At 42.2% G+C, this 57671-nt stretch carries 55 protein-coding genes; 25 read left to right on the top strand and 30 right to left on the bottom strand.

Going from position 1 to position 57671, the window contains the following annotated elements; translation table 11 throughout:
- The first annotated feature begins 563 nt into the window (after positions 1-563).
- Complete coding sequence (locus LC605_RS08360) at positions 564-1064, top strand: Spy/CpxP family protein refolding chaperone (protein WP_229547103.1); 501 nt, start codon at positions 564-566, stop codon at positions 1062-1064.
- Positions 1065-1558: 494 nt separating this feature from the next.
- On the opposite strand, the gene LC605_RS08355 is transcribed toward LC605_RS08360, so the two are convergent.
- Together LC605_RS08355 and LC605_RS08350 are read right to left on the bottom strand one after the other, a co-directional pair.
- Positions 1559-2461: a S1 RNA-binding domain-containing protein gene (locus tag LC605_RS08355; protein WP_229547102.1), complete on the bottom strand. Its 903-nt coding sequence runs from the start codon at positions 2459-2461 to the stop codon at positions 1559-1561.
- Between the two features lie 228 nt (positions 2462-2689).
- Positions 2690-3430, bottom strand: a complete 741-nt coding sequence (locus tag LC605_RS08350) for a dienelactone hydrolase family protein (RefSeq protein ID WP_229547101.1) — start codon at positions 3428-3430, stop codon at positions 2690-2692.
- A 280-nt stretch (positions 3431-3710) separates the two neighbouring features.
- Between LC605_RS08350 and LC605_RS08345 the strand changes: the two genes are divergently transcribed.
- Both LC605_RS08345 and LC605_RS08340 read left to right on the top strand, forming a co-directional pair.
- Positions 3711-4694: a GntR family transcriptional regulator gene (locus LC605_RS08345; RefSeq protein ID WP_229547100.1), complete on the top strand. Its 984-nt coding sequence runs from the start codon at positions 3711-3713 to the stop codon at positions 4692-4694.
- Between the two features lie 339 nt (positions 4695-5033).
- Entirely contained in the window at positions 5034-5621 is a 588-nt protein-coding gene (locus LC605_RS08340; RefSeq protein ID WP_229547099.1) for a Uma2 family endonuclease, read from the top strand.
- 680 nt (positions 5622-6301) lie between these two features.
- On the opposite strand, the gene LC605_RS08335 is transcribed toward LC605_RS08340, so the two are convergent.
- The 3 genes from LC605_RS08335 to clpP form a co-directional block, all read right to left on the bottom strand.
- The gene (locus LC605_RS08335) at positions 6302-7222 is read right to left on the bottom strand and encodes an alpha/beta fold hydrolase (RefSeq protein ID WP_229547098.1); all 921 of its coding nucleotides are present in this window, start codon (positions 7220-7222) and stop codon (positions 6302-6304) included.
- A gap of 104 nt (positions 7223-7326) precedes the next feature.
- Positions 7327-8667 carry an ATP-dependent protease ATP-binding subunit ClpX gene (clpX, locus tag LC605_RS08330; protein WP_229547097.1) on the bottom strand — a complete coding sequence of 447 codons (1341 nt, stop codon included), beginning with the start codon at positions 8665-8667 and terminating at the stop codon, positions 7327-7329.
- 9 nt (positions 8668-8676) lie between these two features.
- Positions 8677-9375 (bottom strand): ATP-dependent Clp endopeptidase proteolytic subunit ClpP, encoded by a 699-nt coding sequence (gene clpP, locus LC605_RS08325; protein ID WP_104905916.1) that lies wholly within the window; start codon positions 9373-9375, stop codon positions 8677-8679.
- Positions 9376-9406: 31 nt separating this feature from the next.
- Between clpP and LC605_RS08320 the strand changes: the two genes are divergently transcribed.
- Complete coding sequence (locus tag LC605_RS08320) at positions 9407-9742, top strand: hypothetical protein (protein ID WP_229547096.1); 336 nt, start codon at positions 9407-9409, stop codon at positions 9740-9742.
- Here the strand turns inward: LC605_RS08320 and tig are convergent, their stop codons facing one another.
- A complete protein-coding gene (tig, locus tag LC605_RS08315; RefSeq protein WP_229547095.1) occupies positions 9743-11182 on the bottom strand; it encodes a trigger factor in 1440 nt (479 codons plus the stop codon). It lies immediately after the preceding gene.
- Between the two features lie 1158 nt (positions 11183-12340).
- Between tig and LC605_RS08310 the strand changes: the two genes are divergently transcribed.
- The 5 genes from LC605_RS08310 to LC605_RS08290 all read left to right on the top strand — a co-directional run bounded on the left by LC605_RS08310 (position 12341) and on the right by LC605_RS08290 (position 18453).
- Positions 12341-13378, top strand: a complete 1038-nt coding sequence (locus tag LC605_RS08310; protein WP_229547094.1) for an aspartate-semialdehyde dehydrogenase — start codon at positions 12341-12343, stop codon at positions 13376-13378.
- A gap of 155 nt (positions 13379-13533) precedes the next feature.
- Entirely contained in the window at positions 13534-14418 is an 885-nt protein-coding gene (gene dapA, locus LC605_RS08305; protein ID WP_229547093.1) for a 4-hydroxy-tetrahydrodipicolinate synthase, read from the top strand.
- Between the two features lie 278 nt (positions 14419-14696).
- The gene (locus LC605_RS08300; RefSeq protein ID WP_229547092.1) at positions 14697-16469 is read left to right on the top strand and encodes a ribonuclease J; all 1773 of its coding nucleotides are present in this window, start codon (positions 14697-14699) and stop codon (positions 16467-16469) included.
- A 367-nt stretch (positions 16470-16836) separates the two neighbouring features.
- Positions 16837-17397: a Uma2 family endonuclease gene (locus tag LC605_RS08295; RefSeq protein ID WP_229547091.1), complete on the top strand. Its 561-nt coding sequence runs from the start codon at positions 16837-16839 to the stop codon at positions 17395-17397.
- A gap of 678 nt (positions 17398-18075) precedes the next feature.
- Positions 18076-18453, top strand: a complete 378-nt coding sequence (locus LC605_RS08290) for a Mo-dependent nitrogenase C-terminal domain-containing protein (RefSeq protein ID WP_229547090.1) — start codon at positions 18076-18078, stop codon at positions 18451-18453.
- 177 nt (positions 18454-18630) lie between these two features.
- Here LC605_RS08290 and LC605_RS08285 read toward each other — a convergent pair whose 3' ends face one another.
- Positions 18631-20478, bottom strand: coding sequence for a caspase family protein (locus LC605_RS08285; protein ID WP_229547089.1), 1848 nt, complete (start codon positions 20476-20478; stop codon positions 18631-18633).
- Between the two features lie 200 nt (positions 20479-20678).
- Between LC605_RS08285 and LC605_RS08280 the strand changes: the two genes are divergently transcribed.
- From LC605_RS08280 to LC605_RS08270, 3 genes are all read left to right on the top strand, one after another.
- Positions 20679-21146 carry a hypothetical protein gene (locus LC605_RS08280; RefSeq protein ID WP_229547088.1) on the top strand — a complete coding sequence of 156 codons (468 nt, stop codon included), beginning with the start codon at positions 20679-20681 and terminating at the stop codon, positions 21144-21146.
- Between the two features lie 453 nt (positions 21147-21599).
- Positions 21600-21773 carry a 50S ribosomal protein L32 gene (rpmF, locus tag LC605_RS08275; protein ID WP_229547104.1) on the top strand — a complete coding sequence of 58 codons (174 nt, stop codon included), beginning with the start codon at positions 21600-21602 and terminating at the stop codon, positions 21771-21773.
- A gap of 145 nt (positions 21774-21918) precedes the next feature.
- Positions 21919-22524: a sulfite oxidase-like oxidoreductase gene (locus LC605_RS08270; protein WP_229547087.1), complete on the top strand. Its 606-nt coding sequence runs from the start codon at positions 21919-21921 to the stop codon at positions 22522-22524.
- 181 nt (positions 22525-22705) lie between these two features.
- On the opposite strand, the gene LC605_RS08265 is transcribed toward LC605_RS08270, so the two are convergent.
- The gene (locus LC605_RS08265) at positions 22706-24088 is read right to left on the bottom strand and encodes an aldehyde dehydrogenase (RefSeq protein WP_229547086.1); all 1383 of its coding nucleotides are present in this window, start codon (positions 24086-24088) and stop codon (positions 22706-22708) included.
- Positions 24089-24240: 152 nt separating this feature from the next.
- Complete coding sequence (locus tag LC605_RS08260) at positions 24241-25380, bottom strand: hybrid sensor histidine kinase/response regulator (RefSeq protein ID WP_229547085.1); 1140 nt, start codon at positions 25378-25380, stop codon at positions 24241-24243.
- 311 nt (positions 25381-25691) lie between these two features.
- Between LC605_RS08260 and LC605_RS08255 the strand changes: the two genes are divergently transcribed.
- The 3 genes from LC605_RS08255 to LC605_RS08245 are packed head-to-tail and all read left to right on the top strand — an operon-like array spanning position 25692 to position 30274.
- Positions 25692-26036 (top strand): CU044_2847 family protein, encoded by a 345-nt coding sequence (locus LC605_RS08255; protein ID WP_229547084.1) that lies wholly within the window; start codon positions 25692-25694, stop codon positions 26034-26036.
- 9 nt (positions 26037-26045) lie between these two features.
- On the top strand, positions 26046-27614 hold the full coding sequence (locus LC605_RS08250) for an AAA-like domain-containing protein (protein WP_229547083.1): 1569 nt from the start codon (positions 26046-26048) through the stop codon (positions 27612-27614).
- 2 nt (positions 27615-27616) lie between these two features.
- The gene (locus LC605_RS08245) at positions 27617-30274 is read left to right on the top strand and encodes an AAA-like domain-containing protein (RefSeq protein WP_306426850.1); all 2658 of its coding nucleotides are present in this window, start codon (positions 27617-27619) and stop codon (positions 30272-30274) included.
- An 89-nt stretch (positions 30275-30363) separates the two neighbouring features.
- Here the strand turns inward: LC605_RS08245 and LC605_RS08240 are convergent, their stop codons facing one another.
- The 9 genes from LC605_RS08240 to LC605_RS08200 form a co-directional block, all read right to left on the bottom strand.
- Positions 30364-30735: a type II toxin-antitoxin system VapC family toxin gene (locus tag LC605_RS08240; protein WP_229547081.1), complete on the bottom strand. Its 372-nt coding sequence runs from the start codon at positions 30733-30735 to the stop codon at positions 30364-30366.
- Positions 30729-30944 (bottom strand): hypothetical protein, encoded by a 216-nt coding sequence (locus tag LC605_RS08235; RefSeq protein ID WP_229547080.1) that lies wholly within the window; start codon positions 30942-30944, stop codon positions 30729-30731. Before LC605_RS08235 ends, LC605_RS08240 begins: the two co-directional genes overlap by 7 nt.
- Positions 30945-30972: 28 nt before the next feature.
- Complete coding sequence (locus LC605_RS08230) at positions 30973-31215, bottom strand: type II toxin-antitoxin system HicB family antitoxin (RefSeq protein WP_229547079.1); 243 nt, start codon at positions 31213-31215, stop codon at positions 30973-30975.
- A gap of 72 nt (positions 31216-31287) precedes the next feature.
- Complete coding sequence (locus LC605_RS08225; RefSeq protein ID WP_229547078.1) at positions 31288-32241, bottom strand: transposase; 954 nt, start codon at positions 32239-32241, stop codon at positions 31288-31290.
- Positions 32242-32244: 3 nt separating this feature from the next.
- Entirely contained in the window at positions 32245-33960 is a 1716-nt protein-coding gene (gene ureC, locus LC605_RS08220; RefSeq protein WP_229547077.1) for an urease subunit alpha, read from the bottom strand.
- Between the two features lie 63 nt (positions 33961-34023).
- A complete protein-coding gene (locus tag LC605_RS08215) occupies positions 34024-34329 on the bottom strand; it encodes an urease subunit beta (protein WP_229547076.1) in 306 nt (101 codons plus the stop codon).
- Positions 34330-34350: 21 nt separating this feature from the next.
- Positions 34351-34653, bottom strand: a complete 303-nt coding sequence (ureA, locus tag LC605_RS08210; RefSeq protein ID WP_229547075.1) for an urease subunit gamma — start codon at positions 34651-34653, stop codon at positions 34351-34353.
- 40 nt (positions 34654-34693) lie between these two features.
- A complete protein-coding gene (locus tag LC605_RS08205) occupies positions 34694-35533 on the bottom strand; it encodes an urease accessory protein UreD (protein WP_229547074.1) in 840 nt (279 codons plus the stop codon).
- A gap of 16 nt (positions 35534-35549) precedes the next feature.
- Positions 35550-36329, bottom strand: a complete 780-nt coding sequence (locus LC605_RS08200; RefSeq protein WP_229547073.1) for a class I SAM-dependent methyltransferase — start codon at positions 36327-36329, stop codon at positions 35550-35552.
- Between the two features lie 118 nt (positions 36330-36447).
- On the opposite strand from LC605_RS08200, the gene LC605_RS08195 reads away from it, so the two are divergent.
- Together LC605_RS08195 and LC605_RS08190 are read left to right on the top strand one after the other, a co-directional pair.
- Positions 36448-36678: a type II toxin-antitoxin system HicB family antitoxin gene (locus tag LC605_RS08195; RefSeq protein WP_229547072.1), complete on the top strand. Its 231-nt coding sequence runs from the start codon at positions 36448-36450 to the stop codon at positions 36676-36678.
- Between the two features lie 7 nt (positions 36679-36685).
- A complete protein-coding gene (locus tag LC605_RS08190; protein ID WP_229547071.1) occupies positions 36686-36913 on the top strand; it encodes a type II toxin-antitoxin system HicA family toxin in 228 nt (75 codons plus the stop codon).
- 41 nt (positions 36914-36954) lie between these two features.
- Here LC605_RS08190 and LC605_RS08185 read toward each other — a convergent pair whose 3' ends face one another.
- The 6 genes from LC605_RS08185 to LC605_RS08160 form a co-directional block, all read right to left on the bottom strand.
- Positions 36955-37158: a DUF4351 domain-containing protein gene (locus LC605_RS08185; protein WP_306426849.1), complete on the bottom strand. Its 204-nt coding sequence runs from the start codon at positions 37156-37158 to the stop codon at positions 36955-36957.
- Between the two features lie 96 nt (positions 37159-37254).
- Positions 37255-39948, bottom strand: coding sequence for an AAA family ATPase (locus LC605_RS08180; RefSeq protein WP_229547070.1), 2694 nt, complete (start codon positions 39946-39948; stop codon positions 37255-37257).
- A 12-nt stretch (positions 39949-39960) separates the two neighbouring features.
- Positions 39961-40401 (bottom strand): hypothetical protein, encoded by a 441-nt coding sequence (locus LC605_RS08175; protein ID WP_229547069.1) that lies wholly within the window; start codon positions 40399-40401, stop codon positions 39961-39963.
- A gap of 102 nt (positions 40402-40503) precedes the next feature.
- Entirely contained in the window at positions 40504-42138 is a 1635-nt protein-coding gene (gene groL, locus LC605_RS08170) for a chaperonin GroEL (protein WP_229547068.1), read from the bottom strand.
- 79 nt (positions 42139-42217) lie between these two features.
- Entirely contained in the window at positions 42218-42529 is a 312-nt protein-coding gene (gene groES / locus LC605_RS08165) for a co-chaperone GroES (RefSeq protein ID WP_094348596.1), read from the bottom strand.
- 555 nt (positions 42530-43084) lie between these two features.
- Positions 43085-43267: a hypothetical protein gene (locus tag LC605_RS08160; protein WP_229547067.1), complete on the bottom strand. Its 183-nt coding sequence runs from the start codon at positions 43265-43267 to the stop codon at positions 43085-43087.
- Positions 43268-43647: 380 nt separating this feature from the next.
- Between LC605_RS08160 and LC605_RS08155 the strand changes: the two genes are divergently transcribed.
- Positions 43648-44325: a response regulator transcription factor gene (locus LC605_RS08155; protein WP_012407592.1), complete on the top strand. Its 678-nt coding sequence runs from the start codon at positions 43648-43650 to the stop codon at positions 44323-44325.
- A gap of 83 nt (positions 44326-44408) precedes the next feature.
- On the opposite strand, the gene LC605_RS08150 is transcribed toward LC605_RS08155, so the two are convergent.
- The gene (locus tag LC605_RS08150; protein ID WP_229547066.1) at positions 44409-44717 is read right to left on the bottom strand and encodes an NIL domain-containing protein; all 309 of its coding nucleotides are present in this window, start codon (positions 44715-44717) and stop codon (positions 44409-44411) included.
- Between the two features lie 520 nt (positions 44718-45237).
- Here LC605_RS08150 and LC605_RS08145 point away from each other — a divergent pair.
- Positions 45238-46023, top strand: a complete 786-nt coding sequence (locus LC605_RS08145; RefSeq protein WP_229547065.1) for an Rpn family recombination-promoting nuclease/putative transposase — start codon at positions 45238-45240, stop codon at positions 46021-46023.
- Between the two features lie 2 nt (positions 46024-46025).
- On the opposite strand, the gene LC605_RS34135 is transcribed toward LC605_RS08145, so the two are convergent.
- The 3 genes from LC605_RS34135 to LC605_RS08135 all read right to left on the bottom strand — a co-directional run bounded on the left by LC605_RS34135 (position 46026) and on the right by LC605_RS08135 (position 48332).
- Positions 46026-46097 (bottom strand): hypothetical protein, encoded by a 72-nt coding sequence (locus tag LC605_RS34135; protein ID WP_369010350.1) that lies wholly within the window; start codon positions 46095-46097, stop codon positions 46026-46028.
- Between the two features lie 385 nt (positions 46098-46482).
- Positions 46483-47874, bottom strand: a complete 1392-nt coding sequence (gene asnS / locus LC605_RS08140) for an asparagine--tRNA ligase (protein ID WP_229547064.1) — start codon at positions 47872-47874, stop codon at positions 46483-46485.
- A 95-nt stretch (positions 47875-47969) separates the two neighbouring features.
- Entirely contained in the window at positions 47970-48332 is a 363-nt protein-coding gene (locus LC605_RS08135; RefSeq protein WP_229547063.1) for a hypothetical protein, read from the bottom strand.
- A gap of 44 nt (positions 48333-48376) precedes the next feature.
- On the opposite strand from LC605_RS08135, the gene LC605_RS08130 reads away from it, so the two are divergent.
- Complete coding sequence (locus tag LC605_RS08130) at positions 48377-48655, top strand: DUF6439 family protein (RefSeq protein ID WP_229547062.1); 279 nt, start codon at positions 48377-48379, stop codon at positions 48653-48655.
- A 216-nt stretch (positions 48656-48871) separates the two neighbouring features.
- Here LC605_RS08130 and LC605_RS08125 read toward each other — a convergent pair whose 3' ends face one another.
- The gene (locus tag LC605_RS08125) at positions 48872-49321 is read right to left on the bottom strand and encodes an anti-sigma regulatory factor (protein WP_229547061.1); all 450 of its coding nucleotides are present in this window, start codon (positions 49319-49321) and stop codon (positions 48872-48874) included.
- Positions 49322-49714: 393 nt separating this feature from the next.
- Complete coding sequence (rlmD, locus tag LC605_RS08120; RefSeq protein ID WP_229547060.1) at positions 49715-51121, bottom strand: 23S rRNA (uracil(1939)-C(5))-methyltransferase RlmD; 1407 nt, start codon at positions 51119-51121, stop codon at positions 49715-49717.
- A 244-nt stretch (positions 51122-51365) separates the two neighbouring features.
- On the opposite strand from rlmD, the gene LC605_RS08115 reads away from it, so the two are divergent.
- The 5 genes from LC605_RS08115 to LC605_RS08095 all read left to right on the top strand — a co-directional run bounded on the left by LC605_RS08115 (position 51366) and on the right by LC605_RS08095 (position 57482).
- Positions 51366-51851 (top strand): allophycocyanin subunit alpha-B, encoded by a 486-nt coding sequence (locus LC605_RS08115; protein ID WP_229547059.1) that lies wholly within the window; start codon positions 51366-51368, stop codon positions 51849-51851.
- A 761-nt stretch (positions 51852-52612) separates the two neighbouring features.
- Positions 52613-55057, top strand: coding sequence for a phosphoribosylformylglycinamidine synthase subunit PurL (purL, locus tag LC605_RS08110; protein WP_229547058.1), 2445 nt, complete (start codon positions 52613-52615; stop codon positions 55055-55057).
- A 368-nt stretch (positions 55058-55425) separates the two neighbouring features.
- On the top strand, positions 55426-56925 hold the full coding sequence (gene purF, locus LC605_RS08105) for an amidophosphoribosyltransferase (protein WP_229547057.1): 1500 nt from the start codon (positions 55426-55428) through the stop codon (positions 56923-56925).
- A 288-nt stretch (positions 56926-57213) separates the two neighbouring features.
- The gene (locus tag LC605_RS08100; RefSeq protein WP_229547056.1) at positions 57214-57390 is read left to right on the top strand and encodes a hypothetical protein; all 177 of its coding nucleotides are present in this window, start codon (positions 57214-57216) and stop codon (positions 57388-57390) included.
- Positions 57372-57482 (top strand): LuxR C-terminal-related transcriptional regulator, encoded by a 111-nt coding sequence (locus tag LC605_RS08095; protein ID WP_229547055.1) that lies wholly within the window; start codon positions 57372-57374, stop codon positions 57480-57482. The genes LC605_RS08100 and LC605_RS08095 overlap by 19 nt, the downstream gene beginning before the upstream one ends.
- Positions 57483-57671 lie beyond the last annotated feature (189 nt).

Raw genomic sequence — 57671 nt, 5'->3', positions numbered from 1 at the left:
AGTGATCCCTAATAGCGTCCACTCCAGATAAAGCAGAGACGGAAAAGGATGTTTATTAATTTGAATTGGGCGATTCATAAGTCACTTCGCTCCAGTTATGAATGAGTTGCGAATTGCAAGTTAAGAGTTAGAATTTACGAGTTAGAGACCATTTATAAAGTAAACCTTAAATTGTCGGATGCCTTAAAGCAGCGCGTAACGCACCTGGAGATATGGTGCCCTGCGGCTAAATTAGACTATCTCAAACCCTCAAATTCCTACACAGCCGTAACACACCCTACTTAATATTTACTTTATAAATAGGGTCTTAAAAGTTAGAAGTAAAGCCGAAGAAAACCTAGCCCCCTAACCCCCTTCCCGATGCGGGAAGGGGGAAATTTCAAACTCCTAACTCCTAACTCCTAACTCCTAACTCCTAACTATTTATTTATTGTCAGTCATATTTGTCAAAATCCAATCATGACTAAAGTCATGGGTAAAACCATGACTTTCTGCTCATGTGACTACTGAATATAAATTCTTATGATAGTGACATCCAACCAGGAAAAAACCACCAGAAAGTAATGAAACTCAAAGCATTATCATTAGTTGCTGGAGCGTTCACGAAGTGTGCGCCTTGCGCTCTCGCTCTAACTTTAACTGCAACCTCCTTTGCTGTTAACGCTCAAACAGCCTCTCCTTCACCCGTCTTACTTGCACAAACGCCCCAAAAAGAAAGGGGGCCTTGGAAAGACTTGGGTTTAACAGATGCACAAAAAAACCAAATTCAAGCAATTCGTCGTGATAGCCGCACCAAATTTGAAGCAGTTTTAACCCCAGAACAAAAGACCAAGTTAGAGGCGATAAAACAAGCACGTCAGGCTCAACGGCAAGCAGGCGAACGTCTAGGAAAGGGTGGTTTTGCTGACTTAAATCTGACTGAAGCACAGAAAACCCAAATCCGACAAATCCGCGAGTCTGAAAAACAACAGATTCAAGCAGTCTTCACCCCCGAACAGCGACAAAAATTAGATCAATTCCGTCAAAATGCTCCTTCACGCCGTCAACAAGGCAATCCCCAATAGACATCTGGTGAAAACGAATGTAGAGACGTTGCAATGCAACGTCTCTACAAGGGTTTCAGCTAACGCATAATTAATTTCACCAGATGTCTAATAATCATCTTTGAACGCACCGCCAACCAAATCTTGCGATTATGGTTGGGGATTCTTGCGCTTTTGAAGCCAAAAGACTTCTAAGCGTTTCCAGGCATACTGGCGTCCTCAGTGCATCGTAGAAACTTTTGTCTACCCAAACCCCAGAAAAACTAGCAATTCCTAAATAAATAATTGCTGTAAATGGTCGTGCCTCTACGAAATTTCGCTTTGCCGTACCAGTGTTATTCTACTACAATCAAGATTCACTTTTATTTTGGTTCTCCCTAACCCCACCTAAAATGTAAACATTTCCAAGTATTTTTAGGTGGGGACTGCGGGAGAACATTTCTGTTCAAAATTCAAAATTCCAAATTGTTTCAGATGGGAATTTAAACGCTTTATACAAACAGCCCACCTCAAAACTATTCAGAAGCTTTGTTATTAGATCTATTGGCACGCGCCTCAGCCGAAGCCATCACCTCATCCATATTCTCTAGCACTTCGCCAGGGAAGTTTTCCAAAACTCTGGTAGAAAGGGCAACCCGCCCTTTACCCTCATCCAAGTCAATAATTACAGCTTTAATTGGCTGACCAACTTGAAATACCTTTTCTAAAGATTCGATGAATTTTTGGCTTACCTGCTTGATATGAAGTAAAGCCCCCATACCATTTAAATCGACAAACACACCAAAAGGTTTGATGCCAGTAACTTTGCCTTCCACCAGTTGACCTAGTTCTAATAAACTGAAGTTGCTAGAACGAGTTGCTAATCGCTGGGAAAGGATGAGTTTATTGGTGTTTTTATTAATTTCCAAAAAACCCACAGTCAGATTTTGACCTTTGAGCGCTTCTAAATTATCACGCTCGGCGAGGTGCGATCGCGGAATAAATCCCCGCAAAGACAAAATATCGACGGTGACACCACCTTTATTCACACCCATAACCCGTACTTGCACAGTCTGAGCATTTTCCTGCATTTCGGCCAATCTTTCCCAGATGTGCTGAATTTCCAACTGCTTGCGAGAAAGGGTAACCTGACCTTCTGCATCCTGATCTCGGATAATCAAAAACTGCATTTCTTCTTGCAATGGCAGCACCTCCGATAAATCGGTAACTGCTCTCAAAGAAGCCTCATCGCGCGGCAGAAAAGCTGACGACTTACCACCAATATCGACATAAGCTCCATCATGGTCAAGTTGGAACACTTTGCCATGTACAACCTGTCCCTTTTGAAACTGGTAGTCGTGTTTTTCTAGCGCTTTGGCAAAATCGTCCATTGTAAACGACGAATTGGCTGTTTGAGAAAGTTTCGATTCGGAATTCATGACTTTTGAAGATTAGTTTTTATTTGATATGGTGCAACTGAAGTTTAAATTGTCATTTGTCATTTGTCATTTGTCCTTTGTTATTCACTAATACTTCGACTCCCTTCCCTGCGGGACGCTACGCGAACGACTGCGCTCAGGGGGAGTCGCTCAGTACAAGTGACCAATACTTCGACTAAGCTCAGTACAAGTGACCAATGACTAATGACAAACTTGGCTGTGTATGCTTCAGTTTAGTTGACTAAACAGTTGTTTCACTTGCTCCCAAGCATCTGCCGCAGCTTTAGGATTATAACTGCCACGATGGTCACAGAAAAATCCGTGGTCAGCTCCATCGTAGCGAAACACACGATGAGGAATTTTATATTTTTCTAACTCTGCTTCAATCTCATCGACTTGTTCGGCTGGGATGCTAGCATCTTCTGTACCAAAGAAGGCATAGAGAGTACCTGTTATTTCTCTGGTGCGGGTGAGGGTAGGAGCGCCACCTCCGGGTGTAAGGGTGGTAATTAAAGCACCGTAGAAGGAAGCCGTAGCTTTAATATCTGGCAAACTGGCTGCAAGATATGCGACATGACCGCCAAAGCAGAAGCCAATACAGCCAAAACCATCTTTTTTCACTTGAGGCAGATTTTTGAGGTAGTCAATTGCTAGTTGAATATCGCTCAATAATTCTGAGGCTTGAGTTTGCGTGGCGTAGCCTCTACCCGTTTCAATATCTTCGGGTGTGTATCCGGTTTCAAAACCAGGAGCAATCCGTTGAAAAAGTGCCGGTGCGATCGCTACATACCCAAGTTGAGCAATCCGTTCTGTAACTTCCCGAATGTGAACGTTGACACCAAAAATTTCCTGCAATACCACGATTCCTGGGTAAGCTCCAGATGCTTTTGGCTCTGCCAAATAAGCAGACACTTGAATATCATCTTGCAAAAGATTAACTGTTGTGGTAACTATTGCTTGCTCTGTCATAATAATTTTTACCAGTGCTATAGAACTAACCGTGTGTTTATTTGATATAACTATGCCAGTATGCCCAGGTTATTTCCAATTAAATTATCAATTACCAATAATGAACGCATTAGAAATTTGTACCAGAAAAACTTCATGGGTAAATAAAATTTTTGATATGTAGCAAATACAGCTAGACACCCAAAGAGTGCTGAGTTAAAAGTGCTGAGTAGGAAAGCAACACTCCCTACTCCCCACTCCCCACTTCTCACTCCCCACTTAGTATTCAGGAGGTTTGCTGATGATTCAATTCCGTATTCAGCCAGACAGCGAAATTCCCGCATCAACCCAGCTGTTTAATCAAATCCGATTTGCGATCGCTTCTCGGCAATATCCCCCTGCTTACAAATTACCAAGCACACGGGCGCTGGCAATGCAAACAGGGTTACACCGCAATACCATAAGCAAAGTTTACCGTCAACTAGAGGAAGACGGATTTGTTGAAAGTATGGCTGGTTCAGGTATTTATGTTCGCGCCCAAGGTCATGAGGGCGGTAGCAGGCTGCAATCACCAATTCTCCAACAAAATCCTGATGCCTATCAAGTTGTCCAGCAAGCACTTGACGAGTTGCTCTCACAAGGATGTTCACTAAATCAAGCTAGAGAGCTATTTTTAGCGGAAATTGACTGGCGCTTGCGTTGTAGTGCGCGGGTATTAGTTGCAGTTCCATCTTATGACATGGGTGCTGGTGAGCTGATGGTATATGAATTAGAGCGATCGCTAAAAATCCCAGTCCAGTTGGTAGCAATGGAAGAATTAACAGCTGTGCTAGATAAAACTACCTCAGCGACAGTAGTTACCAGTCGGTATTTTATCAGTAATGTGGAAGCGATCGCAGCTCCAAAAGCTGCACGAGTAATTCCTCTAGATATCTACGACTACAGCAAAGAACTCAACCTCTTAAAAACCTTACCAAAAGAAAACTGTGTAGGCATAGTTAGCCTTAGTTCCGGGATTGCACGAGCAGCAGAAGTCATCCTCCACGGTTTGCGGGGTGATGAACTACTGGTAATGACTTCGCAACCAAAAGATGCTTATAAACTTCAGGCTATGGTTAAACGGGCTGAGGTCATCATAAGCGATCAAGCCAGTTTTGCGGCAGTGCAAGCAGCCGTCCAAGCATCTGACGAAGATATTATTCGTCCACCAAAGCTGATTAAGGTTGAAAATTATATCGGCACTAACTCGATTAATTTGCTAAAACGAGAACTGGGTTTAAGTTAATCCAAAGATAATTATAGCAGGGTAGAAACATCTATAGTAATCCTAAATCATTTGTGAAAATTATATATCTCTTTTTTCTTTCTTCCCTTTGCGCCCTTAGCGTACTTTGCGGTTCGGTTTCAAATTTTATATTTTTCACCACTCATTTAGGATTGCTATATATTGATTTAAGTACGTTGGTGCGAAAAAACCCAACTATATTACGAAACATAAATAAGCTTAAAACCCTTACTAATGACCAATGACAAATGACAGCCTTACCCAGTTAGGTTTAATTGTGCCGAGCTACTTACTCAGCTACTTATCAATCATGCAATAAAGGAACTGTTGAGAGGCAATATGAGTATCCCACTTCTAGACCATCCCATACAAGAGAAACTAGTGACCGTCGCAGATGTTTCTTGGGAGGAATTTAAAGGTATTGAGGCACAGTTAAAGGACAACCGCAATGTCCGACTCTCCTATTTGTTAGGAATATTAGAAATTATGTCGCCCATTGGAGATAAACATGAGTACGTGAAAACAACTCTTGGATACTTGCTAGAAGCTTACATGAGAGAGTTAGTAATCCGGTTCTACGGTCGTGGAGGTTTTACTCTAGAAGAACCTGGGTATGCTTCTGGCACACCAGATGAATCTTACTGCATTGGCAGCAATAAAGAAACGCCAGACATTGTTATTGAAGTTATTGTTACTAGTGGCACTATTAACCGAAAAGAGTTATACAAACCCAAGAAAGTGCCTGAAGTTTGGTTTTGGAAATCTGACCAGATAAAGATATTTAGTTTAAATTCGGCTGGCGAGTATGAAGAAGTAAAGCGTAGTGGTTTCTTCCCAGATTTAGACCCTGCATTGTTAGTGCAATATATCGCACATCCCGACCAGTACGACGCTGTTGCCGAATTTATCCAAGCTATCCGAAAATAACATTTTGCAACTAACCGTGACCCAAAAAAGGTAACGAGTGTCTCAAGAATGGATTTATCCAGAACGAATCGCACCACATATTTCAGCACGATACATAATCGTGTAACTTTTTTAAAAGTTCATTGATTAAATAGCAACTAAAATTATGTTGTGAAGTTTATCAAGACTTTCTAAGAGGATGTTTGAAAAGTCCTAAGAGGATGTTTTAAAAGTGGTTGGCTGTGATTTTAGGCACTTTTAGATCCCCCCTAACCCCCCTTAAAAAGGGGGGAACCGGAATCAAAGTCCCCTTTTTTAAGGGGGATTTAGGGGGATCTAAAACGTTTTGCTACCGATAAAAAGACTTTTAAAACATCCTCTAAAATATACTATAAACCAACACAGTTCAGTTAGGCATTTCTTTCTTCTCTCTGTGTCCTTGGCGTCTTCTCTACGAGACGCTGCGCGAAGGCGGTTCGTTAAAAAATTGATTTTGTAACAGAGTTTTAGCCCAATACACTTGGGTTAAGCATTTCCTCCTTCTCTCTTCTCTCTGTGTTCTCTGCGCCTCTGTGGTTCGTAAAAAAAAGAGTTTCAGCCTTTTGTGAACCGTATTGAGTTTTAGCCTTAACCCAAGCGTATTGTACTATAAACCCTTTCCAAACCTCTCCCCCTTTGTGTCAGCCTGCCCAAAAAATAAGTTAACTCTCTTGCGGTTCTATTATAGAAACTCGTAAAAACTCCTGTACCCCTCGCAAATAAGTTGGTGCATCTTCCAACATTGGGAAATGCGCTGTGTTAGGAATCATCACAAATTCCACTTTGTCACTCAGTGCGGCTGCTTGACGCCCCATTTCGGCTGGAATAATCTTGTCATACTCCCCCGCCACCAGTAGAGTTGGTACTGTCAGCTTGGCAAACTCAAGGGGCATCAATTCAGCTTGAGCTTTACTGACTGAAGTAAAAATTGTACCTAAAGCTGCATCGTAATCTGCTTCGAGAAAATCTTGCAAAAAAGCTTGACGCTCAGAATGTGGTATGGAACTATATAAAAATCTGGCCATAAACATCCGGTCAACAAATGGAATTTTGCTCAACCATTTGGGACGGAATTTCACTACATAGCCACCAAATTTATGAAAAGCACTAAAAGATTTTTCGTCGTACTCAAAAATGCCGCTACAAGTTAAAATTCCTCGTTCTACTCGTTGGGGGTAGCGGTTAAAAAATAAAGTGGCAACAGATGCACCCATTGAATGAGCATGGATGTAGACACGGTGAATATGCAACCCATCTAGCAAAGCTGCCAAATCATCAGCATATTCCTCTAATTCATAGGTTAGCTCTTTGATTGCCTCTAATTCTTCCTGGGGGGATTGCGACTCAGCAACAGCTTCACTTGCTTGCGCTATGGTTGGCTTCCCGCGAGAACGGCCAAATCCCCGCAAATCGTAGAGTAAACAATCAAATTGCTCCGATAAAGCATCAGCAGTATTTTGCCAATATCTAGCCGAACCAGCCCAACCGTGCATGAAAACCATCACTGGTTTAACCAGATAACCGGATGGTTTTTTGATCCATTGGTAGTAATGCTCAACGCCACGAACATTAATATAAGGCATTAGTCATTTGTCCTTTGTCAGTTGTCATTTGTCCCTGGTACATGGTTATTGTTCCTTAGTTTTTCACCAATGACCAATGACTAATGACCAATGACTAATGACTATTAAGCAGATTCTGGCTTTGGTAGTGAAGATGGATGTATTATCAGTTCTGCTGTTGATCGCTTCTCGACCATTTCCCTTGTAACTGTACAGCGTGTCACATCCTTACGGGATGGTAACTCATACATTACATCCAACATCAATTCTTCGACAATACCACGTAATGCTCTGGCACCAGTTTTACGGCGGTAAGCTTCTTGAGCGATCGCTCGTAAAGCATCTGCTTTAAAATCTAACTGGACATTATCCATCTTCAGCAGCTTTTGGTACTGCTTCACTAAGGCACTGCGTGGTTGAGTGAGAATCGCCATCAGCGCTTCTTCATCTAGGGGATCTACTACTGCTACCATTGGCACGCGCCCAATAAATTCTGGAATCATGCCAAATTTGACTAAATCATCCGGTTCTAGATGACGGAGAGTATCTGCTGCTCGTTTTTCCTTCGATTGCCCTTCTCCCGGTTGCACAAAACCTATTGCTTTTTTGCCAACTCTCTGGTCTACAATCTTTTCTAAGCCCCCGAAGGCACCACCACAGACGAACAAAATATTACTTGTATCAATCTGGATGCAGTCTTGATAAGGATGCTTGCGTCCTCCTTGGGGTGGTACGTTAGCGATCGTTCCCTCTAACATTTTCAGCAAAGCTTGCTGTACGCCTTCGCCCGAAACATCGCGGGTAATTGATGTGTTCTCGCTTTTACGAGCAATTTTGTCAATTTCATCAATGTAAATAATTCCCCGTTGCGCTTCCTCTATATCCAAATCTGCCACCTGCAACAGTCGCAGCAAGATATTTTCCACATCTTCTCCCACATACCCCGCTTCCGTCAGCGTCGTCGCATCGGCGACAGCAAAGGGTACATCCAAGATTTTCGCTAGGGTCTGCGCTAACAAAGTTTTACCGCAACCAGTCGGGCCAATTAACAAAATGTTAGATTTTTGCAGTTCTATCGCATCATCCGCCCCAGATTTACCACTGGTTTTAGACTGAATTACTGCCAGCCGCTTGTAGTGATTGTAAACAGCCACTGACAGAACTTTCTTCGCTTCGTCTTGACCAATGACGTGTTCGTCTAGATACTTTTTAATCTCTCTGGGCTTGGGTATTTGATTAAAGGAAATACTAGCAGAGTGGGTACGCCGTTTTTGAGGTGGTTCTGCCCTTGGTGCTGGTTGTGCTGCCGCACCACTGGTATCGAGTAACTCCTCGTCTAGGATTTCATTACACAAGTCAACGCATTCATCGCAGATGTAGACTCCCGGCCCTGCGATTAACTTACGCACCTGCTCTTGAGACTTGCCACAAAATGAACATTTTAAATGGGAGTCGTACTTAGACATACCAGCCTCTTATTTCAGAATGGTGACGTTTTCCCCTGCCACGGGAAGATTTTGCCTGGAAATGACCTGATCAATCAAACCGTAGTTTTTTGCCTCTTCTGCCGACATAAAAAAGTCGCGCTCAGTATCTGCTTCAATTCTTTCTAAGGGTTGACCAGTATGGTGAGCCATTAACTGATTCAACTTAGCCTTAACGTAAAGAATTTCTCTGGCTTGAATTTCAATGTCAATAGCTTGACCTTGAGCGCCACCAAGTGGTTGGTGAATCATAATCCGGGAGTCGGGCAGAGACATTCGCTTACCGGCAGCTCCTGCTGTCAACAAAAATGCCCCCATGCTCGCGGCTAATCCAAAACAGATGGTAACAACATCAGGGCGAATTTGCTGTATTGTATCATAGATTGCCATCCCTGCGTAGACGGAGCCGCCAGGAGAATTAACATACAGTTGGATGTCTTTTTCTGAGTCTTCGGCGTCTAGGAATAGCAATTGAGCCACAATTGAGTTGGCTACGGCATCGTCTATTGGCGTTCCTAAAAAGATAATCCGCTCTCGCAGCAGGCGAGAGTAGATGTCGAAAGCCCTTTCTCCCATGCCAGATTGCTCTATCACCATCGGCACGATGTTGCTAGGGCTGCTCAACTGAGAATTAATGTTTATTCGACTTAAGTTGCTGATGGGGGAATTTCCCGACTGCGATTCAAGCATACAAGCCTTCTTTGACGATAATTTAGGACAAATGTTTCAGCAGCATCTGCTGCCTTTTCAACGAATGGAATTTTTATTAAGCTACGTGTTAACCATTATGCCTTATATAATTTCCTCTCGTGTAAGACAGTATCAAGCCGAGGCGATAACGTGTGTCACTATTTGCCGAAAACTCATTAATTATTTCATTATTTTGACTCTGAGTCATTGGGCATGGGGCATTGGGCATACGGTATTGGTTATTTCTCCCCCATCTCCCCCATCTCCCCCATCTCCCTCATCTCCCCCATCTCCCTCATCTCCCTTACCTTACCCATTTCACCAGTACTTTAACTCAGAACTGGTGAACTCATGCTGTGGGATTTGACTATCCTTCTGTGACTTCTGTAGAAGCTTCGCTGCTTTCTTCCTCAGTCTGAGGTGCATCAGCATCAACATCAGATTCTGCAACTTCCGTTTCTTCTACTGGACTCGAGGAACCTTCGGGTACAAGTTCAACTGAGGAGTGTTCTAAAAGCCAATCAATGGTTTTTTCGGTTAATAATTCGTTTTCCACGATTGAGCGCAGTTTATCTTCATCAACGTCTTGTTCCTCCGGGTACTGTTCCAAAAGTTCTGTGACTCTGGCTGCGATTTCTGCTGGTGTTACCTCGATCGCTTCACGTTTACCAACTTCCCGTAAGGACAAGGAGCGTTTGATGCGTTCAATTGCTTCAGTACGCGATCGCTCCCGCAATTGAGGAATAATATCTTGAGTAAACAACTTTCTGACATCTAATCCTTGCTGAGACAGCCGCATTGCTGTTTGCGTTAGCATTGCATCCACTTCTTGCTCAATCAATGTTGCTGGTAAGTCAACTTCTACGTGCTTGAGCAGTTCCGTTAAGAAGGCTTCCTGCTTATTTGCTTTTGTTTTGTCGTCCGCCTCTTTTTGATACCGCTCTACCAAAGAAGTGCGTAACTGCTCCAAGGTGTCAAAATCGCTGATTTCTTGGGCGAAATCGTCATTTACTTCTGGTAGCTCCTTTTCCTTCAGTTCTTTGAGTGTCACTGTGAAAGTTGCTGCTTTTCCAGCTAAGTCTTCATTAGCATAAGGATCTGGGAACTGCGCCGCAATTTCTCTGGTTTCTTCCGGATTCATCCCCACTATTCCCGAAATAAAGCCGGGAATAAATTTATCTTCCTGTAACTCAACTTGAAAATCACTTGCTTCAGCTCCGGGAATCGGTTCTAGTTCGGCTGCTTCCTCTTCTCCCTCAACTCTGGCGAATGAACCTTTAAAATCAACTACGGCAATATCGCCAATTTGGGCTGGACGTCCTTCTACAGGAATTAATGTCGCCAATTCTTGACGTTCCTTATCCAGCGTGTTCTCCACTCGCTCTGGATCGAACTTGACTTCTTCCGCTTGGACAAGCAAATCAGTGTACTGAACTAGATTTACTTCTGGTTCTACATCGACAGCAGCCGAAATTGTCAGAGGTTTTCCCGGTTCATAATTCTTAATCAAATCCTCAAAAGACGAGCGTAATTGGGGCTGACCGATTGCGGGGATGGCTTCTTGTTTGACTGCTTGCTCAATGCCATCTTGAATTAGTTCTTCCAGCGCCGCTGCCTTGATTCGAGTTGTCCCCAGCCGTTGTAGTAATATCGGCCGAGGCACCTTGCCTTTACGAAACCCAGGAATATTGGCAGTACTCGCTAAGTTTTTAATGACCTGTTCGTAAGTTTGCTTGGTAATTTCCGGCGTAATCTCTATTTCCAGGCCAATTTGGCTGGCGGGAAGTTTTTCCTGGGTGACTTTCATGCTTCGTCTCTAGTTTTCTGGTATTTTATACTCCGAGTACACACAAGACGCAATCAAATAATTGTTTGCGTTTATGGCTTGATGTCTCTTAGGGGCAATGGGAGTTTGCCAAAAGGTCTGATGACATCCAAGGATGGATGTTTGTCCTGGGGCAAAGATCCAGTTTACTGCCAATGACCAAGGACTTGACATTTTACCTTGATCACAATTTGGTTAATGGGGCATTGGGGATGGAAAAGAGACAAGGAAGAGACTTGTTCAATAATTCCCCCTTGTCCCCTCATCCCCACTCCCCATTCCCTCCGAAACTTAGGAATTAATTATTCAGTGGGCTAAGGCCGTGATATCCTGGTTCTCAGCGAGTGGTTAGTACCCAGGGCTATTTCATTCTCATCTAGCCCGCCTCAGAATGAATTCTGAGTCTAATAGCCAAAGTCGTCTCAAGACGACTGAGAAAAGGTTAAAGTCCGTTTGAAGGGACTTTAACTATACTACACACTGGCATAAACTGCGCTTTGTTCCCGCAACACAAGACCCAATCCCAAATCTAAAACCTAAAATTTAAAATCCAAAATGAATCAGGTTTAGCTCAAGTTATGCCCGCGCAAAGTATATTACCCCGAAACTGAAGTTCCGGGTGTTTTATGTCTAGAATGAAATAGCCTTGGGTTAGTACCCCCAAGTTAAAGTTATAGTATTGAGTCTAGCTATTATTAACTTGTGGTACGAGAGCGGATCTATATAAGTAACCGCATAGCTCAGTTTTATGCTGTGCTGGTTTTATGCATTTCCATCCTAGTATATTCATCATCTTGGTAAACAAGTTTGCAACCAAGACGATTGTTCACATTGCTGGGACGGGTGTTAAACATTTAAGTGCAGATATGTACATTTTTCTGCTAAATGGCGATTTCTTGTATAATAATGTATAGTTTAAATCGATGGAAAAATCAGATAGCCATTGTTGTAGAATGCAACATCACTTAACTTAAAATAGCCAAAAAAATAAATATATTAGGTCTATAAAGATCGACTAAATTAGAGAAAAATCTAAACCTATTCAAAATGTATTTCCAGACTGCGATCGCTATTTAATATAAGTAAATTGTCAATGGTTCCAAGAAATTGCAGGTAAGTCTCTTAAAGGAGGAAGCAAGTTTGTCGAAATCCTATCGTGTAGCTATTTTGGGAGCAACTGGTGCAGTTGGTACTGAGTTGCTGGAATTATTAGAAAGCCGTAATTTTGCGGTTGCTGACTTAAAGTTATTGGCATCAGAGCGGAGTGTCGGGCGATCGCTACAGTTTAAAGGTGAAAATATACCAGTAGAGCAAGTTTGCGATCGCGCCTTTGAAAACGTTGATATAGTACTTGCTAGTGCAGGTGGTTCCACATCCAAAACTTGGGCAGCAATTGCCGTCGAAAAGGGCGCAGTGGTAATTGACAACTCCAGCGCCTTTCGGATGAACCCGGAAGTTCCCTTAGTAGTGCCAGAAGTGAATCCACTAGCCGCAGCTAATCACCAAGGCATTATTGCTAACCCCAATTGCACAACAATTTTAATGGCTGTAGCAGTATGGCCATTGCATAAAATTAAACCAGTGCAACGCATTGTGGCTGCAACCTACCAATCTGCTAGTGGTGCTGGTGCTAGAGCAATGGCAGAAGTGAAAACTCAAACAAGCGCTATACTACAAGGACAGCCACCACTTGCCGAAATATTGCCTTACCCATTGGCATTTAATTTATTCCCACATAACTCCCCATTAAACGATTTGGGTTATTGTGAGGAAGAAATGAAAATGGTCAACGAAACCCGAAAAATATTTGGCACGCAGCAAATCAGAATCACTGCGACCTGTATACGGGTTCCCGTACTCCGTGCCCACTCAGAAGCCATTAATTTAGAATTTGAAACTCCCTTTAGTGCAAAGGAAGCCAGAGAAATTTTAAATTCCTCCCCTGGAGTAAAATTGGTCGAAGATTGGGGAACAAATCATTTTCCGATGCCTATTGAAGCAACAGGTCGAGATGAAGTTCTAGTGGGAAGAATTCGTCAGGATATTTCCCATCCTTGTGGCTTGGAATTATGGTTATGTGGCGACCAAATTCGCAAAGGCGCAGCATTGAATGCGGTACAAATAGCCGAGTTGTTAATAGAGAAAAATCTACTCAAACCATTAGCTATTAGTCATTAGTCATTGGTCATTGGTCATTAGTCATTGGTTAACTAACAAAGGACAAATGACAAAGGACAAATGACAAAGGACACTTGAAAGCAATTTGCAGATAGGTTATTACAATAGAAAACCACCAAGATACAAAAACATGGGTCATCAGGAGTGAAAAAAGGGTGGGAGATTTTGGCAATGTTTTAACCGCGATGATTACGCCATTTAAAGTAGATGGTAGTGTCAACTATGATTTAGCGGCAGAACTGGCGGCGCATCTAGCTAACAATGGTACAGATACATTGGTGATGTGCGGCACAACAGGAGAATCCCCGACGCTTAGTTGGGATGAAGAATACCAGTTGTTTGTGGAAGTATTGCAGTCCGTGGCCGGAAAAGCCAAGGTAATTGCCGGTTGTGGTTCCAATTCCACCCAAGAAGCGATCGCAGCCACCCAAAAAGCGTCTAAGATAGGAGTACATGGTTCCTTACAAGTTGTTCCTTATTACAACAAACCTCCACAAGCAGGATTGGAAGCGCACTTTAAGGCCATAGCACAAGCCTGTCCCGACCTACCGTTGTTGTTATATAATGTCCCAGGTCGTACCGGACAAAACCTTCAGCCAGAAACAGTTGCCCGGTTAGCTGAGGTGAGCAATATTGTCGGGATTAAAGAATCTACTGGTAATATAGATCAGGCAAGTGAAATTCGTCGCTTGACACCAAAAGAATTCCACATCTATTCTGGTGATGATTACATGACTTTGCCCTTGTTAGCGATCGGGGCAAAGGGTGTGGTAAGTGTGGCTTCTCATCTGGTAGGAAACCAACTACAGCAGATGATCCAAGCTTTTAATGCAGGGAAAATTGAGGTAGCAAGCGACATTCATCTCCAACTGTTCCCGTTGTTTAAAGCTCTATTTCTCACTTCAAATCCCATTCCAGTGAAAAAAGCACTGAAACTTCAAGGTTGGGAGGTTGGTTCAACTCGTCCGCCGCTATGTGAAGCTGATTTAGAAGTCAGTCAAAAGTTAGCAGTGGTTCTGAAAGAACTTAGTTTAATCTAGCCACCAGTTGGTTAAGCGCTGGTAGTTCGCTCCTTACCAAACATACATATAAACAATGATCATAATTGTTCATAAGTTGCAATTTAAAAATCTGTGCTAGGACTGATAGATATACTATGAATCCTTAAGTGTACAGTCGATTTTATTGAATAAAAAATTGAAATCTTCAATTAAAACTTGATTGCTTTGGGACTGAGTTAAGAGACAGATATGTTGTCTTAAATACAAGTTCGTTAACTATCAACTTAATTAACCACAAGTAACAATCTAAGGAGAAAATGGCTAAAAACGAAGCTAATAATTCCGCCTTGAAAATTATTCCTTTGGGCGGGTTGCATGAAATTGGTAAGAATACCTGTCTTTTTGAATATGACGATGAAATTATCTTGTTAGATGCAGGATTGGCTTTTCCCACAGAGGCGATGCATGGAGTAAATATTGTTCTACCAGATACGACCTATCTGCGGGAAAATCGCCACAAAATTAAAGGGATGATTGTTACTCATGGTCATGAAGACCATATTGGCGGGATTGCTTTTCATCTCAAGCAATTTGATATCCCCGTGATTTATGGCCCCAGGCTAGCAATGGCAATGCTAGAGGGTAAACTCGAAGAAGCAGGAGTCCGCGATCGCACAGAAATCAGAACTGTTCTACCCCGTGATGTCGTGCGGATTGGCAAAAACTTTTTAGTCGAATATATCCGTAACACCCATTCCATCGCTGATAGTTTTACTGTTGCCATTCATACTCCCCTTGGTGTAGTCATTCACACAGGGGATTTTAAAATTGACCATACCCCAGTGGATGGTGAAAAGTTCGACTTGCAACGCCTAGCAGAACATGGTGAAAAAGGCGTTCTTTGCTTACTAAGTGATTCCACAAACTCAGAAGTGCCAGGATTTACACCTTCTGAGCGTTCAGTTTATCCCAATCTGGAGAGAGTATTTAGTCAAGCTACTGGGCGATTATTTGTCACTACCTTTGCTTCGAGTGTGCATCGCATCAACATGATTTTGGATATCGCCAAGAAGCAGAACCGTGTAGTGACGGTTGTAGGGCGTTCCATGCTGAACTTGATTGCTCATGCTCGCAATTTAGGTTACATCAAGTGTGAAGATAATCTGCTGCAACCATTGCATGCAGTCCGCAATCTACCTGACGAAAAAGTTTTAATTTTAACTACAGGGTCTCAGGGTGAAACGATGGCAGCAATGACCCGCATTGCCAACAAAGAACATCCTCACATTAAAATCCGCCAAGGAGATACAGTAGTATTCTCTGCTAACCCAATTCCCGGAAATACGATCGCCGTAGTCAACACCATCGATAAGTTGATGATTCAGGGAGCGAAAGTAGTCTATGGGCGGGATAAAGGGATTCACGTCTCCGGTCATGGCTGTCAGGAAGAACAAAAACTGATGATTGCCTTAACTCGACCGAAATTCTTTGTACCATTTCACGGCGAACATCGGATGCTGGTGAAGCACGCAGAAACGGCTCAGAGTATGGGCATTCCCGCCGAAAATATGATCATTATTCAGAATGGTGATATCGTTGAACTGACTGAAGATGCTATTGGCGTCGCTGGGAAAGTGCCATCTGGTATCGAACTGGTGGATACTACGAGTTCGGGTATGGTCAGTGCCAAAGTATTGCAAGAACGGCAACGCATGGCTTCAGAAGGCATTATTACCATTGCAGCTGCCATTGATTGGAATGGTAAACTGTTGGCAAAACCAGAAATCCACCTCCGGGGTGTAGTGACAAGTGTAGAGCGATCGCTCCTACAAACCTGGCTAAAACAACGCATTGAAGAAATCCTCACTGTGCGCTGGTCAGAATTCGCCCCTGGGGAAGGTCAAGCAGCAGATATAGACTGGGGTGGATTGCAAGGAACTTTAGAACGAGAATTGCAACGTTCCATCCGTCGAGAATTGCAATGTCAGCCATCTGTTACTTTGTTGATGCAAATCCCTGATGAGCCGCCTGTAAAAGTTGCTGATGGGAGAAGACGGCGGACTAGAACTGCTGCTCAAGTAGCATCGTAGGCTTAGATAACAATTTAACGCAGAGGCGACACAGACGCAGAGTTTTTCTGAAAGTCTTTGCCCTTCTGGTTTATATGCAGTAGACATCTGGTGAAAAAGAATTGTTTTGACGTAGCAGTGCTACGTCTCTACAAGGGTTCTGGGTAACGCATATTTAATTTCACCAGATGTCTCATAGACTCTGACCTCACTTCCATTCCTCTCTCCTAAAAGGAGAGAGGCTTTGAATATTACTCCCCAACGCTACAAGGGTTGGGGCTGGGGGTTAGGTCTGTATTGGACTTAACCCAGAAGCGTTACAGTCTCTTATCATGGGTACAGAAGCCGGGCGGTTTGTATTTGCCTATAGTTATTGGAGGCGATCGCTATGACTAAAACACCAATAAAAATTAATACTCTGGAAGAGTATGTAAATTTTGATGATGGCACAGACAAGCGCTATGAAATTGAGGATGAGGTGCTGGTAGAAATGCCTCCTGGTACTGGCAAACATGAGGCGATTATCACCCTACTGTTAGTTCGCTTTTTTTTAGAAATTCAAAAAATGGGACTGCCTTTACAACCGCGCCCTAACGGTACAGAGGTGTTGACCAATAAACAACTTAGAAGACCTGATATTTGTGTAATTACCGACCAACAGGCAAAAAGTATTGAAAGTACTTCGGCTATTCTTAAGACTGCCCCACCGCTTTTAGTTGAGGTGGTTAGTCTTGAATCTGTTGATCGGGACTATAATCAAAAAACCTCTGAGTATGCAGCTATAGGTGTGGTCGAATATTGGATTGTTGACCCTCTGGAAAATAAGGTAACGGTGTGTTTATTAGACCAGGGCAATTACAAGCAATTTGTGTTTGCTGGAAACCAACAGATTGTTTCTCAAATATTTCCAGAATTAACCCTGACCGTTCAGCAGATACTTTTAGCTTAAATTGTTGAAGTTAATATTTTTCATAAGTCTCTGAGTTTAATAAATTTTGGGGGTTTAAGTAAAGAGCAACTAACAAGCGGCAAGTTTTGTGGCTCTTTCTAAATCCCCGTTGCAAAACTTAATTATGAATTACGAATTATTTTAATCTCTTGCTTATCAGCTCTATTTGACTTAGGGAATATCTTCAGTCTACGGCATTACAGAATGCTTTAGAGCCTATTTATAAAGTAAATATTAAGTAGAGTGTGTTACGGCTGTGTAGGAATTTGAGGGTTTGAGAAAGCCTAATTTAACCGTGACGCACCATATTTCCAGGTGACGTACACGAGAGCAAAAACGCCTACTAGACTATCACTGATCTTTATACTTAGCAAAAATACTTTTAGAAATAGCTTATATTAAGAATTGTAAATGTTACACTAAAACCTATCCAAGGACGGATGTCTTTATTAAAATTTAAACTATGTCAAGTTATGAACAAGATCGTAATATTACACTACCGATCCCCAGAAATTTGCGATTAACTTGACGTAGTAATAAATTAAGTTCTGACTTAAGTAGCTATTTACGCATTAGATTATATCGCAGTCAGGACGCGATTTTTCCGGGAAAGTTCGTTGCCACGTTGTATATATTCATCAAAAAGGTGAATAGCCTCAATAATACAGAGGGTTAACCATGAAGGTATTCGACAATACCACAAAAAAGATTTTTCTGGCAAGCTGGGTATCAATCAATCAACCAGAGACTATTGACCAGAAAGCAACCCAGCTAGACCGTTCTACTTCTAAGCCTTACTGGGATATTCTCCAACCCATACGGCAACGGCTAGAAAATATTCAAGTCCGCGATCGCCAACTAGCTCACCGCTTGTGCAAACTGATTCCATCTCAGTGTCCCTTTGAGCGCGATGTCAAATTATTTGGGAGAACCCTCTTTCACATTCCACCCATGTGCAAGCTCAACCCCTTATATGAAGAAGTGGTTGGTTTACGTTTCCGAGCGATGTGCTATCTAGCCGATGAATGTGGCGAAGATGTATCACAGTACTGCTAATACTGATTACTGAGGAAAAAGTGAGGAGTCAGGAGTGAGGAATTAAAACCCCTAACTCCTAACTCCTAACTCCTAACCCCTAACTCCTAACTCTTAACTCCTAACTCCTAACTCCTAACTCCTAACTCCTAACTCCTAACTCCTAACTCCTAACTCCTAACTCCTAACTATTTATTACTATTTTTTTTGCCATTTTTGGATAGCATCCTGAGCATCTTCATAAGCGGCTGTCTCTTCTGGCACTAAAGCAGCAGTCGCAATTGCGGCATTACGTTCTCCTTCGGTGGCGCGACGCTTGGCCAGGTCTAAAATTTTCTCACTCCAGTTATTGATCGATTTTTGAGCAGTATCGAAGCCTGGTTGACCTGCTGGTACTTTTTTGGCAACTTCGATCGCCCGATTGTAGGTAGATGCCTGTCCAGATTTAATTAAGGCATTAGCTGCATCTAAAAGAGTTTTGTTACTCACATATTGCTTGCCCTCTAGGCGCCACAAGTTAATTGCTGCTTGTGCTTTCGCGTAGGGGGCTTCATCTTTGGTAATTAATCGAGCAGCAGCAATAGCGCTTGCATACTGTCTTTGTTTAGCACGACCCTCTGCTAAATCTAAAATCATCTGACTCCAAATCTTAATATTCTCTTGAGCTTGTTCGTAGAGTGGTTCACCGGGTCGAATTTTCCGGGCTGTGGCGATCGCCATGCTCAAATCGCTAGCCTGAGTTTGTCTGAGCGACATTTTCGCTAGGTCTAATACTGCTTGATTTCGCTTTTTCCACTGAGAACTAGAGGCGATTTGAGCGCTAGATTGGTTGTTGAGTCTAATTGGTGGAGTGCGTAGGCGTAGCCCGTCGTAGACATCGCTAACATTAGCATTGGGTGATGTGCTTGATATTTGCTTAATTCTAAAAGTTTCTTGATTACGCAGAAAAACTACGGCGATTAAACCAGCTACTAGCAAGCTGCCTCCGCCCCATAAGATAAACTGTTTCCAAAAAGGGATACTTGGCTGATTCGCTGGCAATCGCGAGACATAGCCTTGGGAGGAATTGGGAATAAATCTTGCTCTGGTATTGACTCCCAAGGAAGTTTCCGGCATTGGTTGAGAAACTAAGCCGCTACCTGACTCCTGGACTTTTTGACCCTTCGTCTGTTGGGAGGAGTTCACAGTAGCTTCTCTCCATCTGCCCCGTTCTGCTGAATTTTTAGGGTAATCGTCGAGGGGAGGAGCTGCAAGGGCAACAGCAAAAGATTCTTCGGGATAAATCACCCCTTCTGATTGAAAATCGCTTTCTATTGCCAATTTTGGCAAGATTACTTGCTGCCTTGATGGGATGATAGTGGCAGGGTTTTGGACAGGACGCCAGTGGTGGTGACATAATTTTGGCATGATCAGGCTTAGGTAAGTTTCTAAATCTGCCAAGTTGTTGCCATTACCAGAACGCAAAGCTTCTAACAAAACTGCTGTAAAGAATCCGTGACCTAGTTCGCTAGTTTCATGGGAAAATTGCTCTGGTTGACAAGAAAGAATTGTCGCGAGTTGTAGTTCTTGGGCTAATTCTATTGTTTCTTCACCAACAGGAGCATCCGCTTGGGTGCCAAAAGCGCGGTTGATATCGAGTAGTAGCAATACATTTAAGTCAGCAAGTTGCAGACTTTGCATTAGCGATCGCAATTCTATGCCAGTCTCTTGCACAAGTTCGGGATTGCCCTCTACTGGCATTAAGTAATCTTTGCCCTTGTAGTTGACTCCATAACCGCTAAAGAATAACCACAGATAGTCTTCCGGTTGCCAACTTGTTGCTGCCAAATCCTCAAGCAGCAGCAAAATATTCTCCCTCGTGGGATAAGTTGACCTATGGTCAATGGGCGGCGAAGTATCCGTCATGACTAGACAGTGCTTGGGGAGAAAACCTGCCTCTGTCACCAAAAATGTTTCTAGTGCCTCAGCATCCGCTTGGGCACAACTTAAAGGTTGAAATAACTGATATTGATTGATGCCAATCGCGATCGCCCAGTAATTTGCCATCCCGCTCTTTATCGGTTATTGTTTGCTGGTCTTAAAATTGCGGTTGGCTTTGCCCAAAAAACAAAGCTAACCTATGTCTTATAGTCTAAGTGATTCTGATCGAGTCTTAAGTTAAAATGTAATTTTTATTACGTCTTTAGACCGGAAAATACCTTTTACCTAATTTCAATAACAGATCATCATTAAGGAGATAGAAGGTCATGAGCAAGATTTCTGCTCACCTACCATCATCGATCACTCCCTTTTCAGTTATTAGCCAAATTGCCAGAAGAATCCGGATAATTCCTTTAGTAGTTTTGCTTATATCTACTGTTCCTGCGTGGTTTTTGACGGAAGCGATCGCACCGCAGGTTGTGCGAGCTTACACCGCTAGAGTCGATCTAGCTATTGACCTCCTGCCGGAAGAAAGCTATGAAACCGTTCTCAGGAGGGCGGAAGCGGCCGCTAGGGCCGCTGCTCAAAGGAGCTTCGATCAAGATATCTTGGTTACAGATGTTTCCATCATTGTATCCGTACAAAATTATGGAGCGATCGCACCAGTTCTGACATTAGATGTCAGTCGTCCTCAATGGCGATGGCGCCCCGATGCCCAAAATTGGGCAACTTATTTCAAAACTGCGCGATCGCTACTTTTCTTGGAAAATAGCCAGGACTTACCCAAAAAATAGCCGAAAAGAATGATTTTTAGTAGGGGCAATTCATGAATTGCCCTTCGGGACTTCCAATTTAAAAAATACTCAACTACTTCTTGTGGGGTGGGCGACACGAGCGCCCTTGGCTATGGGCGGACAAGATGTCATTGGTGTCAACTTAACGTAGAAGTTATGTCCCGCAAGGAACTTCAGTTCCTTGCTAATAACAAAAGTCTTCTGTTGATGACTAAATATTTCCAATAATCTTTAGTCTACTTCAGTAGACTTTAGCTATTAGCCTCGAACTTTAGTTCAAGGCGGGTGATGTAGGCAACAGTTAAGCATTCCTAGCTTAAGTTGACACCAATGACAAGATGTCCACCCCACAAGATTGAATAATTTATTTATTGGAAGTCCCTTACTGTTGTCCTTCGCGTCAGCCGATGGCCTAGAATAAGAAGGTTGTCAAAAATCGCGATATCTGCTGACATGGCTGTTCCTAAGAAGAAAACTTCAAAATCAAAACGAGATAAACGTCGAGCTACCTGGAGGCACAAAGCCGTCGTTGAAGCTCAGAAAGCCCTCTCTCTGGGCAAGTCGATTTTGACTGGACGTTCTACATTTGTATATCCAATTGCTGAAGAAGAGGAAGAAGAGTCATAATTCCCACTCAGGAAAAGCGTCAACCACCCACCACTAATCGGAGTACCGATATAGTGGGGGTCTTAAAGAGTAAAACATCTGGTGCTGTAGGCGACTCAGCAAAAAAGATTGTAAATACTTTGAGAAAACTTATTTTTCTCCAACTATGCTAGGAAAATTTTTTCACAAACCAGCGAAGGAAGAGAGCGAACGCGTCCCTCCTGGTCAACACTTAGCTAAAGGTTTTCCCGTATTAACTTACGGTGAAACTCCCCAAGTCAGCACTGAAGAATGGGAATTTCGAGTTTGGGGTTTGGCAAAACCTGCTACCTTTAATTGGTCAGACTTTATGGCGCTACCTCAACAGGAATTCACAGCAGACTTCCACTGTGTAACGCGCTGGTCTAAACTCGATGTCAAATGGACTGGGATAAAAGTGACAGATTTCATGGGTCTGATTGAACTAGATCCCAAAGTAGCCCACATTATGGAACACTGTTATGGCGGCTACACTACCAATATTTCTATAGAAGATTTTATGCGCGAAGAAAACTTCTTTGCTTTTAAAGTCTTTGGTGAAGACCTTCCATCTGAACACGGTGGGCCGATGCGGCTTGTTGTTCCCCATTTATATGCTTGGAAAAGTGCTAAGTGGATTAATGGTTTGGAATTTTTAGCTGGTGAAGAACTTGGTTTTTGGGAGCGTAATGGCTACCATCGCCGTGGCGAACCTTGGGCTGAGGAGCGTTACAGTAATGCTTTTGGGTTTTAAAAGTTGGGAGTTGGGAGTTGGGAGTTGGGAGTTAGGAGTTGGGAGTTAGGAGTTAGGAATTGGGAGTTGGGAGTTGGGAGTTGGGAGTTGGGAGTTGGGAGTTAGGAGTTGGGAGTTGGGAGTTAGGAGTTAAAAATTCATAACTCATAACTCATAACTCATAACTCATAACTCATAACTTTTAACCCAGAAGTTTCTTAATTAGTGGCAATTTCCCTTCATATGGAGCGTATCGCCATTTTAAATCTAGCCAGAAAGAGTTTTGCAATACACTTTTGTGATGAGAAAAGGTGTCAAAACTAGCTTTGCCGTGATAGTTGCCAATACCGCTATCTCCTACTCCACCAAATGGTAAAGACGAGACACCAAACTGCATAGCTGTGTCATTAATACAGACTCCACCAGATGAAGTTTCCTGTAAAACTCGCTTTTGCAGGTTTTTGTTTTGAGAAAATAAGTATAACGCTAAGGGTTTGGGTTTAGAGTTAATCAAGGCGATCGCTTCTGCAATGTCAGTATATTCAATTACAGGTAGGATGGGGCCAAAAATTTCTTCCTGCATTACAGAATCTTCCAAAGAGACATTATCAATCACTGTCGGGGCGATATAACGCTCTGAAGGTTGATTTTCTCCACCGATGATAACTTCACCGTCTCTGAGAAAATTCACCAGTCTATCAAAGTGTTTTTGACTGATAATCCTGGCATAATCAGGACTGTTTGCTGGATTATCGCCATAAAATTCTTTTACGCATTTTTTCAGCCCATCTATTAAATCTTTTTTGATTGTTTTATTAACTAAAAGATAGTCAGGGGCGATACAAGTTTGTCCAGCATTAATAAATTTTCCCCAAGTAATTCGTCTGATAGTGTGTTCAAGATTAATGTCAGTATCTACTATACAAGGACTTTTACCACCCAATTCTAAAGTAACTGGGGTGAGATATTTTGCCGCAGCTGCCATGATGATTTTGCCTACGGCTGTCCCACCGGTAAAAAAGATATGGTCAAACTTTTCTGCAAGTAGTTTTTGACTTGCTTCCACCCCTCCTTCAACTACTGCAATATAAGCAGGGTCAAAATGTTTGGCAATAATTTCAGCGATGATATGGGAGGTATGAGAAGCAATTTCTGAAGGTTTAATAATTGCACAGTTACCAGCTGCGATCGCACCTACTAAGGGTGAGATAATTAAGTTAAATGGATAGTTCCAAGGCCCAATAATTAAGACAACCCCTAGCGGCTCTGGATAAATTTGGGCTGAGTATGAAAAAAAATCAAAGGAAACGGCTGCTTTTTTGGGCTTAGTCCAGTTTTTCAGATGTTTTATAGCATAATCAATTTCCTTAATTACGCCGATTTCTGTCAGGTAACTCTCCAATTCTGGCTTATGTAAATCTGCTTGTAATGCCTCGACTATTGACCGTTCATGCTCAATAATTGCTTGCTTGAGATTTTGGAGTTGTTCAATGCGAAAAGTGACATCTTTAGTTTTGCCAGTTTTAAAAAAATCACGTTGATTGTCGATAATATTGTCAATGTTGCGTAATTCAGTGGTAACCATGATTTTGTCCTATTAAAAACTATTTGTTTTTTAGTGTTTGTTGTTACAATTGGAATATTTACTTTAAGTTATCGGTAAATAATAGTAAGATTATAAATCATGAATTTCTCCAAAAAAAATCTAAAATCCATAATTTATAATTACTAATTTTCTCATATTTGGGTGGGTAGAAGCACAATAAATACACTACCTTTGTCCAACTCTGAATTAAGCAGAATAATGCCTTGATGTGCCTCGACAATTCGGCGAGCAAGATACAGTCCTAAGCCACTACCAGAACTCTTGTGGCTGCCTTGGCGAAATCGTTCAAAGATGGTGGCTTGTTCTTCAGGGGGAATACCGGGGCCAGTATCCGCTATCTCAATTCTAATGTAGTCAACGGAATTGGATTTTTTAGAGAACTGAGATTGACTACTTTGATCAAACTGGCGTTGAGAAGTAGAACGAATAGTAATAGACCCAGAGTCAGTAAATTTGATCGCATTCCCTATGAGGTTGGTGAATAGACGATGCAGTTCTAAGCGATCGCCCATCACTGTGTTTGACTGTTCAGTAAAATCTAAATTTAGGGACAGTGCTTTGTCTTGAGCTAGAGGTGCTAATTCTCCAGTCACTTCCTCTAGCAATTGGCCCAGATTAACTGGTTGAAATGCCAAAGTTTTGCGACCTGCTTCAAAACGATAAACTTCTAATAAAGTATTCACCATAGAAAGCAGGTTGATATTGCTACGGGCCATGATCGCGATTACTTCTTGCATTTGTGGTGATAATGCTCCCAACGCACCTTGTTGAAATAGCATCAACATCCGATCGGCGGCTACTAAGGGAGTGCGTAAGTCATGGGTGAGGCGGGAGACAAAATCTTCTCGCTGACGGGCAATTTTATCACGTTCATCCATACTATGCTTCAAACGCAGGAGCGATCGCACTCGTGCCAGCAATTCATCTACTGTTACAGGTTTGCGGATAAAATCATCAGCACCCAAGTCTAAGCCGTGGGCGACGTTGGGCGCATCGTGGGCAGTAATCAGCAATATGGGGATGTATTGCGGCAATTTCATTTTTCCCCGAATGTGCTTGGTAACTTCGTACCCATCCATACCTGGCATCATTAGATCCAGTAGAACCAAATCACAAGGCGATGCTTTCAATTCTGCTAAGGCCGAAATCCCATTTTCTGCGGTGCTAATGGTATAACCTTCTTCCTCCAAAATAGTTTTGATCAAAAACACGTTATCAGGAGAGTCATCAACAACCAGAATTTTGTCAGAACGAGAAGATTGTGAAGTCATATAGATGCGAGGTACGGGGTAAAAGTAAATTTTTAGCGAAACTGGTTTATTGGTATAGTTTTTTAGATAGTAGTTTTAGGTAAACTCCCTCCGAAAAAAATTGTTGAACAATAAATTTATAAGTACGTTGGTGCGAAAAAAACCAACTATGTTACGAAACATAAATAAGCTTAAAACCCTTACTAATGACAAATGACCAATGACAAATGACAGCCTTACCCAGTTAGCTTTAATTGCGCCGAGCTACTTAAATGCGTTTTAAAAACTACTTTACTTACCTTTTTAACAGATAGCCACAAGTTAATTAAATTATGACTCGTAAGCTTCTAGAACTAAATACAGAGGATGGCGGCACAATTTTGGTAGCAGTTGAGCTACCAGATGCATCCGTAGGTCGTGTATCGCCCACTGGTGAGTTACCTATAGAGAAAGTAGAGGCTAACTTCGATGCAGTTAAGGATTTGATTGTTCGTGGGTGTCGCCCAATTACCAAGGCGTTTCGTACCTTGCAGCAAGAATCACAACCCGTAAGCGGAGAAGTTGAGTTTGGGGTGAATTTTACCGCCAAAGGCTCAGTCTATGTGGTCGAATCCACTGGTCAAGCATCGCTGAAGGTGAAAATAACTTGGAAACTGGCACTCGAAGAAAACAAGTAATAAATTTTCATGAATTGGGAATTAGTTAAAGCTTGTACCGTGGCGATCGCTACCCCAGGAGGTTACATCCAAGGCACGGGCTTTTTTATCTCACCCAATGGATATTTACTCACCTGCGCCCATGTAGTTGAGTCAGCAGGGGGTTGGGAAGAAGTGCGAGTCAATGGGCAAGGGGTTGAGTTGGTTTATTTAGGCGATCGCACCCGTGATGATTTCGCCATATTGCAATTATCTGGTTATCAAGGCCAAGGTGTACCTTTATCGCTAACTTTTGAGCCAGGAAATCAATTTCGCTCAATTGGCTATGGGCGTTCTGACTTCCCAGAAGGCGGAACCATTGAAGGCAATATCACGGATGCCAATTCCCATGCCGATTTTAGTAACTTATCAATGTTACGGTTGCGGGTAATGGCAGACGCACAACAGATTATCGGTGGCTATAGTGGTTCTCCTGTGTTTGATATTCAACTCAAAGCAGTAGTTGGGATGATCGCCGCTTACGACAATACCCAAGGGGGATTAGCTGTACCATTAACCACAGTTCAAGAAAATTGGGCTGAATTGTCAAGTTTGCTGCATCCAGAAACATTTTCAGAACAGGAACTTCTGTTTTTTGATCAAGCTTTTTATTCTGATTGTTTTAAAGAGATTGATAAGCCAGGAGCATTAATTCGGATAAAGGCTCCCTTGCAATGGGGCAAAACCTACTTAATGACCCAGATTCTCCATTATGGGACTCAGCAAGGCTATCAAGCGGTGCGAGTGGACTTTCAAGAGCCAGAAAAAGAAGTATTCAATACTCTAGAACGGTTCTTGCAGTGGTTTTGTAGCTACATAGTTGAAGATTTGCATCTACCGAATAACCTAGCTGAAATTTGGGTAGGTGTACTAAGTAGCAATAGCAACTGTACAAACTATTTTGAAAAATATTTGTTACAAGCAATTAGTAGTCCTCTGGTTTTGGGATTGGATAACGTTGATTTTATATTCCAATATCCGGCGATCGCTGGTAATTTTCTGCCATTACTACGAGCTTGGTGTGAGAAGTCCAGGACTAAGCCTATTTGGCAAAAACTCCGATTGGTAATTGCCTATTCTAAAGAAGATTACATTCCCATAGATACCAATAGATCGCCGTTCAATGTAGGTAAGCTCATTGAAATACGAGAGTTAAATGAGGTGCAGATCCAGAAATTGGCACAACACTTCAAACTTTATTGGAATAGAGAGCAAGTCGCCCAACTGATGGCGATGGTGGGTGGGCATCCTTGGCTGGTGAAGAAGGCACTATATACAATAGCGCAGGGTGATCTGACGTTGACAGAATTATTGCAAATTGCACCCACCGAAGAAGGTTTATACGGCGACCACCTGCTGCGCCATTTGTCAAATTTGCAGGATAATCCAGAACTGCGGCAAGCCATGAGGCAAGTAGTTATTGCCAAGGGGCCAGTTAGAATAGATGCAGGGAAAGCGTCTAAGTTGCGGAACATGGGACTGGTGAAATACATACGCAGTGATGTTCTGCCGTTGTGTGACTTGTATCGTCAGTATTTTTGCGATCGCTTAGGGTTGTAATGATGTCAACTTCCCCAGATGCTGTACCAAACTATGAATACCAGGTTGGGGGCAGTTTACCACCTGATGCCCCTACTTACGTAACGCGACAAGCAGATGAAGACTTGTACCAAGGCTTGATGGCGGGGCAGTTTTGTTATGTCTTAAACTCACGACAAATGGGTAAATCCAGTCTGCGAGTAAGAATTATGGAACGGTTGCAGACTGACGGAATTACTTGTGCAGCGATCGACTTGAACGAGATTGGTACAGATATTACCCAAGAGCAATGGTACAAAGGGGTAATAAATAGTCTAATTAGCAGTCTGAACTTATATGAACATTTTGATTTAGCTAGTTGGTGGAATCGTCCACAATTATTGTCACGAGTGCAGCATTTGAGCAAATTTCTTGAGGAAATTTTACTCAAGCATATTTCCGGGAAAATTGTGATTTTTGTCGATGAAATCGATATTGTTCTGAGCCTAAAGAATTTTTCCACAGACGATTTTTTTGCTTTAATTCGCTTCTGCTATAACCAGCGTGTTGATAAACCAGTATACAAACGCCTGACATTTTGTCTATTGGGTGTGGCGACTCCATCATATTTGATTCAAGATAAAAAGCGCACACCATTTAATATTGGTAGAGCGATTGAATTAAATGGGTTTAAATTCCCAGAAGCCAAGCTATTAGCTAAAGGTTTGGAAGGAAAAGTTAGCGCTTCTCAAGCAGTGCTGGAAGAGATTTTAAATTGGACTGGTGGGCAACCATTTCTCACCCAGAAGCTTTGTAATCTCGTTCCAAATGGTATGGAGGTATCGGGAGTAGAAGAGTTGGTGCGATCGCGTCTGATCGAAAACTGGCAAGATCAAGATCATCCCGAGCATTTGAAGACAATAAGCGATCGCATTTTGCGGGATAAGCAGCTTACAATTAAACTGCTAGAAATTTACAGCAGACTTTTACAAAAAAAAGAAATTTCTGCTGATGATAGTTCCGAACAAATGGAATTGCGGCTTTCAGGATTGGTAGTCCAGCGACAGGGCAAATTAAAGGTTTATAACCCTATTTACGAAGCGGTTTTTAACAAAGACTGGATTAATAAAACGCTAACAGATTTACGTCCCTATCATCATGAGATTGAAGCATGGCAAAATTCTAATCGTCAGGATAATTCCAAGCTGTTGCGTGGCAATAAATTACGACAAGCTCAAGTATGGGCAAAAGCTATAGACTTGGCTGGTATAGACTATCAATTTTTATATAATAGCCAAGAATTGGCAACAAGGAGACAGCAACGCCTAATATTAGTACTTGCTTCAATACTGGTACTGACACCAATAGCCACATGGCAATTCCGGCAAAATATTACAGCTTTATTCATTCCTTATCAAGCAGAGCCAGAACTATTTAGCCAAGGCGAGCGTACTCTCTTTAAAGGAAATGAAAATTTTAATCGCGCTCGGGGTTTTGAAGCTTTCAAAAATAAGAATTACTCCCAAGCTGTTGAGAATTTTAAAAAAGCTATACAAGCCTCTCCTAGAGACCCAGAGTTACAAATTTTTTACAACAATGCCAAAGCATATGACAAAGGCAATCCCCTGACTTTGGCAGTGGCTTTACCTGTGGCTACTAGAATAGAAATTGCTCAAGAAATCTTGCGAGGGATTGCACAAGCGCAGGATAGTTTCAATATTTCAGGGGGAGTGAATAGTCGATTATTAAATATCGTAATTGCCGATGATCGTAATAATCAAACTCAAGCTAAAAAAGTTGCTCAGGAGCTAACTAAAGACCGAAACGTTCTAGGAGTGATTGGACACTACACTAGTACAAAGAGTGAAGCGGCACTACCTGAGTATGAGAAGGCTGGCATAGCCATGATATCTCCATCAAGTACAAGTACCACACTAAAGAGTAAGAGCTTTTTTAGAACAGTAACCTCTAATAAAGCAATTAGTAAAAGATTAGCAGATTATGCAATATCTAAGGGTTACAGAAAAGTTGTGATCTTCGATAATCCTGAAAATAATTATAGTAAAAGTCTAGAGCAAGAGTTTGAAAAATCATTTCAAAATAGTGGTGGAAAAGTTATACGAAACATAAATTTGGCTCTTCCAACACTAAATGCTTCTGCTGAAATATTACTTAGTACATTCGACGATCAAGCCGATGCAGTTATTTTGTTTCCGAATCCAGAGTTGATTTCTGTGGTGATTGAAATCACTCGCGCTCAAAAAAGGTTGATAAATCAAGAAGGCAAAAAGTTACCTCTGCTGGGAGCAGATACTTTGTATAATCAAGAGATTTTGAGATCAAGTGGAGAAGCTATTGAAGGTTTGGTTTTAGCTGTACCCTGGTTTGCAAAGGAAGAAAACTCAAAAAAATTTGCAGATGAAGCTAAAGAAAGATGGGGAGGGCAGATTAGCTGGCGCACAGCTACCACTTATGATGCGACTCAGGCTTTTATTAAAGCTATTTCTATGTCTAACAATCCCACTCGTCAGACCGTCTTACAAAACCTCAAATCTGTTAATCTTTCACCAAACGAAACTTCAGGAAATCGACTCAAATTTGATAATAAAGGCGATCGCGAACAAAAACCTGTTCTTGTCAAAGTAGAAAGAAATCCCGACGCACCTTTTGAAAGCGGATTTATGTTTAAAGACGTTAAATAGAAAGATATCAAGCAATGAAGAAATTACCAAGGATAAAATTATTGCTGATAAGCTTTGAATTATCACCTCGAAACAAGCGATCGCACCAATTACACAATTTGCACTGCCTGAGTGTTAATTTCTGTTAAATTAGCCAATCTTATATCATTCGTAAACAAGATTGCATTTAGATATTTTGCAGTTGCTAAAATTATTGCGTCAGGAAGCCTAAGTTTGTATTGTTTGCGAAGTGCGATTGTTAAATTTTTGATATTATTATCAATACTAAGAACTGTAATTTTCTTTAAAAAATCAATAATTTGTGTTTCTTTTTCTAGACTGAGACTCGGATAAGAGAGTAATTCAATCTCAGTAATCACTGAAATAAAATATTGTCCTGACGGTAGTGGTTTTACCAAGCGACCACCCAAAAAGTACAAGACTATATTTGTATCTAACAAAATTAAAGGTTGTGTCAACACCACTCATCCCTAATTTGCTGCTGATATTCCAAAGGATCTTGAGTTAGTTGAATTATACCCGCATACTCGTTTAAATTAAACTCTTGTTTTTGTTGTGATTGATGAGCTTCTAATATCTTCTCAATTTGTTGCCAGTCCTGATAATCAATCAACACTGCTACCGGACGCATGGCTTCATCAGTCACAATTTTCTTCTTAAAAGGTAGCATGATTTTCTATATCAGATACAACGTTTTACTATGCTACTTCCTTGATTGACAATTCAATGCCATCAACTATGGGTAAAGGCAAATTTCGGGAAACTCGCAATAAAATCCATTCTTCCAAAACTTCTGCTAATTCTTCTCTACAGGTTTCCAATGTGTCTGTATTCGCCCAGACACCCTGGAAACCAACGATTTCACCGTAAAAGCTGTCATCATCTGACAAAATCTTATACTTAGCTTGATGCATTGCAGCTTGTATGTACTTTGTCAACATAAATAGAGTGTCTTAGATTATCTAGAAATAGTTTAACCAAATCAACAGCCATTTCTGTTCATGCGATCGCGCTTATTTTCCAGAGGTGAGACTATCTAAAACTTGCTGGAATTCTCCTGTAGAAGAAATTGCGATCGCACTTTTATGAAGCATTTTTAGCACAGATGGTTCTTCTATGCTATTGATAACTTCGACAATGGAGCTTGGCACTTCTCCAAATCGCGTTTCTAGAACTGTAATGATATTTTCTCTAGCATTTTCAACAATTCCTTCCTCTTTTGCTAGCCTTTCAATACTAGTTACGTACCGCATTCTATCTGCCTCCTCGTAACTTCTTACTTCTGTTTTAAAACTAAGCGCCAATTCTTTTGGCAAAACCATCACCCAGTCGATAAACCGAAATAGTTCCCGAATATCTTCCCGGCTATATCCCTGTTCATACAACCGTCTAACTAGGCTTAGTTTCCACTGTAGCCGATTTTCTAGGTTTCGTTGCGTTGCCTTGGTTTTGAGATGCGCCATCACAATTACACCAAAGGGGTTGCTTGTTTGCTCTAGGGTTTCCCACCCTTGCTCATAGTCCAACAGTTTCGCCACAGGAAACTCTAAGCTGACGCGACATCCGCCGAGTTGATAGCTGTAGCTGGAAGGTCGCCAATTCGCTTGTTCATCTGCTAAAACTGCTAAACTAATAACTCGCTTTTTATGGCGGTCAAACAAGCGGTAATTATATGTGTACATCCGTTCAGCAAATTGGCTGTCATATTGCCCTTGGACTTCCACATGAACCAATACCCAAGCTTCTTCTCCATCCAGTAGCCAAACTTTTGCAACTTTATCGACCAAACGCCGCCCAATTTCTGCATCCGGTTCTAGCTGTTGCAGTTCTGTATCCAGAAATTCATAAGGTCGCCTCCAGTCGATTTCGGCATAAGCTTGGGTGAAAAAGAATTCCAGAAAGCTGGGAAAATATAGCTCGATGACTTCTTTCCAAGGACTATCATAATTAGTAAGTTGCTCGGTCATGAATTAAAACAAAAAGTATCTCTGTGCCATTGGTAAAACTGTCGCAGGTTCACAAATCAGTAACTCACCATCGGCCCTGACTTGGTATGTTTCTGGATCTACTTCAATGTGGGGTAGTGCATCATTCAGCTTCATATCCCGCTTACTCAATTGGCGTGTCCCAGAAACTGCAACTGCTGCCTTTTGTAAACCTAGCTGGCTGGGAATTTCTTTCTCTAAAGCTGCTTGCGAAACAAAAGTTAATGATGTGGCATGACGCGCCCCAGCAAAACTACCAAACATCGATCGCATATACACTGGTTGCGGTGTGGGAATACTGGCGTTAGCATCGCCCATTTGCGCCCATGCAATCATTCCGCCTTTAATGACTATCTCTGGTTTCACGCCGAAAAATGCAGGACGCCACAAACATAAATCTGCTAATTTTCCCTCTTCTACTGAACCCACGTATTGAGCAATTCCGTGAGCGATCGCCGGATTAATCGTATACTTAGCAACATATCTTTTTGCACGAAAATTATCTGCTTTTTGCTCTGTTCCTTGTGGATTAAGATTTCCGCGTTGCACCTTCATTTTGTGAGATGTCTGCCAAGTGCGAATTATCACTTCGCCTACCCTTCCCATTGCCTGGGAGTCGGAAGAAATCATGCTAAATGCACCTAAGTCGTGCAAAATATCCTCAGCAGCAATGGTTTCTCGACGGATGCGAGATTCGGCAAAAGCGACATCTTCAGCGATCGCAGGGTCAAGGTGATGGCATACCATCAACATATCCAGGTGTTCATCTAAGGTGTTGACGGTGTAAGGACGTGTGGGGTTGGTGGAAGATGGTAGAACGTTGGCTTGGCTGCAAACTTTGATGATATCTGGTGCGTGTCCGCCGCCTGCGCCTTCGGTGTGGTAGGTGTGGATGGTACGATTCTTGAAAGCAGCGATCGTATCTTCGACAAATCCGGCTTCGTTCAGGGTATCAGTATGAATTGCTACTTGCACGTCATATTCATCAGCAACGCGGAGGCAGGTATCAATTGCTGCGGGTGTAGTTCCCCAATCTTCATGCAGTTTTAACCCCATAGCACCGGCGGCTACTTGTTCTACCAGTCCTTGGGGTTGACTGGCGTTACCTTTACCCAAAAATCCTAAGTTGACGGGAAAAGCATCAGCAGCTTGCAGCATTCGGTAAATATTCCAAGGGCCGGGGGTGCAGGTAGTGGCATTTGTACCTGTAGCTGGGCCAGTACCGCCGCCAATCATGGTGGTAATCCCAGAAGCGATCGCCACTTCAATTTGTTGGGGACAAATAAAATGAATATGGGCGTCGATACCGCCAGCAGTGAGAATCATTCCTTCCCCTGCTAAAGCTTCGGTTCCGGGGCCAATAATAATATCTACATTATTTTGAATATAAGGATTTCCGGCTTTACCAATTTTGAAAATTTTGCCATCTTTAATGCCGATATCTGCTTTGACAATACCCCACCAATCGAGAATCAAGGCATTAGTAATTACTAAATCTACAGCACCATCGGCGTTAGAAATGGGGGATTGTCCCATGCCGTCGCGGATGACTTTACCGCCGCCAAATTTTACTTCGTCGCCGTAGGTGGTGAAATCTTGTTCAACTTCAATAAATAATTCTGTGTCTGCAAGTCGGATGCGATCGCCTACTGTTGGGCCATAAGTTTCGGCGTAGGCGCGGCGATCCATTCTGTAAGGCATATAAAATCCTTTTTTTTTAACGCAAAGGGACGCGGAGGGAAGCGCGGAGGTACGCGGAGGTTTTTAGAGGTTTCTGTTTATTTTGGCGTTGAAGCCGTAGACTTGGCGAGTACCAACGAGGGGGATTAGAGTTATTTGTTTTTCGTCGCCTGGTTCAAAGCGGACTGCTGTTCCGGCGGGGATATCGAGGCGCATTCCTCGCGCTTGTTCTCTGTCAAAGTTTAAGGCGGTGTTAACTTCATAAAAGTGATAATGGGAACCAACTTGTATGGGGCGATCGCCTGTATTTGATACTTGCAATTTGATGGTTGGACGACCAACATTTAGTTCAATTTCACCTAGTGGTGTGATAATTTCGCCAGGAATCATAATAAATTTAAAATCTCCAAATTAACGAATTGGATTATGTACTGTCACTAACTTTGTGCCATCAGGAAAAGTTGCTTCAACCTGCACTTCCTCCACCATTTCAGGTATCCCTTCCATGACATCATTCCGAGTCAATAAAGTTGTACCATAACTCATTAATTCAGCCACAGTTTGTCCATCTCTTGCACCTTCTAAAATCGCAGCAGAAATATAAGCGATCGCTTCGGGATAATTCAGTTTTAAACCCCTTCCTTTACGTCTTTCTGCTAATAAAGCAGCTGTAAAAATTAATAGCTTATCTTTTTCCTGCGGTGTCAGTTGCATTCCTATCTCCTCTGTGTTCTCTGCGCCTGGAGTGGTTCGTTCAAATCTGCCACACTCTTGGTATACAATTACCACGATTCAAAAAAGAAACTCGTAGCAATTGCCAAACATCAATAAACCACTTTCTCACCTCAGATGTAGAAGCACCGCGATATCGACACAATAACCCATGTTGTAATGGGCTAACACCCGCTTCTCCTTCCCCACGCCATAAATTTCGCGTTTTTTCCACAATTTCTCCTGAAACTGCACCACCAACCCAAACTAGACTACCGACGATTGGTTTTCCAGCCAAGCCATGAGGACTGTGAAAAGTTTCTTCGCTACCCGGTAAGTATTGCCGATCAATCCATAATGGAACATCTTGTTGCCAAATTTCGGTGTGCGATCGCCATTCTCCCTGTAAGAATTTTTCTCCTCTAGCGCTGCGACCAAATCGGGTAATTTCCCAGCCGAACCAACTGCCCCCGGTTGCTAATTCTACCCGTAAATCTTGCCGATAAATCCCACCGTTAAATAAAATTGTCTCTTGGGGTAGCCATTCTAAACAAGCACCAGCATCAACTTGCATTTGGATGGTTTGCGTAGCTTGTAAGCCATTACTGCGATATATCTTGCTAGCAGCAGCCGTGGTGATTAAGGCTTGGGCTTGGGGTTGGAGGTGGATGTTCGAGGAAAGGCGATCGCCTCCCACTATTCCCCCGGCTGTGTGTAAAATTACGCTATGACAAACTTTTTCCCCTTCTGGATAGAATGGGCGTTGTACCTTCAGGGGCGCTTGTTGGTGATTGTAAATTAATTGGGTTTTATCCTGGCGATCGGCATAGACTAAATTAAGTTTCCCATGCCAACCTTCTGCTGTTTGTGAGTTGCAGGTCATTTAGATATTTTTATTTTTAAATTACTTCGCCAAGGTGTACGCTAGTGCAATAGACTATATAGACAAAACCACTTTCATCACGAAAGCGCTGATATAATTCTTGAAAATTATTAATAAGATGTTCATATCCCAAACCTTCACGTGGGAGGTAAGAAACACTCATTGCTCGGCCAATCAGTCCAGTTAAATCTAGCTGTTGCCTATAAGTAAAATTATATTCGTGGATGTTAGTAAAATGAGAAGTTACTAACAATGGCTCTACCGACTGCATTCGAGATTCTGCTGGGTGATTATTAGATGCTTCGCGGACTATTCGGCTATATTCTGTAGTTAAGGCATCTTCTTTATCGCGGTTATTCCACACCACAGCCAAGCGTGCTGATGGTTTTAAAATGCGGTAAAATTCCAATAAAGTTGGTTCCGGATTGAACCAGTGGAAAGCTTGAAAACAAGTAACTAAATCAACTGAATTATCAGGTAGTTGGGTAAATTCTGCTGTTCCATCACGAAACTCTATCAAAGGATGTAGTTCAGCAGCTTCTCGCATCGCTGCGTTTGGTTCTATGGCTATGACATTAACTCCGCGTTCAGCTAACAGTCTTGAAGCAATTCCTGTACCTGCACCAATATCTGCTGCTGCGAGTTGTGAACTTTCACCTAATCCTTCCAAGATAATATCAATTGCATCTGCGGGATAGCTTGGTCGATATTTTACATAATCCTCTGCTCTATCATAAAATCGGTTGAGTGGGTTTAAGGTATGTAAGGGGGTTGTTTCAGGATTAATTTGGCTCATGGGTTTTTATATAAAAGTAGAAGTACGTAGGCGTAGCCCGTCGTAGACATCGCTGTACTTCAAAAAAGCGATATCATAACAATTAAACCGCTCCAAACATTAACATCTATATACAATAATGGAAAGATTGCTAAACATCCACATTGAAAAACTACCAGAAGGTGTTTATTTAGCAACATCTGATGAACTTCAAGGTTTAGTAGCTCAAGGACGGACTGTTGCTGAAACTTTAGAAATTGCTCGTGATGTAGCGCGTAAGTTATTAGAAGCACAATCTCAGAATCAAGAACTAGATTATTTGCAACCAATAGCTGAACAATTTAACTATCCTTTAGTTGTAGGCCAGTAGTCAATTTATGGGACGGCTAGCTGGGTTTAGCTACAGAGAGATTATCAAAATATTAAAAACCTTTGGCTTTGTTTTTCATCGTCAAGCCGCAGGGAGTCATGAAATCTGGTTTAATTCTGAAACTAATCGTTACACTACTATTCCCAATCATTCTGGTGATATGCCGGAAGGAACATTACGTGCAATTTTAAAGCAAGCTGGTATTGAACCTGAAGATTTTCTTAACCGCTCTTAATAATAAAGGGTTTGTGTTCATTTTGATTAAGCTTGTTCCTGCTATTCTAACCATGCTACCAAATCAGCAACTTCAGAAAAATCAAGCAAATCTTCTCCCAACTCCTCTAACTGTTCAGCAGATAAATTCCGAACCTGTTCAACTAATGATGCATCAATATCACCAAAACGCCGTTTAAGCTGACGACTAATCAATTTAAACGCTTCCTTTTGAACGATATCTTGATAAATTACAGACTCTTTCATAATATCCTCCCGCAAAAATTGCCGAACCAAATATTTTTAAAACCTCAAACCTGCGAGAAGTTCTATACAACCTGAAATATAAAATAAAAAATATTTTTATACCGCGCCTCTACGATCCATTTCAAAACCATATACATAGATATCAGCAACCTTATACCGTTTCTCTTTTTCGCGCCATTCAATAATGCCAATTTCACTTAAAAAAGAAGCAAATTCTTCAAAGTCTGCTATATCATGTGCTGACTCTTGCCATACTGTTTGTAACTGTTCTTTAGATAAGAAGGCTAATTTACCCTTAAGAGAATCAAAAAATTTAGTCAAATCAGGGTATTCCTCTTTAATTTCTTCACACCGCTTTTCTGATGCTTTTTTCAAACCAAATTCTAAGGATTTTCCTTGAAGTAGGCGGTCTGTACGAAATTTGCTTGATGATTGTCCCTTATAGCTTAGTTCTTGTTCTTTTGCTCCTTTCAGTAATATACTTAAACTCCGAGGAAAAGTAGTGCTACTTGAGTCTGTTAATCGTTCATAAACCCATCGAGATACATTTTTAGCTCTATTTCCACCTCGCCGACGACTTCCCCACAGTAATTCTAAGGCTTTATCAATTGCCTCTTCTGTAGCTTGATCAATACTTTCAAAAGCGACAGGAGAAATACGGTCAACCAAATTCTTGAAATCTTCAGATTGTATTGCTTGACGAAGTGCTAATCGTAAAAAATCAATCCTAGTCCACTGTAAGATAATATCTCGTCCAGTAAAATGACTTTTATTGTCAAAACTTAAACGATTCCATATATCTTCTCTTAAGAATATTTTAAATCTAATTTCTGTTAATCTGTTAGCATCACAAGATTGGACTAATTGAAATAATCCAGTGAGTGCTTGCTGTCTTATTCCTCCTACTTCCGGAAAATCTTCATCTAAATCATCGTAAAGAAACCACAGTTTTCGAGAATTATTTTTGGCTTCTTCATTAAGTAGAATATCTATGGCATCTTTAACTATGAGCCGTAGTTCAGAGTTAGTAGATAATTCTAACAAAACTTGAGTAGATTCAGACTGCCATCTTTCTTGAGGAAAATTATTAATAATTTTCCTCAATTCACTATACTTTGCGCTTTTCTTTCCTTTAGGAAAGTTAAACAAATTTTCCTGATGAGATCTAAGTAGTAAATAAGCTCTCCAGAAAGCTTCCCATGTGCCTCTATTTTGTTGTAACGTTTCATGGATGATTTGAAATTCATCACGAGTTGGACGACTTTCCTGAAATCTACCATGTGCTGACAAAAATACAGTATTATCTAACCGTCCATGAGCTAGTTTTTGAGCAACACTTTTGTGTTTTAGAAAAAGCCAATAAAGTGCAGTTTTTCCTGTACCTTTTCGCCCTCTAATTAGGCAGGTTGTATCGTCTAAAAATCTTTCAAAATCAGTAGTACGCTGAAATAATAGATTCAAATCTTGTCTTGGATCAGCAGCATTTACTTCAGGGAATTGCAGACTTTGAATAATATTCCATCGATGATCGATTGTATTTAAAACATTGCTACGTTTGAGTTCGTCAGTTTTTTCATCAATTAAGTTAGCAATTTTTGTGTAGTAATCTTGCATACCTTGTACAGGATAGCTATCAGCCAAAGCGATTGGCAAAAGATAAGGGACTACTAAAAGTTTTTCTATTGGAGTTTGAGAATTATCTAAATCTGGCTCATCTTCATCTGTTTCATAGTTTTCATTTGTTACCATATTTAATCTGTTAAGCAATGAGTACCAAATTTGTTTTACTTTTGATAAACCAATCTCGGTAACATCAGGAACCGGAGAAAAAACAAAATTAATTGATAAATTTTTTACCCATTGTAGTGATTGTATTAGCAGTTCTATTCCTTGTTTATTTTGCTCATTAGGAAAAAGAAATACAATTGCTTCGTCAGCTGCTTGAATTAATGATAAAGCCCCCCATTGATTGATTCCAGTTCTCGAATCAATTAAGATAATATCAGGTTTTAATTGTTCGTAAATTTCACGTTTAAAAACAGACCAAAGACTTTGATCTCCATCAATAATAGTAGTAGCATGAAGATCATCAACTTTGGAGACATAATCAAGATTAAGATAACCAGCAGGAACAACAAATAATCTGCCTGTAGCGTTAGAGATTTTCACTTCACCAAATATTTCAGCAATTGAAATACTTGGTTCTACATCTTCTGGTAAGTAGGAACGCTCATAAAAATAGTCAACTATTCCATACTTTGGTTGCGGTTTGAGATTGAATGCTGTACTCAAGCCTGGTGCTTCTAAATCTAAATCCACAGCTATGACTTTAAGACCACGCATTGCCAAAATTGAGGCAACATGGGTTAATGCAGTAGTTCTACCTACTCCTCCTTTAAAGGAATAAAAGGTTACGGTTCTGGGTAAACTGGGTTCACGCTGCGGAAGTTGAGGTTGATTTTGCGGATTTGTTGCTTGAATTGCTAAATCTTGCCAAGTTTGTACTGAAGCTGTATTAAAAGCCTGTGGTGCTGAAAGATTTAGTGAATCTGCTTCTTGAGGCGTATATAAGGAAATAAACCCAGGAGATAAATGAGGAACTTGCGATTTAAATAAGTTAGAAATTTGTTCTTTGCGTTGAGGAATAGATAAGTTAATAAAGCGATCGCTTACAATAGTCAAATTCAATAAACCTGATGTAGAAATATTTAAATCAACCCATTCTTGTGAATTATGCACATATTGGTTTGTAATTTCTTTCTTTAGCAAAACCTGCCAACTTTCCTGCATTCAACCACCTCTTTAAAGTTGAGTAGCTTGCTTTTGTAACCACCCTTTGAGACTCCGATAAGCTTTTAACCAACGTTTGTAACTTTCATCATCAGGCTCAAGGCCACAATAACGCATATCTATAAAATTTTGGCTATTTGGATTTTCCACTTCATCAAGCCATTTTCGCACTTCAGGAAGATTATCAATTCTAGATTTAAGTCGATTGTGCCGCTTTAATGCTTCTATGTAACTATGTGCCGGATTAGTAATAGTATGCCCAGGATTAGTAGAATCTGTCTTCCATTCCTGAGTTGCACCCTTTGGTAAGGTAGCAAAAATCATTGCTTTTAATAAACACTCAATGGTTACACCTCCAAAGTGCATAGCGGCTACTCTTCTTTCCGATTCTTTTCTACATAATATTTCAGTATCAAAGTGACGCTGCATAAAAGCGGCTTGGTAATCTTCCATTTCGTTATTTTTTCGTTTGAAACACCTGAATCTTGACACAAAAAAAACAGCCGCCTCCATAAAGGAAGCAGCCGTTTTTATAAATTATGTAACTACAAAGTATTAGTAATCGAAGTCACCGCCACCAGCACCAGCGCCAGCAGGAGCACCATCTTTAGGCTCAGGCTTGTCAACTATAATACATTCGGTTGTCAACACCATACCAGCGATGGAAGCAGCGTTTTGCAGAGCAGAACGAGTCACTTTCGCAGGGTCAACAATACCAGCCGCTAACAAATCGACGAATTCGTTTGTCGCAGCATTGTAGCCAACGTTGAAGTCTTTCTCTTTCACGCGTTCAGCGATCACGGCACCATTCTGACCGGCGTTTTCAGCAATCCGCTTCAGAGGTGCAGGTAAGGCGCGAACGACAATCAAAGCACCAATCAACTCTTCATCTTTAAGATTGCTCTTTGCCCAATCTTCCAATTCAGGAGCTAGGTGAGCCAGAGTTGTACCACCGCCAGGAACAATACCTTCTTCCACAGCAGCTTTGGTGGCGTTGATAGCGTCTTCTAGGCGCAGCTTCTTGTCTTTCATTTCGGTTTCCGTCGCTGCACCAACTTTCACCACAGCAACACCACCAGAGAGTTTAGCAAGACGCTCTTGTAGTTTCTCTTTGTCGTAAGAAGATTCGGTTTCATCGATTTGACGACGAATCTGTTCGACACGAGCCTTAACAGCAACTTCGTTACCTTCGGCAACAATTGTGGTGCTGTCCTTGGTAATGGTGATCCGGCGAGCTTTACCCAGGCTATCTAGCTTGGTGTTATCTAGCTTCAAACCAGCATCTTCGGTAACTAGTTGACCACCAGTTAAAACAGCAATGTCTTCTAGTAGTGCTTTGCGGCGATCGCCAAAGCCAGGAGCCTTAACAGCAGCCACGTTGAGTACACCGCGCAAACGGTTTACTACTAAGGTTGCCAAAGCTTCTTTTTCAATATCTTCAGCGATAATCACTAAAGGACGACCAGCACGAGCTACTTGCTCTAAAACTGGTACTAGGTCTTGTACCAGGGCAATTTTCTTATCTGTCAGCAGTAAGAAAGGTTCATCGAAAACCGCTTCCATCCGCTCAGGGTCAGTAGCGAAATAGGGAGAGATGTAGCCTTTGTCAAAGCGCATCCCTTCAGTGATTTCCAATTCGGTGAACATAGATTTCCCTTCTTCTAGGGAAATTACGCCTTCCTTACCCACCTTGTCCATTGCTTGGGCAATCATTTGACCGACTTCTTCGTCATTACCAGCCGAGATTGCACCAACTTGGGCAATGGCTTTGGAATCTTCTACTGGACGGGCGTGTTCAGCAATTTTTTCTACGAGGAAGGCAGTCGCTTTGTCTATACCGCGCTTGAGGGAAATCGCATTAGCACCAGCTGCAACGTTCCGCAAGCCTTCTTTGACGATCGCATGAGCTAAAACGGTGGCAGTTGTAGTGCCATCGCCCGCAGCATCGTTGGTCTTAGAAGCAGCTTGACGAATCAGAGCTACACCAGTGTTTTCAATGTGATCTTCTAATTCGATTTCTTTGGCAATGGTTACACCGTCATTGACAATTTGCGGTGCGCCAAATTTCTTTTCTAGGACTACGTTACGGCCTTTGGGCCCAAGGGTAACAGCTACAGCCTCAGCCAGGATGTCAATGCCTCGTTCCAAGGCGCGACGGGCGTTTTCGTTGTAGATAATGCGCTTTGCCATAATTGATTAGTTGTCCTTTGTCATTTGTCTTTTGTCCTTCGTCATTTGTCCTTTGTCATTGGCTAATGACTAATGACCACTAAATAACGACTGCTAAAATATCTTTTTCAGAAAGCAGCACATATTCTTCGGTGCCGAGTTTAATGTCGGTGCCAGCGTACTTGGAGTACAGCACCTTATCGCCAACTTTAATTTCCAATTCCTGACGGTTTCCGTCGTCATTACGCTTGCCAGGGCCAAGGGCCACTACTTCCCCTACCTGGGGCTTTTCCTTGGCGGTATCGGGCAAATACAGACCACCTGCGGTCTTTTCCTCAGAGGCGCTCACTTTTACAAAAACGCGATCGCCCAAGGGTTTAACTGTAGAAACGCTTAGAGATAAAGCTGCCATAATTATTTTCTCCAGACTTTAGCACTCTCAACTCCTGAGTGCTAATCTACCGAAAAATAGCATCCAATGGCAAGAATTCCTTGAGTACGGGTTCCCGAACTATAGGATCAGAAATTTACTTGAGTATAAATGCTTAATTAGTTCTAGTTTTCAGGTTCTGTTCCGTAAGTTACGAAGAGAGTAGGGAGACACACGATTAATCGCGTCTCTACTAGGGAGTTAGGAGTTATAAAAATTTTTCCCTACTCCCTTTCTCAGCCAACTTTATTTGCAAAGTTTGAAAATTGTTATAGAACTGTAATCAGGGAGCCGCTCGATGAGTAACAATACAGTAATCCAGTCGAGCCATCAAAACCCTAAAACCACTAAGTCTCTACAACATAAGACCCTAAGTCATCGTGTAGAAAGTTTAGGATTTGCAAAAATTCAGCGACACACTTTTATTTGCGCTGACTAGACAATTGGTAATTACTGCTCAAAACAAGCTAGTCTGGAATCCTAGGAATACTTAAGAAAGCGACTTAAAGAGTTAAAAGTCAATGAGCCGCAACAGAGTCATGCCATTTGCGTCTTTAGAACTAAAGCCAACTGCTTGCGTGTTTGTTGTTCTGGACTCATAATGGTGGTTTCCCCTGATGGAGTCTGGTATCGCCAAGCAAACTCGGAAGTTATTGAGCGGTTCATCCAAGAACACTTAATAGGCAATAAGGTGGTAGAAGAATATGCGTTTTTAACCATCCTTTGCCAGAAACCTCCCTAGTTTATTGTGAACAGCTCATAGAGGCTTAACAACCGAAGGACATGGTATAGCAGTAAGCTTTAAGAAAGTGCGGGTTGGTTTTGAGGTAGGGTCATCTTTAAGCCAATACTTACTTGTGAGTCAGAAGGATTATTATTTAATCAGTGTTTTTTCGCCCGCCACTTTCAATGCGATATATAATAACGCATTATAGATACTACTGCTATACGTATCCTTGCTGGACTTTTGCTATCGAGCTACTAGTCTATTGAAGGTACTCGGCATTTTTGAGACTTCGAGACAGCAAAGGCAAGTTAAGTAGGAAAAAGGACAACATCTCGAAATAACCCACCATAGAGGATAAATATTCAAGACCTTGATGGACCGAAGCGCGACAAGTGCCACTGCTATGAAAGAGCCCAGCATGAAAGATCACAAACGACTTCTATTGATTGATGATGACCCTAACCTCATCTTGCTGGTGAAGGATTACTTAGAATTCCGGGGATATGAAGTCATCACCGCCGAAAATGGACGTGAAGCTCTGGAAATTTTAGAGCAAGATGTTCCAGACATGATCATCTGCGACGTGATGATGCCGGAAATGGACGGATATACTTTTGTGGAACAAGTCCGGCAAAACGAACGCACCAGCTGGATTCCGGTTCTTTTCCTTTCAGCTAAGGGACAAAGTGCAGACCGAGTTAAGGGTCTGAATAAAGGTGCTGATGTTTATATGGTCAAACCCTTTGAACCAGAAGAACTCGTAGCGCAAGTTGAATCCTCGCTGAAACAAACTATCCGTTGGAAAGAACACCAAGCAAAAGGAGGCGAAAACGGTTCCCGTATCCAGGTTCCCTTCGATGTACAGTTAACCCCAACCGAACTGAAAGTAGTCCAGTTTGTCGCTAGGGGTTTAGCTAACCGGGAAATTGCTGAAGAACTAAATGTAAGTCAGCGCACGGTTGAAAGCCATGTGTCCAATATGTTGGGCAAAACCAATCTCCACAACCGCACTGAATTAGCGCGGTGGGCGATTGAAAATCAAATGGCTTAAACAAAGTTAGGAGTTAAAAGTTAAAAGTTAGGAGTTATGAATTTTTTAACTCCTAACTCCTAACTCCTAACTCCTAACTAAATCTACCAACCATCTTCTTCAGGGCTGGATTGGTGCAAAATTTCTAAATCCAGTTCATCCAGGTAAGTTAGGGCGCTTTCAATCTGGGAAACAGTGCCCCGTAGTTCCAGGTCGAAGCAGCTATATTGTGGCACGTTTGCGCTTACCTGAGCATCAGCAATAATGACTGTGACATCATACTGAGAAACCAGTCGTGAAATGACTGGTTCCTCATGCAAGTCTTTAGGAATGCGAACTTGGATACGAGTTTGGGTGCGTCTATTATCTAAAATATCAGTATTAGATTTTACTTGTTTATTTGGAATTGCCATTCTAGCTTCCTACTCGACTTCTGGGATGAGGGTTTTACTTTTCACAATTTTTTTAACACTAGTAACGTGCGGCGTAAATACGCCTACCATTTCTCAAGGCTGCAAATGATGATTGGTTTCAAAGTTCATAATCGTGGGTTGATTTCCGCTATACTGTACTAGCGTCACTTATCCCACGCAGGCAGGCAAGAAAGTATTTGCCTTTGTAAACTTTAATCTAGATATAGTAAATGTGAAGAACTGCTCATAATTCGGTAGTTATGAGGTTAATTGTTATTCTATAGTGGTTTTCGAGCAGATTAAATATAGTAAATCTCTAGGGGTACAACAATTGTTATACCCCTAATTTATTGTGTATGAAATTTAAAATTTAATAACTGCAAGATTATCTTTCTAAACTTCAATATAAATACATGGAAGCCAAGTTATATAATACCAATCTGGCGTGTGGGTTGCAATGACTGTGAGAATCATAACTAATTATACGGACATGATATGATACCCTCTATTTAAGACTGCTATGTATGATAATATTTGTAAATTCATTGCTGAAAACTTCAAAGATGATTTGGCAACTTGGTTACTAGGTTCACCGATTAAATTAACAGAACTTAGCCCGACTGAGTTATCAAACGAACCAATTCGCGCCGATTCATTAATTCTATTGCAATCTGATGATTTAGTTCTACATACCGAATTTCAAACAGACCCTGATGAAGATATTCCCTTTCGGATGTTAGATTATCGGGTTAGGGTTTATCGCCGCTTTCCTAACAAAGAAATGCGTCAAATAGTAATCTATTTGAGAAAAACAAGTTCAGAATTAGTCAGTGAAAACAGTTTTAAGTTAAACAACACCTACCATCAGTTTGAAGTAATACGTCTGTGGGAACAACCGACAGACAGGTTTATGAGTGTTCCAGGTCTATTACCCTTTGCCGTGCTAAGTCAGACAAACGATCCTACAATGGTATTAACCCAAGTAGCCAAAGCGGTTGAAGCGATTAGCGATCGCCAGCTACAAAGAAATATAGCTGCTGCAAGTGGAATTCTAGCAGGTCTGGTGTTAAAAAAAGATGTAATTAAGAAGATTTTCAGGAGTGAGATTATGCGCGAATCAGTCATTTATCAAGAAATCCTAGAAGAAGGCGAAGCCAAAGGCGAAGCCAAAGGTAAAGCAGAAACAACAAGAAAGTTGGCTTTAAATTTGTTGCGAATTGGAATGAGTTTAGAGCAAATTGCTCAAGTTACTGAATTATCTATTGAACAAATTCAAATTTTACAAGAGGAGATTCAAAAATCTTAATTTTAACTAATCATTAATAGGAAGTCGATAAAATCACTTACTTCCTCAACTAAAGATTCTGGCATTTGCTGGATTTTACCAATGCTTTGATCATCTATGCTGATGATAAATGTTTTGAGATGGATTTCTCTTTATCCACAAAAGTCAAAAACCTGGCGATTATAAATCAATACGCTTGGGTTAAGGCTAAAACTCTGAGTAAAAGTCAGTTTTTTTTTACGAACCGCCAAGGACGCCAAGGACGCAAAGAGAAGAAAGAAATGCTTAACTGAACTGTATTGGATTATAAATCAATACGCTTGGGTTAAGGCTAAAATCCTTTGTCAAAGTCAATTTTTTTGACGAACCACAGAGGCAAAGAGTTGCCAGTGCGTTGGGCGGGTTCCCCGACTTGAAAGAAGAAAGAAATGCTTAACCCAAGCGTATTGGATTATAAATGGCCAGGTGTAAAATTTAAAACTAAAATTCAGCACTTTGCGGTGTACGCGGAAAGGGAATCACATCACGAATATTTCCCATACCCGTCATAAATTGCACGAGTCGTTCAAAACCCAACCCAAAACCGGCGTGGGGAACACTACCATAACGACGCAAATCAAGATACCACCACAATTCTTCTGGCTTTAACCCTTGCGCTAGCACTCGGCGTTCTAATACTTCTAAACGTTCCTCGCGCTGGGAACCGCCGACAATTTCGCCAATTTTAGGTGCGAGAATATCCATTGCACGGACGGTTTTTTCATCGTCGTTCAAACGCATATAAAAGGCTTTGATTTGCGCTGGATAATCTGTAACGATCGCAGGCTTTTGAAATAATTGTTCAGCCAAGTACCGTTCGTGTTCTGATTGTAAATCTAAACCCCAACTCACAGGATATTCAAATTTAACATCGGCTTTTTCTAAAAGTTTGATGGCTTCTGTATAAGTTAACCGTTCAAACTGATTATTAATAATATTTTCGGCTGTTGTCAACACAGACTTATCAATGCGTTCATTGAAAAATTCCATGTCTTCTGGACAAGTTTCCAACACATATTTAAAAATGTGTTTGAGAAACGCCTCAGCTAAATCCATATCGCCTTCTAAGTCACAAAAAGCCATTTCTGGCTCAACCATCCAAAATTCTGCTAGGTGGCGCGAGGTGTTGGAGTTTTCTGCACGGAAGGTAGGGCCGAAGGTGTAGACGTTAGAAAAAGCCATCGCCATCACTTCCGCTTCCAACTGGCCGCTAACTGTTAAATATGTGGGTTTAGCAAAAAAGTCTTGGCTATAATCTACTGCTTGGTTTTCTGTGCGGGGAATATTTTTCAAATCTAAACTGGTAACGCTAAACAGTTCACCCGCGCCTTCGCAGTCGCTAGCAGTAATGATGGGTGTGTGTACCCACAAAAAGCCTCGTTCTTGGAAAAATTGGTGAATTGCTGTCGAACAAGCATTTCTGACGCGAAAAACTGCACCAAAGGAATTAGTCCGCGATCGCAAATGTCCAATAGTTCGCAGAAACTCAAAGGAATGGCGTTTCTTTTGCAGGGGATATGTATCGGGATCAGCTTCTCCGTAAACTTTCACCGTCTCGGCTTTCAACTCAATTCGCTGTCCTTTACCAAGAGAAGCCACTAGTAGCCCTGTTGCTTCAACAGCAGCACCCGTATTCAGTTTTTTCAATATAGCTTCATAGTCTGGCAAATCTTGATTAATGACGACTTGCAAATTAGCTAGTGATGAGCCGTCATTGACTTCAATAAAAGCAAACCCTTTGGAATCGCGTTTCGTTCTCACCCAGCCTTGCACTTGGAGGGATTCATCAGGTTGGCCACTTCGCAATATTTCTGCAATCCGTCGATTTGCCATATTTTACAACTTATATTTCGTCAACGTAGACAGTACAAATATTAAAGAATCTTAACGAGCTTACCCAATCCAAAATCCAAAATCCAAAATTGGATTTATCCAGCATAAGACTTTAATATCCAGCCTATGATAACGCCCATTCCACCAAAGCGGACGACTTGCCAGAAAGGTTTTTTGAGGCTACGCCAAGAAAATAACTGGCTTTCTAAGTTTAGTTCTAGTATTTCCAACTGCTGTTGAACTTGCCGTAACTCTGCTTTGATTTCTGGTCTATGAGATTTATTGTGCTTTAATTGCTCACGACGCTGTTGCCATTGTGCCTGTTGTTGGCGATCGCGCTGCACTTGATTGTAACGTTCTTTCAAGGATAAGAGCGATCGCTCTACTTCCTCTAATTCTTGTTCAAAATCTGGTTCTGGAGTTTCCTCTGACGGCTGTGATTGTTTTGGCGGCTTCATTTACAAGTAGTAAAGTAGAAGTAAATGCAAATGTGCCAATAATTATGTCTCAATCTACTCAGCTGCCTAAAACCAGTCAACTGAATGAACTTAGTACTCTGGAACTAGCTCAAGCCCTCATGGAAAGGCTGACCATTTCCCCTAACGATTGGCATCGCCTCAAGTCTAACCGCAATTCCCGCGCTAATGAACAAGTAGCAGCAGCGATTGTGTATCTGTTAAAAAATCAGCCACAAGAAGCTCAAGCTAGATTAGAACAAGCAGTTGGTTGGTTAGATCGCTCTATTTCTGCGCCTCCCTGTCCGACTCACGGAAAAAGTTAAAAGTTAGGAGTGATGAGTTAAAAGTTTTAAATTCCCGCGATGTGCAACTTATTCTTGAAACCCCACTTCCATTCCTCTCCCCGTTGGCGTCAGCCCGTCGTCAGACAAGCGGGGAGAGGCTTTAAGTCTTGCTCCCCTTCCCTTGTAGGGAAGGGGCTGGGGGTTAGGTTTGAGAGAAAGTTGCACACCGCGTAAATTCCCAACTCCTAACTCCTCTTACCGCCGCAGAGATAGTCCTCGGCGACTTTCCATTTGTTTACAAAGCCTCAATTCTGTGCCTTTGCGGTTCCACTCTACCTGATCAAAAATTTGATGCAGAAGACATAAACCACGACCATTTTCTGACTCATCTGGTGGAAGATAGTCTGTTGGTTCTTCATTGCTAGTAGATGAAGGAGTAAAACCGCTACCCTGGTCTGATATTATCCACCAATATTGATTATCTATTACGGAAAAACGAACTACAACTGTTTTACTCGGATCAAGATTATTGCCATGTTTAGCTGCGTTTACTAGGGCTTCTTGAAGTCCTAGACGGAGTTCCGCTTGTAACTTTGCTGGAATTTCTGCCAACAACAAGTCTAATATGGGACAAAGGTAGAGGGTTGAGGCAAAACTAATAGTGCCCCAATAACGTCCAACTGGACGGAGTGAAATAGTAATCACAAGAGAAACCCCATAGCTTTCAGTTAGCTAGACATCAGTTTGCTATTACAGTCACCCTGATAAAACTTGAGGTGGTCATGCTGCCTTCAAACTTGCGTCTTTAAAACTAAATTTTGAAAATGCTAGGGAGCATTGGCTCTACAATTATAAGTTGGCATTGTTTAGATATATCGGCTGGAATAACTTTGATGATAATGATGTCAGCAAATTAAAAAGATGCTGTTAATTTCAGAGAGTATTCACATACTCTAGTTAGTTGCCGATTTATCATTCATAACAATCCACTTCATATTTTCAGAACCTATGCAACTTGAATTTATTTAAACAAAATGAATTTTTATCTTTGCCTTAATTCAATTTTAGCATCTTTTAGTATGCACTAGACTAAAAATTTCAAATTTCAGTTTTTGTAAAGGAATTACTACCCTTGTCCAAATTTGATAGCACAAGAAAGGCGGCAGCTTCAACATGAGCAGTTTGAGGGAAAAAATCAGCCGGTTGTACCCGTGTGATGGTATATTGACCATCTTGACAAAGCAATTTCAGGTCGCGGGCGAGGGTAGCCACTTTACAACTGACGTAAACGATCCGAGATGGTTTCAATTGCCGTAAAGTGTCGATGACTGCGCGATCGCACCCCTTACGTGGCGGATCGAGTATTACTACTTCTGGTATTGTGCCCATTTTGGGAAGCAATTTTTCTACTGCCCCGACAAGGAAAGTCACATTATCAATTCCGTTGCGGTGGGCATTCAAGATCGCTTGTTCTACTGCTGCTGGTTGCACTTCTAATCCTGTAGCAATCCGTACTTTTTTGGCGAGGGGTAAAGTTAAAGTTCCTATACCACAGTAGGCATCAACTAGCAACTCATGCCCTTGAAGATTGAGTTCTGATTGAATTACCTGCAATAGTGCCTCTGCTGTTTCTGTATACACTTGGAAAAATGTATCTGGGCGTACTTGAAATTCCAGCCCAGCAAAATTCTCATGGAGGTGGGGGACTCCAGCAATGCAACGGGTTTCTGATCCAAAGATAGCATTTGTGCGATCGCCATTGCGGTTGAGCGACACTCCCACTAACTGCGGATAGCGCTTTAACCATTCCTGGGCTTGGGTTTCAATCCCTGATAAATTCCAGTCTTTCACCACCAAAGTCAGCAACATTTCCCCAGTGTGTCGGCCAATGCGTAAACCGAGATGGCGAATTTTTCCTTGATGGCGTTGTTCGTCATAAATTTGCCAACCCTGCTGTTGAATATCCTGCTTAACTTCGGCAAGTAAGGGATTTAATCGCGCATCTTGGACTGGACATTGATTTAAATTAATTAATTGGTGACTACCTTTTTGATAGTAACCAGCTTGTACCTGTCCTGTTGCCGATAGCAAGAGAGGATATGTAGATTTATTACGGTAGCCGAAAGCAGAAGGGGCGGCGAGTACGGGATCTACTGGTGGTTGGATAAAATTGCCAATGCGCTCCATTGCTTGGATAACTTGATTTTGCTTGGCTAGTAGCTGGTAATTATAATTAATATGCTGCCACTGGCAACCACCGCACTTGTCAGCCACAATACAACTGGGTCGGATCCGGTGGGGGGATGGTGACAATAGCTGTTGGAGCTTCCCGTGGGCGTATTTAGGTTTAACATGAACCAAGCGGACAATGGCGCGATCGCCTGGAACAGTATCTGGGACAAACACTACACGCTCATCAGCGCGTCCCACACCATCGCCTGTATCACTCAGATTAGCGATCGTCACTTCAATTAATTCACCCTGTTGCCAAATTATTTTAGTCATTAGTTATTAGTTATTAGTTATTTGTCATTAGTCATTAGTCATTGGTCATTGGTCATTAGGCATTGGGAAAACACTTTCTTTATCCCCCTCATCCCCCTCATCCCCCCCATCTCCCCCACTCCCCACTCCCCACTCCCCATTCCCCAAACAGATAAATTCAATACATAACTAGCTCCGATCCCTTCACTTGTGTACCTCCGACTCGTTAAACTAACAGATAATATTTCAGGTGATTTCAATAATCATGACTGTAATTAGCCAAGTTATTCTCAAGGCCGACGACGAACTGCGTTATCCCAGCAGTGGCGAACTTAAAAATATCAAAGACTTTTTGCAAACCGGCGTACAACGGACGCGGATTGCGGCTACCTTAGCCGAAAACGAAAAGAAGATAGTTCAGGAAGCAACCAAACAACTTTGGCAGAAGCGTCCTGATTTTATCTCCCCTGGTGGAAATGCTTACGGAGAACGCCAACGCTCTCTATGTATCCGCGATTTTGGCTGGTACTTACGCCTAATTACCTATGGTGTGCTTGCCGGTGACAAAGAGCCAATTGAAAAAATCGGTTTGATTGGTGTGCGGGAAATGTACAATTCGTTGGGCGTTCCCGTACCTGGAATGGTAGAAGCGATCAATTCCCTCAAAACAGCTTCCCTTAGTTTATTGAGTACGGACGACGCTGCCGAAGCAGCACCTTACTTTGATTACATCATTCAAGCGATGTCTTAGTACAAAGTGTCTGCTGGTTCTAGGAATATACTTCCACTCCACTAGAGTGAGTGCAAAACATTAGCACTCGATAGGAATAAGATCCCCAATTTGCTCATACCTTCCCCACATTTGGTAGTGGCTGTGGCAAAATCTCTGTCAAGTTACCAACCATTTGTGGGGAAATTTTATGGATATGGGTATTGGGCATGGGGCAGTTGTACTGAGCCTTGTAAAAATATATAGGTAGGATAAAACCAAGGTATATTGAGTTTTGTAAAAATAGTGAAACGATTTGTCTATAAGCTCTTTACTAGGTTTAAACTTCATTGCATAGATTGATTTTTTAACGCTGAGTTACTGATGGGGCAAATGACAAATGACAAATAACATCCAAATACAAAAAACCGACAGTCCTTGATGAAGGATGTCGGTGATTAAGTGTGTTCCCTATTAATGACTCGGCTAGAGTTCAGTTGTCATTAATTATGCCTAGTCGGGGATGGCAAGGAGACGATCTTAATCATAGATATGTGTGATTCTCGTCACTTAATTGTTAGACGTAAACTGCATATACCCGAATAATCTCTGAGTTCCAGTAAATTTATGGAAGTTTGAGGCTAACTAAGAATATAGCGATGTCTACGACGGGCTACTCGGCGTCGCTCGTTTGTATGCAATACACTCTGACCTATCTCTTTATGTGTAACGATCCGATAACTGCACCTACAAGGCAAGTAAATCGATAGAATAATGCTCTGTACAATTGGTGCATTATTCCCATGACCGCCACATCTCCTGCTTTCTTTTCCCCCCAAGAAATCGCTGCTGAAGGTCTTAAGCCAGAAGAATACGCAGAAATTGTCCGTCGGTTAGGGCGTCATCCCAACAAAGCTGAACTGGGAATGTTTGGTGTGATGTGGTCAGAGCATTGCTGTTATAAAAATTCTCGACCTCTACTCAAACAATTTCCCACCGATGGCCCCCGCATCCTCGTGGGGCCTGGTGAAAATGCTGGTGTTGTAGACTTGGGCGACGGACTCCAACTAGCCTTTAAGATTGAATCCCATAACCACCCATCAGCTGTAGAACCATTTCAAGGTGCAGCAACGGGAGTAGGCGGTATTCTCAGAGATATTTTTACAATGGGTGCGCGTCCTATTGCTCTATTAAATTCCCTGCGCTTCGGTTCCTTAGAAGATGCCAAAACTCAAAGGCTGTTCCAAGGCGTAGTGGCGGGAATTGCCCATTATGGTAATTGCGTTGGAGTACCCACTGTTGGCGGCGAAGTTTACTTTGACCCAGCTTACTCTGGTAATCCTCTGGTGAACGTTATGGCACTGGGGTTGATGGAAACACCAGAAATCGTCAAATCTGGAGCATCTGGCTTAGGCAACCCGGTGCTTTATGTTGGTTCCACCACTGGGCGCGATGGCATGGGAGGTGCAAGTTTTGCTAGTGCAGAATTGAGCGATCAATCCATAGACGATCGCCCTGCTGTACAAGTGGGTGATCCATTTTTGGAAAAGTCGTTAATTGAAGCTTGTCTGGAGGCGTTTAAGACGGGTGCAGTTGTCGCCGCCCAGGATATGGGAGCTGCGGGGATCACCTGTTCTACCTCAGAGATGGCGGCAAAAGGCGGCGTGGGAATTGAACTAAATTTAGATAAAATTCCCGTCAGAGAAACGGAGATGGTTCCCTACGAATATCTGCTTTCGGAATCTCAAGAACGAATGCTGTTCGTTGCCTACAAGGGGCGTGAGCAGGAATTAATCGACATTTTTCACCGTTGGGGGCTTCAAGCCGTTGTGGCTGGTACTGTCATCGCTGAACCGATGGTGCGGATTCTTTTCCAGGGTGAAGTAGCAGCAGAAATTCCTGCTGAGGCTTTGGCGGAGAACACCCCACTATATAACCGGGAGCTATTGACAGAAGCACCAGAATATGCAAGCAAAGCTTGGGAATGGACTGCTGATTCTTTGCCTGATTGCACAATTGGTGGAATAGAAATTCAAGAACGCCTGCAAAGCTGGAATGATATCCTCTTAACTTTGCTCGATACACCCACGATCGCTTCTAAAAATTGGGTATATCGTCAGTATGACCATCAAGTACAGAATAATACGGTAATACTACCAGGTGGCGCAGATGCCGCCGTCATCCGTTTGCGCCCCCTAGAACAAATCCCCAATCTAAAATCCCAAACCCCAAATCCCAAATCAGGAGTGGCGGCGACAGTAGATTGCAATCCTCGTTATGTTTATCTTGACCCCTACGAAGGAGCTAAGGCAGTGGTGGCAGAAGCTGCACGCAATCTTAGCTGTGTGGGTGCAGAACCTCTGGCGGTGACAGATAACCTAAATTTTGGCTCTCCAGAAAAACCCATTGGTTACTGGCAATTAGCAGAAGCTTGTCGCGGTTTGGCGGAAGGTTGTCGAGAATTGGCGACACCAGTCACAGGCGGAAATGTCTCTTTGTACAACGAAACTCTTGATTCTCAGGGCATCCCCCAACCCATTTATCCCACTCCGGTTGTGGGTATGGTGGGCTTGATTCCTGATATCACCAAAATTTGTGGTCAAGGTTGGCAAGGATCTGGCGATGTAATTTACTTATTGGGATTGCCTGTACAATCCCAAATTGGATTGGGAGCATCTGAATATTTAGCCACAATCCACAATACTGTTGCCGGAAAACCGCCACGGGTAGATTTTGACTTGGAACGCCGCGTCCAGAAAGTTTGTCGTGAAGGAATTCGTAATGGTTGGGTACGTTCAGCCCATGATTCTGCTGAGGGGGGAGTGGCGATCGCTCTAGCCGAATGTTGTATTGCTGGTAATCTTGGTGCCGAAATCAATTTAGAAATCGCACCAACGCAATTAAACCACGGCAGTTGCTCCACTTGGGGAGACCCCATCGCCTTTGGCGTCTCCCCTTGGGAGAAGACCGCACTGCCTCGCCTCGACGAGGTGCTATTTGCCGAGGGTGGTGCCAGGATTTTAGTTTCTGTAACATCAGCACAACAAGAAATTTGGGAATCCTACTTACAGGAACATCTCGGTCAAGAGTGGCAAATACTAGGTACAGTTGGCAATTTTGAGACGGGTTTGGGGGTTTTCACCACTGATAATCAAGCCTTAATCAAAGTTAGTATCGAAGATATGAACGATCGCTATTTCCACGCGATCGCCAGACGTCTCGCCATCCATACCACTACCCCCAGTTAAAAAAGTTAGGAGTTGAAAGTGAGGAGTTAGGAATAAAAAGCATAACTCTTAACTCCTCACTCCTAACTCTTCACTCTTTTCTTTACTTCCTTGAGCAGAATTACGGTACTGTTTTAATGGATGGTTAAAGATTTGTTAAGAACTCTGCCACCATCTATATAATCCCAGTGACTTGACTACCGATTTGAGATTTTGGATTTGGGATTGGAGGCGTTGCTTCTGATTCATGTCTTGCTCCTAGTGGGCGAAACAAATCTAAAATAGCTACTCTCAAATCCCAAGCCGCATCCCTACTAAGGTGCGATCAATCCAAAATCGTCAATCTAAAATCCAAAATTGATTGACCCCCCACCAGGAGCAAAGCTAGCATGATTTCTATTCATTCTGTCACTTCGGATGAATACCCCGATCAGAACAACAACCCAATCAATAGTCATGAAAATCTGCCTGACAAGCCAGAAGAAGCTTGTGGTGTTTTTGGCATCTACGCACCAGGAGAAAACGTCGCTAAACTGACCTACTTTGGATTGTATGCCCTCCAGCATCGGGGTCAAGAATCAGCTGGTATTGCCACCTTTGAGGGTACAGAAGTACATCTTTACAAAGATATGGGCTTGGTGTCTCAAGTTTTCAATGAATCTATCTTGGATCAATTGCCCGGTAGCCTTGCTGTTGGTCACACTCGTTATTCGACCACGGGTTCTAGCCGCAAAGTTAATGCCCAACCCGCAGTGCTGCAAACTCGTTTAGGTTCATTAGCCCTAGCACATAATGGTAATTTAGTCAATACTGTGCAACTGCGTCAAGAGTTGCTTGAGAATAAATGTAAGTTAGTTACAACAACAGACTCAGAAATGATCGCTTTTGCGATCGCAGAAGCCATAAATACGGGCGCAGATTGGCTAGAAGGTTCAATTCAGGCATTTCACCGTTGCCAAGGAGCCTTTAGTTTAGTCATTGGCACTCCCAGCGGCGTGATGGGTGTCCGCGATCCTAATGGCATTCGCCCCCTAGTAATTGGCACTTTAGCTGGTAATCCAATCCGTTACGTTTTAGCTTCAGAGACTTGTGGTTTAGACATCATTGGAGCCGAATACCTGCGAGACGTAGAACCAGGTGAATTAGTTTGGATTACTGAAGAAGGTTTAGCTTCCTATCATTGGAGTCAAAAGTCCGAGCGGAAATTGTGTATCTTTGAGATGATTTACTTTGCCCGCCCTGATAGCGTTATGCACAACGAGAGTTTGTACAGCTATCGAATGCGGTTAGGACACCAATTAGCTAAAGAATCTGCTGTAGATGCTGATATTGTCTTTGGTGTTCCTGATTCTGGTATACCTGCCGCGATCGGATTTTCTCAAGCGTCTGGTGTATCTTACGCCGAAGGTTTGATTAAAAATCGCTATGTTGGGCGAACCTTTATTCAGCCAACCCAAATGATGCGCGAGTCGGGTATCCGCATGAAACTCAACCCTCTCAAAGATGTGCTGGCAGGTAAACGAGTGATTATCGTAGACGACTCGATTGTACGGGGTACTACTAGCCGTAAATTAGTCAAAACCTTGCGTGACGCAGGTGCAATAGAGGTACATATGCGAATTTCTTCTCCGCCTGTAACTCATCCTTGCTTTTATGGCATCGATACCGATTCTCAGGATCAGCTGATTGCTGCTACCAAGTCAGTAGCAGAAATTGCCAAGCAACTGGAAGTAGACAGCCTCGCCTATCTTAGCTGGGAAGGAATGCTAGAAGCGACACGAGAAGACACCAATAGTTTCTGTTCTGCCTGCTTTACCGGAGATTATCCCGTGGTGATTCCTGAGCAAGTAAAACGTTCTAAGCTGATCTTGGAAAAGGTAGTGGTGTAGGGTTTGAGAGCATTCAGGAGATCAGGAGACAAGCCCGCACTCAGACTTTTCGCTCCTGCTCTTGAGAGGCTTTGAATTCCCCTCCTTGGCTAGTACAATGTCTAAGTTAGTTTTGAGGGAAATGGCACTAAGTTAAGATACAGCCCTTGCTCTAACGGGTTAAGAGCCTGGAGGTTCTTAACCCATTCTGGGGGGCTGCCGCTTCCAGTGGCTTAACCAGAGGCAGCAGCCCTTTCGGAACACATTAAGAGCCTGGAGGCTCTTAACGGGGCTACACAAGCCTTAAGCGTGCCATTCCTGCATATCACCCATGAAGGTCAGTCGTGGATTGATCCAGCGATCGCTCGTATCGTTCTCAAGCATACTCGTCAAGGAGCGGCAGCGACGGTAAAACCGAATGCTACTCAGACGGTGACAATCTCTGCAATTGACCCAGAGCAAGCATTATGCAAGCAGAGCCACTGACAAATCGGGAACTGCAAGTCTTAGAGTTAATTGTCCAAGGCTATAGCAATAACAGACTGCCCAGAAACTCTATCTCAGCTTGGGAAGTGTAAAAGTATATGTGCGTGGGGTTTTGAACAAGCTTTGTACAAGCGATGATCGCACCCAGCTGTATTAACCCAAGTTGCTAGTTACTCTTATGGGCGATCGCTTCGGGGTGTGTTAAGCAATAAAATGCCCTCCAAGAAGAAAATTAGGAGGGCTGTATGCTAAACGAAATAATTGCCGTATATGCTATCACA

The sequence above is a fragment of the Nostoc sp. CHAB 5836 genome (assembly GCF_020829445.1).
In the GTDB taxonomy this organism is placed as follows: domain Bacteria; phylum Cyanobacteriota; class Cyanobacteriia; order Cyanobacteriales; family Nostocaceae; genus Nostoc.
This window is presented reverse-complemented; position numbering and strand designations above follow the sequence as displayed.

Excerpts from the sequence above, each read along its gene's own strand:
- LC605_RS08285 (WP_229547089.1), bottom strand. The coding sequence starts at position 20,478 with ATGGCAAATTACTGGGCGATCGCGATTGGCATCAATCAATATCAGTTA.
- LC605_RS08350 (WP_229547101.1), bottom strand. The coding sequence starts at position 3,430 with ATGACAGAGCAAGCAATAGTTACCACAACAGTTAATCTTTTGCAAGAT.
- LC605_RS08225 (WP_229547078.1), bottom strand. The coding sequence starts at position 32,241 with ATGACCGAGCAACTTACTAATTATGATAGTCCTTGGAAAGAAGTCATC.
- LC605_RS08130 (WP_229547062.1), top strand. The coding sequence starts at position 48,377 with ATGTCTCAATCTACTCAGCTGCCTAAAACCAGTCAACTGAATGAACTT.
- LC605_RS08230 (WP_229547079.1), bottom strand. The coding sequence starts at position 31,215 with ATGTTGACAAAGTACATACAAGCTGCAATGCATCAAGCTAAGTATAAG.
- tig (WP_229547095.1), bottom strand. The coding sequence starts at position 11,182 with ATGAAAGTCACCCAGGAAAAACTTCCCGCCAGCCAAATTGGCCTGGAA.
- LC605_RS08345 (WP_229547100.1), top strand. The coding sequence starts at position 3,711 with ATGATTCAATTCCGTATTCAGCCAGACAGCGAAATTCCCGCATCAACC.
- LC605_RS08205 (WP_229547074.1), bottom strand. The coding sequence starts at position 35,533 with ATGACCTGCAACTCACAAACAGCAGAAGGTTGGCATGGGAAACTTAAT.
- LC605_RS08175 (WP_229547069.1), bottom strand. The coding sequence starts at position 40,401 with ATGGAAGATTACCAAGCCGCTTTTATGCAGCGTCACTTTGATACTGAA.
- rpmF (WP_229547104.1), top strand. The coding sequence starts at position 21,600 with ATGGCTGTTCCTAAGAAGAAAACTTCAAAATCAAAACGAGATAAACGT.
- asnS (WP_229547064.1), bottom strand. The coding sequence starts at position 47,874 with ATGGCAAATCGACGGATTGCAGAAATATTGCGAAGTGGCCAACCTGAT.
- LC605_RS08115 (WP_229547059.1), top strand. The coding sequence starts at position 51,366 with ATGACTGTAATTAGCCAAGTTATTCTCAAGGCCGACGACGAACTGCGT.
- LC605_RS08260 (WP_229547085.1), bottom strand. The coding sequence starts at position 25,380 with ATGACTTCACAATCTTCTCGTTCTGACAAAATTCTGGTTGTTGATGAC.
- LC605_RS08160 (WP_229547067.1), bottom strand. The coding sequence starts at position 43,267 with ATGGTTAAAAACGCATATTCTTCTACCACCTTATTGCCTATTAAGTGT.
- LC605_RS08155 (WP_012407592.1), top strand. The coding sequence starts at position 43,648 with ATGGACCGAAGCGCGACAAGTGCCACTGCTATGAAAGAGCCCAGCATG.
- LC605_RS08190 (WP_229547071.1), top strand. The coding sequence starts at position 36,686 with ATGGGACGGCTAGCTGGGTTTAGCTACAGAGAGATTATCAAAATATTA.
- LC605_RS08095 (WP_229547055.1), top strand. The coding sequence starts at position 57,372 with ATGCAAGCAGAGCCACTGACAAATCGGGAACTGCAAGTCTTAGAGTTA.
- groES (WP_094348596.1), bottom strand. The coding sequence starts at position 42,529 with ATGGCAGCTTTATCTCTAAGCGTTTCTACAGTTAAACCCTTGGGCGAT.
- clpP (WP_104905916.1), bottom strand. The coding sequence starts at position 9,375 with ATGCTTGAATCGCAGTCGGGAAATTCCCCCATCAGCAACTTAAGTCGA.
- LC605_RS08290 (WP_229547090.1), top strand. The coding sequence starts at position 18,076 with ATGAAGGTATTCGACAATACCACAAAAAAGATTTTTCTGGCAAGCTGG.
- LC605_RS08135 (WP_229547063.1), bottom strand. The coding sequence starts at position 48,332 with ATGAAGCCGCCAAAACAATCACAGCCGTCAGAGGAAACTCCAGAACCA.
- clpX (WP_229547097.1), bottom strand. The coding sequence starts at position 8,667 with ATGTCTAAGTACGACTCCCATTTAAAATGTTCATTTTGTGGCAAGTCT.
- LC605_RS08335 (WP_229547098.1), bottom strand. The coding sequence starts at position 7,222 with ATGCCTTATATTAATGTTCGTGGCGTTGAGCATTACTACCAATGGATC.
- LC605_RS08355 (WP_229547102.1), bottom strand. The coding sequence starts at position 2,461 with ATGAATTCCGAATCGAAACTTTCTCAAACAGCCAATTCGTCGTTTACA.
- LC605_RS08270 (WP_229547087.1), top strand. The coding sequence starts at position 21,919 with ATGCTAGGAAAATTTTTTCACAAACCAGCGAAGGAAGAGAGCGAACGC.
- ureA (WP_229547075.1), bottom strand. The coding sequence starts at position 34,653 with ATGCAACTGACACCGCAGGAAAAAGATAAGCTATTAATTTTTACAGCT.
- purF (WP_229547057.1), top strand. The coding sequence starts at position 55,426 with ATGATTTCTATTCATTCTGTCACTTCGGATGAATACCCCGATCAGAAC.
- LC605_RS08300 (WP_229547092.1), top strand. The coding sequence starts at position 14,697 with ATGGCTAAAAACGAAGCTAATAATTCCGCCTTGAAAATTATTCCTTTG.
- groL (WP_229547068.1), bottom strand. The coding sequence starts at position 42,138 with ATGGCAAAGCGCATTATCTACAACGAAAACGCCCGTCGCGCCTTGGAA.
- LC605_RS08245 (WP_306426850.1), top strand. The coding sequence starts at position 27,617 with ATGTCAACTTCCCCAGATGCTGTACCAAACTATGAATACCAGGTTGGG.
- LC605_RS08215 (WP_229547076.1), bottom strand. The coding sequence starts at position 34,329 with ATGATTCCTGGCGAAATTATCACACCACTAGGTGAAATTGAACTAAAT.
- LC605_RS08320 (WP_229547096.1), top strand. The coding sequence starts at position 9,407 with ATGTTTCAGCAGCATCTGCTGCCTTTTCAACGAATGGAATTTTTATTA.
- LC605_RS08280 (WP_229547088.1), top strand. The coding sequence starts at position 20,679 with ATGAGCAAGATTTCTGCTCACCTACCATCATCGATCACTCCCTTTTCA.
- LC605_RS08235 (WP_229547080.1), bottom strand. The coding sequence starts at position 30,944 with ATGCTACCTTTTAAGAAGAAAATTGTGACTGATGAAGCCATGCGTCCG.
- LC605_RS08360 (WP_229547103.1), top strand. The coding sequence starts at position 564 with ATGAAACTCAAAGCATTATCATTAGTTGCTGGAGCGTTCACGAAGTGT.
- ureC (WP_229547077.1), bottom strand. The coding sequence starts at position 33,960 with ATGCCTTACAGAATGGATCGCCGCGCCTACGCCGAAACTTATGGCCCA.
- LC605_RS08340 (WP_229547099.1), top strand. The coding sequence starts at position 5,034 with ATGAGTATCCCACTTCTAGACCATCCCATACAAGAGAAACTAGTGACC.
- LC605_RS08255 (WP_229547084.1), top strand. The coding sequence starts at position 25,692 with ATGACTCGTAAGCTTCTAGAACTAAATACAGAGGATGGCGGCACAATT.
- LC605_RS08150 (WP_229547066.1), bottom strand. The coding sequence starts at position 44,717 with ATGGCAATTCCAAATAAACAAGTAAAATCTAATACTGATATTTTAGAT.
- LC605_RS08145 (WP_229547065.1), top strand. The coding sequence starts at position 45,238 with ATGTATGATAATATTTGTAAATTCATTGCTGAAAACTTCAAAGATGAT.
- purL (WP_229547058.1), top strand. The coding sequence starts at position 52,613 with ATGACCGCCACATCTCCTGCTTTCTTTTCCCCCCAAGAAATCGCTGCT.
- LC605_RS08250 (WP_229547083.1), top strand. The coding sequence starts at position 26,046 with ATGAATTGGGAATTAGTTAAAGCTTGTACCGTGGCGATCGCTACCCCA.
- LC605_RS08195 (WP_229547072.1), top strand. The coding sequence starts at position 36,448 with ATGGAAAGATTGCTAAACATCCACATTGAAAAACTACCAGAAGGTGTT.
- LC605_RS08200 (WP_229547073.1), bottom strand. The coding sequence starts at position 36,329 with ATGAGCCAAATTAATCCTGAAACAACCCCCTTACATACCTTAAACCCA.
- rlmD (WP_229547060.1), bottom strand. The coding sequence starts at position 51,121 with ATGACTAAAATAATTTGGCAACAGGGTGAATTAATTGAAGTGACGATC.
- LC605_RS08185 (WP_306426849.1), bottom strand. The coding sequence starts at position 37,158 with ATGAAAGAGTCTGTAATTTATCAAGATATCGTTCAAAAGGAAGCGTTT.
- LC605_RS08265 (WP_229547086.1), bottom strand. The coding sequence starts at position 24,088 with ATGGTTACCACTGAATTACGCAACATTGACAATATTATCGACAATCAA.
- LC605_RS08295 (WP_229547091.1), top strand. The coding sequence starts at position 16,837 with ATGACTAAAACACCAATAAAAATTAATACTCTGGAAGAGTATGTAAAT.
- LC605_RS08180 (WP_229547070.1), bottom strand. The coding sequence starts at position 39,948 with ATGCAGGAAAGTTGGCAGGTTTTGCTAAAGAAAGAAATTACAAACCAA.